We start from the raw sequence: 57,671 nt of genomic DNA on the forward strand, positions 1-57,671 counted from the left end.
TGGGAAGGAGTGACTGGGTAGCAGGCGGCGTGACTGGCGCGTCGGCGCTCCCAGCCATCCCGGCGTCGGGGAGATCGTGAACCGCGCGTTGGGCCATATTTTTCAAACGCCGGGAGATCGGCAACAGCAAAGGTGCGTCGTCGCCCATGTGTTGTGTAAACACCTTATCAAGGTCTTCGAGTATCTCGACGAGGCGACCGAACAGCGGTAACTGCGCTTTGATTGCGACGTGATCAAAAAGCACTTGCTCTAGACGGGGGAGCAGCCAGCCGATGGCTGCGGAGCGGGTACGGGCCTTGACGGGATGAACTTCATCCCAATGGTGCAGGCAAAGATGGTGAATAAGCCCAAGTCCTGCCAACAGCCCCTGGAAAGACTCGCGCTGATGCAAGGCCCACGTAAGCCAGGCCGCGACGCGAAGATCCTTGGATTGGGTGCGAAGCAGGTGTTCACTTTGTTCACGCACTTTCAGCCAGTCGATCTGAACCGTTTCGTGTATGGATTGAGCTTTGTTGACTTCACTTTCCAACGCCTCGTATTCAGTTGAAAAACGAACGTCTTCACCCGCGAAGCTCTCGGTGGATATAGAGGCTCTAGCAGCTTCGAGATAATATTCAGAAAGTTGGCTTGAGAAAGACATTCGAGATCTTCAGTGTAAAACCGCACATGGCACCGACCATTAAATCGGCGAGCCTAATGAAACCAAATAAGCGCTAGTTGGGCAGTTTGATATGTAACAAAACCTCCGCCCTTCAGAGGCCGGGGATAATACTCAGCGCCAATGACACTATCAAGCTCTCTATAAACGCGATAACTCCACTCAAGCTGTAGGACGTTTCTTTGATATTCAAGATTCAGGGCAACTTCCTACTCGTGTCTATTTCTGTCGATGCTTGAGCGGCGAGGAACGCCCATCCAGAGCACAGGCGCGGTATCTCTCGATGATGCAAACAGATGTAAGAGTGTTTGAGCATTCTTCCTCAACTGATCTGCAATCACTGGCGTAAATCAATAGCACGTGGCCTCCATGCGCAAGAACTTGCGCACTTCCTGATCGAAAAGTCGCTTACTGAAACTGTGCAACCCTTATAACGCGTACCTCGCAGATGAGTGCGCAAGAAGTTGCGCAACACTGTGCAACTTCTTGCGCACATTCACGCCACACTGTCATTTCTGACACGGCATGACGTCGTCAAACACCCATCAAACCTAACTAACACCTGGATAATTCCTGACTTGGCACGAAGCTTGAAATAATACTTCTGCCCACCAGGCAATTCGCTGCTGGGCATTTTTAATTTATGAGGCAAGGAGCATCTTCATGGCGACACCAGCATATATGTCCATTACAGGCACCAAGCAGGGCCTGATCACCGCCGGCGCTTTTACTGCAGACTCGGTTGGCAACACGTTTCAGGAAGGCCACGAAGATCAGGTCATGGTGCAAGGGTTTCAGCATGAAATGATCATCCCGCGCGACCCGCAGTCGGGTCAGCCAACGGGTCAGCGTGTTCACAAGCCGGTCAAGATCACCAAGGTGTTCGACAAGTCTTCGCCATTGTTGCTGGCAGCGTTGACGTCGGGCGAACGCCTGACCGAAATCACTATTCAGTGGTATCGCACCTCGGCAGCGGGCACACAGGAGCACTACTACACCACCAAACTTGAAGACGCGATTATCGTCGACATTAAAGACTACATGCATAACTGCCAGGACCCGTCGAACGCCCACTTCACCCATCTGGAAGACGTGGAGTTCACCTACCGCAAAATCACCTGGACCCACGAGGTATGCGGCACTTCGGGTTCCGATGACTGGCGCTCCCCGGTCACTGGCTAAGTTCGGCTGACCTTTGAAACCTCGGCCGGCGACGCTGGCCGAGTCTGCCCTCGGCATACGCCCCTGATCTTGATCGCAAAGACATCAGGCTTACAGATGCCCCGCCAACTCACATGCCTCCCGATCCGCCTTCGCATTCGCGCCAAAATCTTCAGCCAGCAAATCCACCAGGCCCCGCACCGACGGCAACAATCCCCGGCGAGACGGGAACACCGCATGAATCAGCCCGCTTGGCGGTCGAAAGCCCGGCAGCAACTCCACCAGCCGCCCCTCATGCAACGAATGCCGAACCATGATCTCCGGCATTTGCACCACACCCACCCCCTCAACCGCTGCGCGGTGCAACGCATCCAGATCCGACGTCACAAAGCGCGGCTGATGAGCAACCTCGATCCGCTTATCACCCGGCCCGATCAACGCCCAACGGTGCTCACGGTTCGCCGGTGCCAGATCCATGCTCGGCAGCCCCGCTAGATCCTCCGGCGTTCGAATCGTCCTGCCCTCCAGCAACGACGGGCGAACAACCAACCGCTGGTGGCTCTCGCCCAACACCTTCATTACCAGATTCTCGTCGTCCAGCGGCGGAAAACGCACCCTCAGCGCGATGTCATACCCCTCACCCAACACATCCACCCGACGGTTGCTGCTTTCCACCTGAATCTGCACTTTCGGGTGCAGCACCAGAAACTTCGCGATCGTGTCGCTCACCCCCATCGCACCCAGTGCCGGCGGGCAACTGATGCGCACGATGCCTTGAGGTTCGGACCTCGACTGCTCGACCACCTTCTCCGCTGCATCGGCCTCCATCAGCATCGCCACGCAGTGACGGTAATAATCCAGCCCCACTTCGGTCACCGTAAACTTGCGCGTGGTGCGCTGGATCAGCCGCACCCCGAGCCGATCCTCCAGCTGAGCAATGCGCCGACTGAGCTTGGTCTTTGGCACCTCGATCTTGCGCGCGGCAGCGGCGAACCCCTTGTTCTCCACCACCTGCACGAAGTAGTACAAATCGTTGAAGTCGTACACGGTATGCCGCTCGCCTGGCCGAAAGGGGCTGCGATTGTCGCAGGTTGCCAATGCACTGTCCTGTGCAGCGCTCTCCACGCTCGGGCGCATTGCATTCATCGGCCTGTCGATCCTTGACCTTGCCAACGTGGCAAGGTTAATCCTTACTGGCAATCGCCTTACCGGAGTGTCCACGATGCCCAGTCCCGCAACATTCGATCTGCCGATTACCGGCATGACCTGCGCCAGCTGCGCAGGCCGGGTCGAGCGCGCGTTGCGCAAGGTCCCCGGCGTCCAGGTCGCCACGGTCAACCTCGCCAACGAACGGGCTCACGTCGAGGTCAGCGGGCAGGTCGACCCCGCCCTGCTGCTGGCTGCCGTGGACAAGGCCGGCTATAGCGCCAGCCTTGATCAGGATTCAGCCACCCAGCACGCCGACCAGCGCAAACGCCACAACACCGAGCGCTGGCAGCTGATACCCGCCGTCGTCCTCGCGCTGCCGCTGGTGGTGCCGATGCTGCTGCAACCGCTGGGCGTGCACGGGATGCTGCCGGCGTGGTTGCAGTTCGCCCTGGCAACGCCCGTGCAATTCCTTCTCGGCGCGCGCTTCTACGTCGCCGCCTGGAAAGCCGTGCGTGGCGGTGCGGGCAACATGGACCTGCTCGTCGCGTTGGGCACCAGCGCCGGTTATGGGTTGAGCGTTTACCAATGGCTAAGCGCCGCGCCCGGGACGATGCCGCACCTGTATTTCGAAGCGTCGGCGGTGGTCATCGCGCTGGTCCTGCTCGGCAAATACCTGGAGAGCAACGCCAAGCGCCAGACCGCCAGCGCGATTCGGGCGCTGGAGGCATTGCGCCCTGAACGGGCGATCAAGTGGGTAGACGGGCAGGAAGTGGAGGTCGCCATCAGCGCGCTGAGCGTCGGTGATTGTGTGGTGGTAAAACCCGGCGAGCGCTTCCCGGTGGATGGCGAGGTGCTCGAAGGCCAGAGCCACGCCGACGAAGCCCTGATCAGCGGCGAGAGCCTGCCGGTGCCAAAACAGCCCGGCGACAGGGTCACCGGCGGCGCAATCAATGGCGAGGGTCGCCTGCTGATCAGCACCCGGGCGCTGGGCGCGGAAACAGTGCTGGCGCGCATCATCCGTCTGGTAGAAGCCGCACAGTCAGCCAAGGCGCCGATCCAGAAGCTGGTCGACAAGGTCAGTCGGGTGTTCGTGCCCGTGGTGCTGTTGATCGCCGTCGCAACGCTGGCCGGCTGGCTGATGGTTGGCGCATCGCTGGAGACCGCGTTGATCAACGCCGTCACCGTGCTGGTCATCGCCTGCCCCTGTGCGCTGGGGCTGGCCACGCCGACCGCGATCATGGCCGGCACCGGCGTGGCCGCACGTCACGGCATTCTGATCAAGGACGCCGAAGCCCTGGAACGCGCCCATGAAGTCACCACGGTGGTCTTCGACAAGACCGGCACGCTGACCTCCGGGACGCCGCGCATTGCTCACATGGCCGCGCTCGACGGTGACGAAAACGCCTTGCTGCAACAGGCCGGGGCGCTGCAGCGGGGCAGCGAACACCCGTTGGCCAAAGCAGTGCTGGACGCGACCACCGAGCGGGACCTGAACCTGGAGGCCGTCAGCAATAGCCACGCGCTGGCCGGACGCGGTATTGCCGGGACCCTGCAGGGCCGCGAGCTGGCGCTGGGCAATCGGCGTTTGCTGGAAGAAAGCGGCTTACTGCAAAAAAGCGGCTTGCTGCAGGAAAGCGGCTTGCTGCAGGAAAGCGGCTTGACCGGGGATGCCCTGCACGGGCGGGCTCAGGCCTGGGAAGCCGAAGGCCGCACGCTGTCCTGGCTGATCGAACTGAGCCCGCAGCGTCAGGTGCTCGGCCTGTTTGCCTTCGGCGACACGCTCAAGCCCGGCGCCTTTGAGGCCATCGCGCAACTGAATGCGCGGCACATCAGCAGCCACTTGCTGACGGGTGACAATCGCGGCAGTGCCAGGGTCGTCGCCGAGGCGCTGGGCATCAGCGACGTGCACGCCGAAGTGTTGCCCGCCGAAAAAGCCGCGATTGTCGTGGCGCTGAAGAAAACCGGCGTGGTGGCGATGGTCGGTGACGGCATCAACGACGCCCCTGCTCTGGCCGCGGCCGACATTGGCATCGCCATGGGCGGCGGAACGGACGTGGCCATGCACGCCGCCGGGATCACCCTCATGCGCGGCGACCCACGGTTGATCCCCGCCGCCCTCGACATCAGCCGCAAGACCTACGCGAAGATCCGGCAGAACCTGTTCTGGGCCTTGGTCTATAACCTCATCGGCATTCCGCTGGCCGCGTTCGGCCTGCTCAATCCGGTGCTGGCGGGCGCAGCCATGGCCCTGTCCAGCGTCAGCGTCGTGAGCAACGCCCTGCTGTTGAAAACCTGGACACCCAAAGACGAACCCGAAGACAAACCCGAACACAAGACCAAAGACAAGACCAAAGACACCGGAGACGCGTCATGAACATCGGACAAGCCGCAAAACGCAGCGGCCTGAGCGCCAAGATGATTCGCTATTACGAATCCATCGGCCTGCTGCCGGCTGCCACCCGCACCGACAGCGGCTATCGCCTGTACGGCCCGAACGAGTTGCACACCCTGGCGTTCATCAAACGCTCGCGGGATCTGGGCTTTTCCCTGGAAGAAGTCAGCAAACTGCTGACCCTCTGGCAGGACCGCGGCCGCGCCAGCGCCGACGTCAAGGCGCTGGCCCACAAGCACATCGTCGAGCTCAATCAGAAGATCGAGGAACTGGCCGGGCTGCGCGACACCCTGCAGAATCTGGTCAGCCACTGCCAGGGCGACCGCCGGCCGGACTGCCCGATTCTGGCGGACCTGGCGTCGAATGGCGGTCGCACCGATCAGCCCGCCGCTGATGCTGCGCGCGCAAATTTGGGCGATGGTTGAGACAACTGGCGTTTAGGGGTTTTGCACCCGTTGCAAGGGAATATCAGGAAGCAACCCTGACAGTGGTGCTTAGAGCTCAGGACGGAAGGCGTTTTGAACAATGGTTGGGCTGAATGAGAGGGGGCTGTATCATAAAGCCCATCTCGGTACCTTCTCAGCGGGCTTTGATGAAAATCAACTCGATTGCCTGGCCAACCGTCTGAATTTCAGCTTTGTTTTCCTCTATCTCCATCTCAATCTCGAACTCCTTTTCCACGGCCATCACTAGCTGTACGAGGTCGATTGAGTCAGCGCCCAGGTCGTCGATGAAAGACGATGTCTCGGAAACTTTCCCTTCATCGACATCAAGTTGATTAGCGATTACTTTCTTAACCCTGGAAGCAATACCGGCCCTGTCCATGTCACACCTCTTTTTTCGTTGGTTGAGTACGCTATTTCGAATTCTCCCCCCGATAGCCCTGCCCGACTACTGTCAGAAATGACAGGTTTGGCTCGAAAACCTTGCCATTTCGATGAGTGGCACTGTGTTGCAAGCCCGGCATTCAGTTTTCAAGCCGCACTCATGGGTTTGCTCGCAATCCGCTCAGCGACTTGCGGCACAACGGCGTTTCCGACACTGAAAGTTTCTGCAAGGTTGCCGCATCCAGTCCGAGGCAAAGTCCGTCATGCTGGCATTAAGCACTCACCCGTATCCCGAATACCGGCAATCCGCAAGGGCCCTGATGACTGTCTCAAAGTCTTCGCTATCGTTGGCAGCGAGCAGGTTAAAGGCATTCTCAGGCACCACCCCGCGGGGTTGTATTTCGTTGAGGATGCGTATGACTTCCCGGAATAAAGAGTCCATTCGAGCCTGTGGCAGAATGCACTTTTTGAACCCGGGAACTCCTTATGCAAGTTGAAGCCCTCCAAATTGAAGCAGTCGCCGCGTTCTGCCTGAATCTTCCGGGCGCGCGGGAAGATTACAAATGGGGCGGCGTCAGGGTTTTCTCCATCGCCGACACCAAGATGTTCGCGGTGATGGGCCTGGCCGGAAATGACCTGTCGTTCAAGGTCGGCGCCGAGCTGTTCCTCGGCTACGTCGACCGTCCGGGGGTGCGCCCTGCGCCATACCTGGCTAGGGCCCACTGGATCACCCTGACTTACCCGTTCGCCATGGGCGAGGCGGAGCTGAAGGAGTTGCTGACCCACTCCCACCAACTGGTGGTCGGCAAACTGGCGAAGCGCCGGCAAGTGGCGCTGAAGTTGTGACCGCTCATCCCGCTTTTTCAGGTGAGCCGTTCAGAACAGGTGACGTGAAATCAGTCGACCGCTGAACAGCAGGCGGTCCATCCAGAACAGTTCGTGCAGCAGCACAATCAGCCAGAACACTGATTGGTACGAAAACTTGCGGGTCTTGTGGCGAAACACTTGCTGGGCCAGCAGCGCACCTGGCCAGCCGCCGAGCAGTTCAGTGGCGTGCAGCAGCTTTTCGGGGGTGCGCTGGCCATCGTGCCGCGCCTGCTTCTTGTCATAGCCGTACAAGGCAAACGCGGCAACGCTCATCAGCCCGTAGATCGCCGCCGGTAGCCAGCTGACGCCACTCGTCCAATAGGTGACGACCCCGTAAACCGGCAGGCCGCACAGCAACAGCAGCGCCAGCAGCTTGAGTTTCAGAAAGCGCACGACAGGCGTGCCAGCGGGCCGTCGACCCGGGTTTTGCGGTTCAGAGCGTTGAGTCATCGGAAGATCAGCCCTGCACACTGGACCAGTCAACCCAGCCGAATTGCCAGGTCGCCAGAATCAGCAAACCGAAGGCGATGCGGTACCAGGCGAACACGTCGTAGCTGTGGGTGGCGATGAACTTGAGCAAGGCGCGCACGGCGATCATGGCGAAGATGAATGCGGCGATGAAGCCGATGGCGAACACCGGCAGGTCATCGGGCTGGAACAGGTGGCGGTATTTGTACCCCGAGTACACCGAGGCCGCGATCATGGTCGGCATCGCCAGGAAGAACGAAAACTCGGTGGCCGTCTTGCGCGACAGGCCAAACAGCAGCCCGCCGATGATGGTCGAGCCCGACCGCGAAGTGCCCGGAATCATCGCCAGGCATTGTGCGAAGCCGACCTTCAACGCGTCTACCCAGGTCATCTCGTCCACGGTCTCGGCGTGGACCACATGCTCGCGGCGCTCGGCCCAGAGCATGATGAAGCCGCCCACCACCAGCGCCACGGCCACGGTGATCGGGTTGAACAGGTACTCGTGGATCAGATCGGAAAACAGCACCCCGAGGACCATGGCCGGCAGCACGCCGACGATGAGGTTGAGGGTGAATCGGCGCGCCTCGGGCCGCGTGGGCAAACCGGTCACGACGTCGAGGATCTTGCGGCGAAACTCCCACATCACCGCGAGGATCGCCCCGAGCTGAATAATGATATTGAACGCCATCGCGCGCTCGCCGCCGAAACCGATCAGATCCGCGACGATGATCTGATGGCCCGTGCTGGAAATCGGCAAAAACTCCGTCAGCCCTTCTACAACCCCAAGTATCAGCGCCTGTGCAGCGGTCCAAAGATCCATCATTCCCCCGGCTGGAACCCGCTCATGGCAAGGCTCTCTTGATTTGTATTACAAACTGTTGCGCGAACGATAAACGGTCGCGCGTAAAAAAAGCATGAACGCTGAAGCGGTCTGGTGCGGGCATGAGCGCGGCGATGCTAGCAGACCTTTCTGACGAACGCGCTAGCATGAATACTGGCGCGAAGGCATTGACGTTTGTCTCATCGTCGTTACATTTCCTCTATGAACCCTGCGGGTTTCTCTGGCTGTTTTTCCACTGCCTGTTCGGACGCTTGCGACGCATCATCGCGTCCCACCTCGGGCGATAAAGCGCCTACAATCGCCGACCCGTTTTTCCACCGTTTCCTCAGGAGTTGCCATGTCAGGGCTTGAACTGTTCGCCGCTGCACTCGGTGTCATTGCCGTCTGGCTGACAGTCAAACAGAACCCATGGTGCTGGCCGATCGGCCTGGTCATGGTGTTGCTCTACACCTGGATCTTCTTTGACGTGAAGCTTTACTCCGACATGCTGCTGCAGGTGGTGTACGCCGGGCTGCAAGTGTATGGCTGGTGGCAGTGGACCCGGCGTGGCGCGGTAGACAGCGGCCGCATCGTCACCTCGCTGGGCAGCGGCAGCCTGTTGCTGAGTCTGGCGGCCGGCGCGGTGGTCAGCCTTGTGCTTGGCGCGGCCATGGCCCATTTCACCGACGCTGCACAACCCTGGCTCGACGCCGCACTGACCGGTTACAGCCTGGTGGCCCAGGTCTGGATGGCGCAGAAGCGGGTGCAGTGCTGGCCGCTGTGGATCCTGCTCGACGTGATCTTCGTCGGGCTGTTTCTCTATAAGGCGCTGTACCTCACCGCTGCCCTCTACGCGCTGTTCACCCTGCTCGCCGTGCAAGGCTGGCGGGACTGGCGCGCCGACCCTGGGCTGGCGCGTTGACCGGGATGAAAGTACTGGTACTGACAGGGCCCGAGTCCAGCGGCAAGAGCTGGCTGGCGGAAGAGATTCAGCGGCAGTTCGGTGGCGTGCTGGTGGGCGAGTACGTGCGCCAGTACATCGATGAAGTCCAGCGAGACACCGTTTACGCAGACATCGATGTCATCGCCCATGAACAACTGGCCCGGGAAGACGCCGCCCGGGCGATCAGGCCGGCGCTGCTGATCCTCGACACCCATTTGCTCAGCAACATCCTCTGGAGTCGCACGCTGTTCGACGACAGCCCGGCGTGGCTCGAAACCGCCCTCGCCCAACGCCGGTACGATCTGCACCTGTTGCTGTCACCGGAAGGCGTCGAATGGATCGGCGACGGCCAGCGTTGCCAGCCAGGCCTGGACGAACGCCAGGCATTCTTCGAGGCCAGCCGGCAATGGCTGGTGGCCCACGGGCAGCCTTTCGAGGTGATTGGCGGGAGCTGGAGCGACCGCAGTGAGCGGGCATTGCAGCGGGTCGGCCAGCTGCTTGACGACTGAATGCCTGCACCCCAGACATACGCGCCGGCGGCTAAATCGGCCCGGCGCCTGGTCAACGAATCTGGTGTTTGTGCAGCAAGCGATAGAACGTCGGCCGAGAAATACCGAGCACTTTGGCTGCCACGCTGAGGTTGTCGCTGTGACGGGTCAACACATCGCACAGCGCTTGCCGTTCCGCCCGGGACTTGTATTCATCCAGGGTGGCCATGCTGGAGCTGATTTCCTCTTCGCCCAGCAGCCCGAGATCGAACGCTTCGACCTGCCGCCCTTCCGCCAGCACCAGCCCGCGCCGCACCCGGTTTTCCAGCTCCCGCACGTTGCCGGGCCAGTCGTGCTTGCCCATGGCGACCAGTGCGTCCTGACTGAAATTGCGCGCCCGCCGGCCGGTCTCCCGGCTGTAGAACTGGGCGAAGTGATTGGCCAGCAAGGCCAGATCGCCGTGCCGTTCACGCAAAGGCGAGGTGCCCACCTGCAACACGTTGAGCCGGTAATACAGGTCTTCACGAAAACGCTTCATGCGAATCGCCGCTTCCAGGTCGACATGGGTCGCCGCCAGCACGCGCACATCAACCGGAATCCGCTCGCCCCCCACGTCAATGTGCCGGTCCTGCAGGAACCGAAGCAAGTTCGCCTGGACCTCCAGCGGCAAATCGCCGATCTCGTCGAGAAACAGCGTGCCGCCGTTGGCCTCTTCGATGCGGCCCGCCTTGCGCTGGCGTGTCGCGTCCACGCCATCGACCGGTACGCCGAACAACGCCTCCTGCAGCAAATGCTCTGGCGTCGCCCCGCAGTTGATCGTAATAAAGGGCCGCTCGCGGCGCTGGGACTGCCCATGCAGCGTGCGTGCAATCAATTCCTTGCCCGTACCGCCTTCGCCGCGGATCAGCACCGGCGATTCGGTGGGCGCCAGCTTGCTCAGCAATCGCCGCAACTCGCGCATGGGCCGACTTTCCCCCAGCAGTTGCTGGCCAGGGTTCTCTCCAGCAGGTGCACCGTTGACAGAGCTGGCCCCCTTGGCACGCAGCCGCGCCATGCCGTAGGCACGGCCCAGCGTGACCTGCACTCGGGCAACGTCGAAGGGCAAGGTATGGAAATCGAAGAACCACTCGCAGACGAAATCACCGATGTGCTCGCGGCGCAGGACCTCGCTGCTCAGCACGGCGATCCATTCGGTGTTGCTTCGGGAGATAAGCGACTTGACCACTCCGGGGTGTTCGAAGTGCTCGGGCAGCAGACGGATAAGGCCGACGTCACAGGGACGCAACGCCGCTTCTTCGAGGGTGCAGCTGTCGACATCCCAACCGGCGATGCGCAAGCCGGGAACCAGTTGCAGACATTCCTCGCACGGTTCGACGATCAGCAGGCGGCGTATGGAGGCCAGATCATGCATGTGAGTTTCCTTGGCGCCGGGGTCGCTTAATCATCATGGAGAAAAAGTTCTTATAAACAGTGCCTTGTGAAGGCCGATTGACACCATAGCAAGGATTTTGACGCCCCCTTGGATCGATTCTCTATAAGCCTAAGATCGAAACGTGCTTAGCGCTTGGGTGCGACATCCAACGTTCCTGGCCTTGGAAAGGCTGTCTCATGTGAGTTTGGCCCAGGCGTGGGGAGGAAGCGCGGCTTTAGCACCGATTAAAATAAATCAGGAAATTTCAGGAATGGGTGTGACTCAGTCGAGGGGGACGGTCATCAGTACAAGTAGGAACACCAGTAACCACCGAGCGAAACGCCCGCCGCCGGTGCACAACGGATACGGGCACTTTGAGGACAGTCCATGAACGCCCCCTTGCGCTTCAACGATGCTTTGCTGATTGCCGGCCACGCCTTCGAACCCTTCCAGTGTGTGGCCTGGGCCCCGCAGGATGGCAACGGCGAGCTGAGCCTGACCGTCGTCGACCGCACCAGTACCCGCATTGGCCGCAAGCAGATCCCGAGCAGCGCCTACTCCGATCCGAAACAACTGGCGCAGTTTCTCGAACAGGCCCGTGCCGAGATCAGCGGTGAAGGCTACAGCCTTGAGCCGTGGACCATGCCTGCCTGAATCCCCGCTGATGAAACACCTGCCGACGAAGGGTTATCAGCAGTCGTCGATGTGGCGGTAGTCAGCGTTTAGCTGCGCGGCAATGTCCCGGGCGCGGCCCAGTCGAATGGGGCCGCGCTCGATGTCGATCAGCAGCACGGGGCCGCTGAACAGGGTCAGTGCGGGCATGTCCTTGACGCGCCCATCCGTGAGAATCAGCACCCGTTGCTGTTCCGCCGGGCAGCGCTTGTTCCGCTTTGCCGACCAGTCCCCCGCTTGATGGATTGCATCCGACAGCGGCGTGCCGCCCCCCGCACCCAGCGCGTCGAGCCAGGGCTGTAACGCAGCGCTGGCTTTCAGGCCCTGATGCTGCCAGCGCGGGCCCTTGCCGCTGGCGGTGAGCAACGCCAGTCTGGCGCGCTGCCGATACGCGTCGTCGAAAACCCCCGCCAACAAACCCTTTGCCTGACTCAACGCCTGATTACGCCGGGTCGATGCCGACGTGTCGACGATCACCAGCCAGAGCTGCTCCGGCCGGCGACTGCGGGGTTGGTGTACCAGATCGCTGCGCACCCGAGGGCGGCCGCGGAGCAAGGTCGGCAACCAGGCGATCGCCCCCTTGGCACCCGCGCGGGCAGCGCCGCTTCGGCCGCCGCCCAGGGTGCCCGGTCGAGGGCTGGCATTCGCCCCCTTCGACAGGCGGGGGCGAATGCCTAGGGCTTTTTTGGCCAGTGGGGCACTTCTTTGCGAATGCCGGCCTGCACGGAGCGAGCGGGCAACTCTCCCCAACTGCCCTCGCCTTTTTCTGCTGAATCCTGCTGCGGCTGAGCACCGTCGTCGGGCTTCGGCGGACGTTGCTCTGCGGCCGCAGGCGGTTGGGACTGATGGGGCGGCTGGGGTTCGCGCCGACGGTGGCGCAAGGCGAAATCGGCCACGGCGTCGATGTCCGCCTCGGTGATATTTACACCGCCGCGCCAGGCGGCATGGGCTCGGGCTGCCCGCAACCAGACCAGATCTGCCCGCAAACCATCAACCCCGGCCGCAAAGCAACGCTCGGTGATCAGGTCCAGACTGACGTCATCCAGTTCAATGCTCGGCAACAGGCCCCGGGCGGTTTCGCAACGGGCTTTCAACGCCTGCTGTTGCGGGGCCCACTGCTCACAGAACGCTTCAGGCGCGGCGTCGAAATCCAGCCGACGGCGAATGATCTGCCCGCGTTGCGCCGGGATCGTTTGTCCGCTCAACGCCACGTTCAGACCGAAACGGTCGAGCAGCTGCGGGCGCAGTTCGCCTTCCTCCGGGTTCATGGTGCCGATCAGCACAAAGCGCGCTGCGTGGCGATGGGACAGGCCATCTCGCTCCACCAGATTGATCCCGCTGGCGGCCACGTCCAGCAGCAGATCAACCAGATGGTCGGGCAGCAGATTGACCTCATCGACGTACAGCACACCGCCGTCCGCCTTGGCCAGGACCCCTGGCGAGAATACCGCGCGGCCTTCGCCCAGCGCCGCGTCAAGGTCCAGCGTACCGACCAGACGCTCTTCGGTCGCACCCAGCGGCAGCGTCACGAACTGACCGCTGGCCAGCAGATCCGCCAGCCCTCGGGCCAGGGTCGATTTGGCCATGCCACGCGGCCCCTCGATCAATACCCCGCCGATTTTCGGGTCGATGGCGGTGAGGCACAGGGCGAGCTTCAGGTCATCGGCACCGACGACGGCGGCCAGGGGGAAATGGGGGGTGTCGGTCATGTTCGATTCTCGTCAAGCCAGGGGTCAGTCATGTCGTTCAAGCCGGTCAGGCGCCTTTGCAGACTGCCCGGCAGGCGTTCTTCCTGGGTCATGACTCTTCGATGTCCAGCAACAGGTTCTCCAGCGCTTCACGGTACTCGCCCGGTTCCTGCCACAAGCCACGCTGCTGCGCTTCGAGCATGCGCTCGGTCATGTCCCGCAGCGCGTCGGGGTTGTGCTGCTGGATGAACTCGCGGGTCGAGGCATCCAGCAGATAGGCATCGGCCAGCAGCGCGTATTGGTGATCGTCGATCAGCTCGGTGGTGGCGTCGAAGGCAAACAGGAAATCCACCGTCGCCGCCATCTCGAACGCGCCCTTGTAGCCGTGGCGCTTGACCCCTTCGATCCACTTCGGATTGGCCGCCCGCGAGCGCACCACCCGGTTGAGCTCTTCCTTCAACGTACGGATCTTCGGCAGATCAGGCTGGCTGTGGTCGCCGTGATAGCTGGCGACCTTCTCGCCCGACAGGCTTTCCACCGCCGCCAACATGCCGCCCTGGAACTGGTAGTAATCGTTGGAATCCAGCAGGTCGTGTTCGCGGTTGTCCTGATTCTGCAGCACTGCCTGGACCTGGCTCAGCCGTTTGGCGAAACCGTCACGGGCCGGCGTGCCTTCGTCGCTGCCGCCGTAGGCGTAGCCGCCCCAGTTCAGGTAGACCTCGGCGAGGTCTTCGCGGCTCTGCCACAAGCGCCCGTCGATGGCGTTCTGCACACCCGCGCCGTACGCCCCCGGTTTGGCACCGAAGATGCGCCAGCCGGCCTGCTTCGCCGCTTGCTCGGCATCCAGACCGTCGCGCTGCAATTGCTCGCGCTCCTGGCGCACGCGGGCGGCCAGCGGGTTCATGTCGTCGGGCTCGTCCAGTGCGGCGACGGCCTGCACCGCCGCGTCGAACAGACGAATCAGGTTGGCGAACGCATCACGGAAGAAACCGGAGACCCGCAGGGTGACGTCGACCCGCGGCCGATCAAGCAGGCTCAGTGGCAAGATTTCGAAATCGTCCACCCGCTGACTGCCCGTCGCCCACACCGGGCGCACGCCCATCAGGGCCATGGCCTGGGCGATATCGTCGCCGCCGGTGCGCATGGTGGCCGTGCCCCAGACCGAAAGCCCCAGTTGACGTAAATAGTCACCATGATCCTGTAAGTGCCTCTCCAGCAACAGATTGGCTGACTGGAAGCCAATGCGCCACGCGGTCATGGTCGGCAGGTTACGGACGTCCACAGAGAAGAAATTGCGCCCGGTGGGCAGCACGTCCAACCGTCCGCGACTGGGCGCGCCGCTCGGGCCGGCGGGGACAAAGCGACCGCCTAGCGCGTTGAGCAGGTTCGTCATTTCGGCAGGGCCGCAGGCGTCCAGGCGCGGGATCACTACCTCATAAATAGACTGAACAACATCGAACAAGCCTTTGTTATCAAAGTGATTACCGAGCAGGGAGCCGCTGGCAATCTGCTCAATCAGTTGCGCTGCCAGCAGCTCCAGCCGCTCGCGGGTATCACCCGTGGTGCGCCAGGGGTCAGCACTGACCTCATGTAACGCCTGAGGTTTATCACCGGTCCATGGCGCGCCAAGATCACAGTCCAGCGGATCGAAATCCAGCGCCAGCGCCTGGCTCAATCCCCGCAGCAGGCTGGCCTGGCCGCCGCGACCATCACCCCGAGGCACGCGCACCATCGCCAGCAGCGTGTCGATGCGAAGCCGCCCGGTGGGCGATTCGCCGAACACGTGCAGGCCATCGCGGATCTGCGATTCCTTCAGGTCACACAGATAGGTGTCCAGCCGCGGCAGCCACACCGCGGCGTCGGCCTCGCTGTTGGCATCCCCGTCCATGGCCAGCTCGCGGTCGATGTGGGTTTCGCGGACCAGCCTGAGAATGTCTTTCTGCAGTTCCCGGGCACGGCGCGGATCGAGCAGCTGCGCCTCGTAGTATTCGTCCGCCAGCACTTCAAGGTCGCGCAATGGACCGTAGGTTTCGGCGCGGGTCAGCGGCGGCATCAGGTGGTCGATGATCACTGCCTGGGTGCGGCGCTTGGCCTGGGCGCCCTCGCCCGGATCGTTGACGATGAACGGGTAGATATTCGGCATCGGGCCGAGGATCGCGTCCGGCCAGCAGTGCTCGGACAGGCCGACGCCTTTGCCCGGCAGCCACTCCAGATTGCCGTGCTTGCCGACGTGGATGACGGCGTGGGCGCCATAGCGTTTGCGCAGCCAGAAATAAAATGCCAGATAGCCGTGGGGCGGGACCAGATCGGGGTCGTGATACACCGCACTGTGGTCTACGTTGTAGCCCCGCGCCGGTTGAATGCCGACGAAGGTCATGCCGAAACGCAGGCCGGCGATCATCATCCGCCCGCCCCGGCACATGGGGTCGGTGTCAGGGGCTCCCCATCGCGCGATGACGGCATCGCGATTGGCTTGCGGCAAGGCCTGAAACGCCGCCAGGTACTCGTCCATGGCCATGCTCTGGTGGCACGGCCGCTGATCGAGGCTGTCCGGGTCGTTGGTGACGCCACCGAGCAACGCGTGAATCAGTGCGGTGCCGGTCTCGGGCAAGTCCTCGACCGGGTAACCCTCGGCCTGCATGGCCTTGAGGATGTTCAGCGCGGCCGCCGGCGTGTCGAGGCCGACGCCGTTGCCGATGCGCCCGTCGCGGGTCGGGTAGTTCGCCAGAATCAACGCCACGCGCTTGTCGGTGTTGGCGGTGCGGGCCAGCAGCACCCAACGCCGGGCCAGTTCAGCGACGAAATCCATACGCCCCGGCTGGGCGCGGTAGCAGACCACGTCGGACTGGCTGCGCTCGCTGTGCCAGGCCAGGTCCTTGAAGCTGATCGGCCGGCTGATGATGCGCCCGTCCAGTTCCGGCAACGCGATGTGCATGGCCAGATCGCGAGCCCCCAGGCCCTGGGCGCTGGTCTGCCAGGCCGGTTCGTTGTCCTGGGCGCAAATGGCCTGAATGACCGGAATGTCCCGGCGAAACGGCCGCACATCCGGCGCTTCCGGGCTGGATTGAGCAAAGCCCGTGGTGTTGAGAATGACCTCGCACTCCACCTCGTCGAGCCAATCCTGTATCGCGCTCATGCAGCCGGCTTCCTTGAGGCTGGCGACGGCAATCGGCAACGGGTTCAGGCCCTGGGCCGACAAGCGCTGGCAGAACACATCGATGAACCCGGTGTTGGCCGCTTGCAGGTGGGAGCGGTAGAACAGCACGGCAGCGACCGGCTGATCCGCGCGCCAGTCGGCCTGCCAGCGGGCCAGGTCGGCGTTGGCGTTCTGCGGGTGATAAATCACGGTGCGCGGCAGGGTCTGCGGCTCGGCCCAGGCATAGTCCCCGCCCAGCCAGCGGGTGGCGATGAAGTTAAACAGCGACTGCGCGTTGTGCTTGCCGCCCTGACGAAGGTAGTGCCAGAGCCGCTCGCGGTCTTCGGCGGACTCCGTGCTGTGCGCGCTCAGCTCGGGGTCCGGCCGATCACAGCCCGGCACCAGAATCAGCTTCACCCCTTTCGCCGCCAGTTCCACCAGCCGCTCGACGCCGTAACGCCAGTAGCCGATGCCGCCGTGCAGGGAAATCAGGATGACCTTGGCGTGGCGCAGCACCTCGTCGACGTACAAATCCACCGATGCATGGTTTTGCACCTGCATCGGATTGGCCAGGCGCAGGCTCGGGTAGTCGTCCGGCAGTTGCTGCGCGGTTTCGGCCAGCAGGGCCAGATTCGAGTCGGCGCTGCACAGGATCACCAGCTCGGCGGGCGTCTGGCCCAGGTCAGCGATGTTGTCGTCAGGAACGAAGCCGCCGGGCTGAGTACGCAGCAGGTGCATGGTTAGCCTTTGATCCCAGAGACCGCGTCGCGCAATGAGACCGCGTTGCGCAATTGCGCTTCAAGGACGTTGGCGTCCAGTTCCTGGCCGATCAGCACCAGGTGGGTTTCGCGGGCTTCGTCTGCTTTCCAGGCGCGGTCGAAATGCTTGTCGAAGCGTGTACCGACGCCCTGGACCAGCAGGCGCATGGGTTTGCCGGGAATGGCGGCGAAGCCTTTGACCCGCAGGATGCCGTGCTGGACGACGGCCTGGGTCAGGGCATCGAGCAACAGCGACTCATCGGCCTGGGGCAGCGTGATGGAAATCGAGTCGAAGGCATCGTGGTCGTGATCATCATGATCGTCGCCTTCGTGGTGATCGTGGTGGGTCTTGCGGCCATCGATGTGCAGCTCGGATTCCGCGCCCAGGCCCAGCAACACGCTGATCGGCAGCTGGCCCCGGTTCGCTTCGACGATCTTCACCGCCGGCGGCAGCTCTTCGGAAACTTCGGCACGCACGGCGGCCAAAGCGTCGGCGTCGAGCATGTCGGCCTTGTTCAGCACCACCAGATCGGCGCTGGCCAGTTGGTCGGCGAACAGCTCGTGCAACGGCGATTCGTGGTCCAGGTTAGGGTCAAGCTTGCGCTGGGCGTCGACCTGATCCGGGAACGCGGCGAAGGTGCCGGCGAGCACGGCCGGGCTGTCGACCACGGTGATCACGGCATCGACGGTGCAGGCGTTGCGGATTTCCGGCCACTGGAAGGCTTGCACCAGCGGCTTGGGCAGGGCCAGGCCCGAGGTTTCGATGAGGATGTGATCGAGGTCGCCGCGACGGGCGACCAGTTCCTGCATCACCGGGAAGAACTCTTCCTGAACGGTGCAGCACAGGCAGCCGTTGGCCAGTTCGTACACGCGACCCACTGCTTCTTCTTCGGTGCAGCCGATGGTGCATTGCTTGAGGATGTCGCCGTCGATGCCCAGTTCGCCGAATTCGTTGACAATGACGGCGATGCGTCGGCCTTCGGCGTTGTCCAGCATGTGCCGCAGCAAGGTCGTTTTGCCCGAGCCGAGAAAGCCGGTGACGATGGTGACGGGAAGTTTGGCCAGTGTTTTCATCGGTTGCCCTCAGGCATGCGGCAGGGCAACGAGGACGAAAACCTCGCAGGCCGGCGGAAGCAGGCGCGCGGTTCGATTCGCCACCGGATCACCCCGCCCGGTTGTAGTGGAATTCCTCGGCCGCTGGCAGGCGGTCCGATTCGAGGCAGGTCTCCTGGCTCACGGCGGCCGGTCGCTGACAGGCATCGTCAGGCGACTGGCATTCATCGCGCCTTCCCGCTCGCGCAGTGGCTGTGCAATGAAGCGGTCCGTTTACAGTTGCGGGGGCAGCTGCGGCTTGAAACCGCATTCCCTTCTTAGCGCCGGTGGTCTTAATAAAGACGGCCAGCGAACCTCAAGTGCGCAAGGCTACGCAGTGACTGGAAGTCGGTCAATCGCGCTGTTGCAATGATTGCCACGCCAATTGACGCACCGATCGCTGCATCGATTGACCTACCGACCGACGCGTCGATTGACGCGTCAAACAGCCCGTGGTCTCCTACACACCTTGTTACGGGTGCCCTTCACAGGGTGAAACGGGAAACCGGTGCGTGCAGACCTTCGGGTGTGCATCAGTCCGGTGCTGCCCCCGCAACGGTAAGCGAGTGAAGAATCAGATCCACTGTGTCGGCAACGACATGGGAAGGGGATTCTTGAAGGCACGACGGTTGTAAAGGCTGTTGCATGTGCCCCTCGCGAGCCCGGAGACCGGCCCGACAACGTACCATAACAACCCGCGGTGGGCGGGCGCTGTTGAGCACTGCCGGCACTCGCCTGCGGTGTCTTCGCGCCTTTCCGTCCGCTGAATCCATTTCAGAGGGAAGCGCCATGTCCATCAGCACACCCCGCCAGACGTCCGGCACCACCACAACCACCACATCAGTCGTTACCGCCGCACAAAGCCAGCGCCTTGTCGCCGCCGTCAGCGCGATGTTTCTCGGGGCGTTTCTGGTCTACTTCGCCGGCTTCTCCCACATCGATGCGGTGCACAACGCGGCACACGACACCCGTCACAGCTCCGCCTTCCCTTGCCATTGAGACCTGCCGCCATGTTCAAGCGAATCGCGCAAACGGCCGGGTTCACCGGACTGCTCGCGGCCCTGCTGCTGACGCTGCTGCAAAGCTTCTGGGTCGCGCCCTTGATCCTGGAGGGAGAGGCCTACGAGGAAGCCCCCGCCGCCGAGCTGCATGAGCATGCCGAGGGCGCCATGGCCGGTCACGTCCATGACGAAGCGGCGTGGGAGCCCGAAAACGGCTGGCAGCGCGTGCTGTCGACGGCGGGCGGCAATCTGGTGGTGGCAGTCGGTTTCGCTCTGATGCTGGCGGCGCTGTACACCCTGCGCACGCCGAGCCGTGCCCGCGAAGGCGTGCTGTGGGGATTGGCCGGTTATGCCGTGTTCGTGCTGGCGCCGACCCTCGGCCTGCCGCCCGAACTGCCGGGTACCGTCGCGGCGGACCTGACGCAACGGCAGATCTGGTGGGTCGGCACTGCCGCTTCCACGGCTGTGGGCCTGGCGCTGATGGTGTTTGCCAAACACTGGCTGCTGAAGGCAGTGGGTGCGGTGATTCTGGTGGTGCCGCACATCGTCGGCGCGCCGCAACCGGCGGTGCATTCGGCACTGGCGCCGGAAGCCCTGGAAGCGCAATTCAAGATCGCGTCGCTGCTCACCAATGCTGTGTTCTGGATCGCCCTGGGCTGGATCAGCGCCTGGCTGTTTCGTCGCAGTGACGCACCCGGGACGCAAACCGGTTTGAATCACGCCCTGTGAATGAGCGGCCTGTGAGTGATTCGTGCGACCGGCCGCTGTGGGTGGTGGGCCTGGGCTGCCAGCGCGGTTGTTCGGCGCTGGAGCTTCGGCAGTTGATGGAGAATGGTTTGCAGGCGTGTCGGCTCAAGGTCGAAGACATTGCTGCCCTCGCCTCCATTGACGGCAAGTCGGCTGAAGCGGGAATGCTGGAACTGGGCCATGGGTTGGGCCTGACGGTCGGCTTTTTCAGTGCGGCTGATCTGGCGGCTTACGAGGCACAGCTGACTTACCGCTCGGACATCGCCTTTGACCGCACCGGCTGTTACGGCGTGGCGGAGAGTGCGGCGTTGGCGATGGCGACGCAGTTGACCGGGTCGCCGGCGTCATTGGTCATCCCCCGCCGCAAAAGTCCACACGCGACATTTGCGCTGGCGACCGCAAACGTTAGGGCTGGCTCAACCTCGTAGGACCGGCTCAAACTCTCGGACCGGCTTTAGCCGGGAAGGCGTCAGTCGTCACACAGCAGATTTTGATGGTGTACTCGAGGGCCCCTTCCCGGCTAAAGCCGGTCCTACGACACACCGCGTACCCTCGTAGGACCGGCTTTAGCCGGGAAGGCGTCAGTCGTCAGACGGCAGATTTTGATGGTGTACTCGAGGGCCACTTCCCGGCTAAAGCCGGTCCTACAGAAGTAAACCGCGTGCATCAGCGACAAGCATCCGGCGAACCATCGCTCCGATGAACACCAATCAGGACACCCCATGACCGTTTTTTTCATCGGCGCCGGCCCTGGCGATCCGGACCTGATCACTGTCAAAGGCCAGCGGCTGATCCGCTCCTGCCCGGTGATCATCTACGCCGGCTCGCTGGTGCCTGAAGCGGTGCTGGAAGGTCATCAGGCGGTTCAGGTCACCAACAGCGCTTCATTGCACCTGGAGCAGATCATCGAGCTGATGAAATCCGCTCATGCACAGGGCCAGGATGTGGCGCGCGTGCATTCCGGCGATCCGAGCCTGTATGGCGCCATCGGCGAGCAGATCCGCTGCCTGCGCGAGTTACAGATTCCCTTCGAAATCATTCCGGGCGTCACCGCCACCGCTGCATGCGCCGCACTGCTTGGCACAGAATTGACGCTGCCTGACATTTCCCAGAGCGTGATCCTGACCCGCTATGCCGATAAAACCGACATGCCCGAGGGCGAAAGCCTCGGTGATCTGGCGCGGCATCAGGCGACGATGGCGATCCATCTGGGGGTCAACAACCTCGGCAGGATCGTCGCCGAGCTGACCCCACACTATGGCGCGGATTGCCCGATTGCCGTGGTCCATCGCGCCAGCTGGCCGGATCAGGATTGGGTCACCGGCACCCTGGCGGACATCGAGGAGAAGGTGCGGCTCAAGGGATTCCGCCGCACCGCGCTGATTCTGGTAGGCCGGGTGCTGGGCAACGACGTGTTCAGCGAATCATCGCTGTATCGCGCGGGCCATGCCCATGTGTTCAGGCCCTAGATCCTGGCTGCGAACGTGTACATCTGTAGGAGCCGGCTTGCTGGCGAACATGGCGAGTCAGTCGATGAAGATATCGCCTGACACGACGCTTTCGCCAGCAAGCCGGCTCCTACAGTCGGATTCAGCGGAGATCAGTGAGATTGGGTGGCCAAACTGCTAATAAAGGCGCCCACAAAAAAGCCCCGAACCAGTCGGGGCTTTGCTTGCAACACCATCACTTCTCAGTAATACGCGTTTTCTTTCTGGGTGTGGTCGGTCACGTCACGCACACCGGTCAGCTCGGGAATACGCTCCAGCAGCGTGCGCTCGATGCCTTCCTTGAGCGTCACATCCGCCTGGCCGCAACCCTGGCAGCCGCCGCCAAACTGAAGAATGGCGACATTCGCCTCATCTTCTTCCACGACCTCGATCAGGGTCACCTGGCCGCCATGACTGGCCAGCCCCGGGTTGATCTCGGTCTGCAGGTAGTAATTGATGCGTTCATTGATCGGGCTGTCGGCGTTGACCATGGGCACTTTGGCGTTTGGCGCCTTGATGGTCAGTTGGCCGCCCATGCGATCGGTAGCGTAATCGACGACGGCGTCATCCAGAAAGGCTTCGCTGAATGCGTCGATCCAGGCGGTGAAGCTTTTCAGGCCGATGGCCGTGTCTTCAGGTTTTTCTTCGCCCGGCTTGCAGTAGGCAATGCAGGTTTCAGCGTATTGGGTGCCAGGCTGGGTAATAAACACGCGGATGCCGATGCCGGGTGTGTTCTGCTTCTCGAGCAGATCGGCCAGGTAATCGTGGGCGGCATCAGTAATCGTAATAGCGGTCATGAAAATTCCTCGCAGACGTGGGACGGAGTTTACGCCAATCAACTGCGCCTGACAAAGCCCTAGTGTTTTAGTCGGGTAAGTGACCCGACCACCACGCGGCGACTGTCAGGACAGCGCCGCCTCCTTGCTCGCCCGTCTCTGGTCCAGCCAGCCCTTCATGCGACGGTACAAGCCCTTCTCGATCCACTCGTAACTCAGCCACGCGCCCATCGCAATGACCGGCACACACACGGCAAACACCAGATACGGGTTCAGGCCGTAACGCTCGCTGACCAGCCAGCCCGCATACAACACCAGCACGTGGAGCAGGTACACCGAGTAAGAGCAGTCGCCCATGACTTTCAGCAAACGGTAGCCGCGCAGGTAGGGTTCGAGGGAGATGCAGGCCACCACAATCACCGCACTCGGCAGCCCCCAATTGACGATGCGCGGCGCCGGTTGCAGATGGTCGATGGTGAACAGCGCAGCGCCAATGGCAATTAACGGCAACCACAGCCGTTCGCTGATCCAGCCGCGGCGATACATCACGCCGACGAAGATGCCGAGCAGGAACTCATAGACGATGTCGTTGGCGTAGAACCGGCTGACCAGACCCGAACGGCCCAGCACGTCGGTAATGGCAAACAGCGCCGCTGCCAGAATCAACGGGCGCAGACGTTGCTGAAACAGGAAGACCATGGAGAACAGCACGTAGAACAGCATCTCGTAATTCAGCGTCCAGCCGACATTGAGGGTGGGATAGAGGCCGTAGCCGCCTGGGTTTTCCGAAGGGATGAACAACAGCGAGAGGACAAAGCTCTGCCAGTCGACGACCTGGTGGGGCAGCAGCGGTTGAGCAACGAGGACCAACAGGCCCATTACCAGCGTGTAAAGCCAGTACGCGGGCACGATACGAATGACACGGTTGAGCATGAAACGGCCGGCGGGGATGTCTTTGTCCACCGTTGACAAGTAGATCACCAGACCACTGATGACGAAAAAAATGTCGACACCGACGGCGCCTTTTTCAGTGAAAAAACGGCCGACCGGCCCACTCGGATGGAAGTCGAAAAAAATCTGCATGAAGTGGTGACACACAACAGCCCATGCGGCGAGCGCCCGCAGGGCTTGAACCGAAATCAACATCTGCAACCTCTTGCTTCGTCTGGATTGACCTTCAGCCCCACCCTCTAAAAGAGCGGGTCCCAAAGAACGACTCACGAAGGTCCGACTGGCAAAGTTGCATAAAGGTTCGGCGCCACTGACGGGCTGCATAATGGCTGCGCGCCATGTCTGACAAGGGTTTCAACGTTTCGGACAGCATCCGTAGGCCTGACCCCTAGAGCAGCGTTTCGCAAAACCTGCAGGAGCCGGCTTGCTGGCGAACGCGATCGCGCACGCACATTGCCGTTGGGTGAAACGGCGGGTTCGCCAGCAAGCCGGCTCCTACGGGGTGAACGTCGGCGCTTGCATCAGTCCCATGCACTGGCATCGCGCAGGTTAAAGATGAGTGCCCGCGCAACATGAGCCAAATTCATGTAAATCCGGGAATGATTTGAATCCGCGCAGGTTTGCTATTATTTCGCACTTTTCAGCGCCACTTTATTTCGTACTTCTTCGTCCGGGTAACCTCATGTCAGATCGCAGCGCGCGTCTTCAAGCACTCCAGCAGGCTCTTCAACAGCGAATCCTGATCCTCGATGGCGGCATGGGCACGATGATCCAGAGCTATCGGCTGGAGGAAGAAGACTACCGCGGCAAGCGTTTTGCCGACTGGCCGAGCGACATCAAGGGCAACAACGACCTGTTGATCCTGACCCGGCCTGACGTGATTGGCGCGATCGAAAAGGAATATCTCGACGCCGGCGCCGACATTCTCGAGACCAACACCTTCAACGCCACCCAGGTGTCCCAGGCCGACTACGGCATGGAAGCGCTGGTCTATGAACTGAACGTGGAAGGCGCGCGCCTGGCTCGCCAGGTTGCCGACGCCAAGACCCTTGAAACCCCCGACAAGCCGCGCTTCGTCGCCGGCGTCCTCGGCCCGACCAGCCGCACCTGCTCGCTGTCGCCGGACGTCAACAACCCCGGCTACCGCAACGTGACCTTCGACGAACTGGTGGAGAACTACACCGAGGCCACCAAAGGCCTGATCGAAGGCGGTGCGGACATGATCCTCATCGAAACCATCTTCGACACCCTCAATGCCAAAGCAGCGATCTTTGCCGTTCAGGGCGTGTTCGACGAGCTGGGTTTCGAGCTGCCGATCATGATTTCCGGGACCATCACCGACGCCTCCGGCCGCACCCTCTCCGGCCAGACCACCGAAGCGTTCTGGAACTCCGTGCGCCACGCCAAGCCGATTTCCGTGGGCCTCAACTGCGCGCTCGGCGCCAGCGAGCTGCGGCCGTACCTGGAAGAGCTGTCGAACAAGGCCGAGACCCATGTGTCGGCGCACCCCAACGCCGGCCTGCCCAACGAATTCGGTGAGTACGACGAGGCCCCGGCAGAGATGGCCAAAGTCGTCGAAGAGTTCGCCCAGAGCGGATTCCTCAACATCGTCGGCGGTTGCTGCGGCACCACGCCGGCGCACATCAAGGCCATCGCCAACGCCGTCGCGCCCTATGCGCCGCGCCCGATTCCGGAAATCCCGAAGGCTTGCCGCCTGTCCGGTCTGGAGCCGTTCACCATCGATCGCAGCTCGCTGTTCGTCAACGTCGGCGAGCGCACCAACATCACCGGTTCTGCACGCTTCGCCCGCCTGATCCGTGAAGATAATTACACCGAAGCCCTGGAAGTCGCCCTGCAGCAGGTCGAAGCCGGCGCCCAGGTGATCGACATCAACATGGACGAGGGCATGCTGGATTCGAAGAAGGCCATGGTGACCTTCCTCAACCTGATTGCCGGCGAGCCGGACATCTCTCGCGTGCCGATCATGATCGACTCGTCGAAATGGGAAGTCATCGAAGCCGGCCTCAAGTGCATCCAGGGCAAGGGCATCGTCAACTCGATCAGCATGAAAGAAGGCGTCGAGCAGTTCATCCATCACGCAAAACTGTGCAAGCGCTACGGCGCAGCGGTAGTCGTGATGGCCTTCGACGAAGCCGGCCAGGCCGACACCGAGGCGCGCAAGAAAGAAATCTGCAAGCGCTCCTACGACATTCTGGTCAACGAAGTGGGCTTCCCGCCGGAAGACATCATTTTCGACCCGAACATCTTCGCCATCGCCACCGGCATCGAAGAGCACAACAACTACGCCGTCGACTTCATCAATGCCTGCGCCTACATCCGCGACGAACTGCCGTACGCACTGACGTCGGGCGGCGTGTCCAACGTGTCCTTCTCGTTCCGCGGCAACAACCCGGTGCGCGAGGCGATTCACTCGGTGTTCCTGCTGCATGCGATCCGCAACGGCCTGACCATGGGCATCGTCAACGCCGGCCAACTGGAGATCTATGACCAGATCCCGGCCGAGCTGCGCGACGCGGTGGAAGACGTGGTGCTCAACCGTACGCCGGAAGGCACCGACGCGCTGCTGGCCCTCGCTGACAAATACAAGGGCGACGGCTCGGTCAAGGAAGCGGAAACCGAAGAGTGGCGCGGCTGGGAGGTCAACGAGCGCCTCAAGCACGCGCTGGTCAAGGGCATCACCACGCACATCGTCGAAGACACCGAGCTGTCGCGCCAGTCGTTCAAGCGCCCGATCGAGGTCATCGAAGGCCCGCTGATGGCCGGCATGAACGTGGTCGGCGACCTGTTCGGCTCGGGCAAGATGTTCCTGCCGCAAGTCGTTAAATCCGCCCGTGTGATGAAGCAGGCCGTGGCGCACCTGATCCCTTTCATTGAAGAGGAGAAAGGCGACAAGCCCGAGGCCAAAGGCAAGATTCTCATGGCGACGGTCAAGGGCGACGTCCACGACATCGGCAAGAACATCGTCGGCGTGGTACTGGGCTGCAACGGTTACGACATTGTCGACCTCGGCGTGATGGTGCCGGCGGAGAAAATCCTGCAGGTCGCTCGCGAGCAGAAGTGCGACATCATCGGGCTGTCAGGCCTGATTACGCCGTCGCTGGACGAAATGGTCCACGTTGCCCGCGAGATGCAGCGTCAGGACTTCCATCTGCCGCTGATGATCGGCGGCGCGACCACGTCCAAAGCGCACACAGCGGTGAAGATCGAGCCCAAGTACAGCAACGACGCGGTGATCTACGTCACCGACGCCTCCCGCGCCGTGGGCGTGGCGACGCAGCTGCTGTCCAAAGAACTGAAAGCCGGATTCATCGAGAAGACCCGCGCCGAATACGTCGAAGTGCGTGAGCGCACCTCCGCCCGCAGCGCCCGCACCGAACGCCTGAGCTACGGCGCGGCCATCGCCAAGAAACCGCAGTTCGACTGGGCCAGCTATCAGCCGGTGAAGCCGACGTTCACCGGGGTCAAGGTGCTGGAAGACATCGACCTGAACGTGCTGGTGGATTACATCGACTGGACGCCGTTCTTCATTTCCTGGGACCTGGCCGGCAAATACCCGCGCATCCTCACCGACGAAGTGGTGGGCGAAGCGGCCACCTCGCTGTTCAAGGACGCCCGGGAACTGCTGCGCAAACTGATCGACGAGAAGCTGATTCGCAGCCGCGCCGTGTTTGGCTTCTGGCCGGCCAATCAGGTCGATCACGATGACATTCAGTTGCTCGACGACAACGGCGCGCCACTGGCCAGACTGCATCACCTGCGCCAGCAAATCATCAAGACCGACGGCAAACCGAACTTCTCCCTGGCCGACTTCGTGGCGCCCCAGGGCAGCGGCGTGACCGATTACGTCGGCGGCTTCATCACCACCGCCGGCATCGGCGCGGAAGAGGTGTCGAAGGCGTATCAGGACAAGGGTGACGACTACAACGCGATCATGGTCAAGGCGTTGGCGGATCGGCTGGCCGAGGCCTGCGCCGAGTGGCTGCACCAGCAGGTGCGCAAGGAATATTGGGGCTATGCCCGCGACGAGCAGTTGGGCAACGACGAGCTGATCAAGGAGCAATACACCGGCATCCGCCCTGCCCCGGGCTACCCGGCCTGCCCGGACCATACCGAGAAAGGCGTGCTGTTCGACCTCCTCGATCCGGCCCAGGGCGACGGCAAACCGGGCGTCAGCGGCGTGTTCCTCACCGAGCACTACGCAATGTTCCCGGCGGCGGCCGTCAGCGGCTGGTACTTCGCCCATCCTCAGGCGCAATACTTCGCCGTGGGCAAAGTGGACAAGGATCAGGTGGAGAGCTACACGGCGCGCAAACAGCAGGAGTTGAGCGTGACCGAACGCTGGCTGGCGCCGAACCTGGGGTATGACGAGTAATCACGGTGAATGGTCTTTGGCTGGATCTGGTCATTCAGCTAAGACGCAACCTGTAGAAGCCGGCTTGCTGGAGAAGCCGATTTCGCAGACGCCGTGGCGGTGTCCGCACGTCCGCATTCGCCAGCAAGCCGGCTTGTACAGTGGATTTGCGCTGTGTCTGATTACGAAGCCCCGCGCAAAACGTGCGGGGGCCGGCGTGCTGGCGCACCCATCTTTGCGGGGCCTGACTCATTGAAATTCCACGCCCATTGTGCAGACCCAACGCTTATCCAGGCACTCGCTGGCTGTGATTCTCACTCCACCGCAAACATTTATCCTGCGGTTGCAGGATCAACGTCAGTTGGTTGAACAGATGAATGTCGGCGTACTGCGCGAAGAAGCGGCTGAGCAGCTCACCAAACAGGCAGATGTCCCCTTCCCCCGCGAAATTGCCTTCATCCAGCGTGACTTCAATGTCCACACCCCGCAGCAGAAAACCGCCCTCAAAACGTTGAATCAGGTGATGGCGAACCTGGATGATCGACTGCAACCGTCGCCGGTTTCGTTCGTTGTCGGTCCAGTCGTACAGCGCCAGCGTATTGCGCAAGACCTCGGCGCTCTCCAGCAGGGGCAAAAAGCTCGAGCCCATATGACTGAGCACACGCCAATGAAAGCGGTCTTTGTCGGGGGCGTAACAGGGCATTGTCGGCGCGCACAGATTGCGCACCGTCAATGTCCGCCGACTCGACCGCGCAGGCTGGTCCAGCACCGTCTCCGTCAACGCCATTCGCGGCAGCTGACCGTTGGTGCCCGTCAACTGTAGGGTCAGGCGGTGTGCCAGGTTCAAGCGATCCTGCTCGAAACCGTCTCCCCCCAGAATCAGCCACGTGCCGTGGGACCCATCTGGCGCGCGTTTGAGCCGGGTATGGAAATAGCGCTCCGGAGCGTCGTCACGCAGCATTCCGCCCCGGTGCTGAAAATGGGTGAAGGGCACATACTCATGCCGCGCAGCACGCTTGCCCGCGATAACGCTGTCCACGGAATAAATTTCCGTGTCGGCATCCTCTACCTGCACCGGCCGCAGCCGGTAATCGGTCTGTAAGGGATCGAGGGCCAGAGGGTCGACCTCCAGGGCAAACAGGTTGATGACCGGCACGGCGTGAAGGCGAACATGCTCTGCACTGAGCGCAAACCCGCGGGGCCAGGGTTGATCGAGGACCACCTCAAGCTCGAACGCCTTGGTGTTGGCCTCAAGCTTGACCTGCTCCAGCCCCTTGAGCGTGACGAACATGAATTTCTCGGGGAAGCTGAAATATTCAAGCAACAACGGGCAGCCACTGAATCGGTCATCGCCCTGCGGCCAGAGGCGATCCTCGTCGCCAAAACCCTTGGGGCTGAATTTGACAGCGACCTCTTCTCGTTCCGTGCCGCCCTTGCGCAGGTAGACCTTGCGGGCATTGAGCGCCAACGCCTGATGCAAGGCGCTGGCCACGGGCGTACTGGCGTTGAGGTACAGCGGCAGGTTGCGCAGGTCCAGCGTTTCCGCCTGCATCAGCTTGCCCAGGGAGAAACGCAGCCTGATCACCGAGCGGCCATCCGCCTCCTGTCCAACCTCCACGGCATCGAGCGCGAGGGCGCGCAACGTCAGGTCCTGTGTGGTGGTGTAACGGCAGCGAGCGCCCTGTGGGCCGACCGGTCGCGAGCGCACCTCGAAGCCTTTGAGGATCGTCTCGCCGGTCTTCATCTCATGGATGTCAGGCGAGAACTCGACGATCGACAGCGACGGAATCATGCGCAGGTACTGCGGCCGCACCAGCCCGACCAATCCTTCAGTCAACTCCGGCAGGTCGTCGTCGAGCTTTTCCCGCAGTCGCCCCATGAGAAACGCAAAGCCCTGGAACAGCTGCTCGACCGCAGGGTCCTGCGCCCCGGGTCTGTCCAGATTCAGCGCGGCGGCCCGATCGGGAAATGCAGCGCCGTATTCTTTAGCCGCTTCGCGCAGGTAGCGCATCTCGGCGTCGAAATACGCCAGCGTCGGGTTGTCCTTGCTCATGGCAGATGTCCTTGTCTTGTGTGTCTTGTGTGTTGAAAAACATCCTGCCTTCTCAGCCGGCTGTGGCTTCCGGGAGGGAGGTGATCAATGCGCAGCCACACTCACAGAGGTCGTCGTGGAACGCGACGGGTACGCCGTCGTCGCTGTAGCCTGAGTTGCCCTGGGCAATGCGGGTGGTGCCATGGCCTGGTAGCGGGCAAAGCACGATGTCGCCTACGCGCGCTGCGCCGATGCCTTCAAAGATCATTGCGTCCGAGCCGGTTTTGACGATGCCGCCGCCGGTGGTGGTGTCGCCGATGCGGATGATGCCTTTCATGTGAAATCCTTTTCTAGTTGGGTGGGTCGGGTAAGGGGGAGCGATTGAGACATAGGCCTGCCGGTGGCGGGTTCGAGTTTCAGGTCTCGGGTCAGGCGCTGGATCAACTCCGGCGAAGCCTTTTCCGGCGGGACATTGGCTTCGCGGGCTTCCAGCCATTGCAGCTTGCCGTCCCACGGCGGCAGCTTGGCCGGGGGCAGCGGAAGGATTTCGTTGATTTCGGGGACTTTGGGGTGGGCGTAGGAGTACCTCGCCAGGATGCGCCAGATGGTTTTGTAGCGTTCGGCGCGCTCCAAGTCTTCTGGCAAGTCTAAATAATCCAATTCATCGGTCGGCTCAGGTCCTCGGAAACTGTCATCCAACCACCCCGCAGAAGTTTCATCGCCTGCGGCGACGCCGAGTTGAAACACCTCCAAAGCATCTCGATATTGCCGTCTACCTTGGAGGTTGATTGCTAGCTGTAGCGCCGCGGGACCGTGCCCTTGCTCAGCGGCACAGCGACGCATCTGCCGCGCGACATCCGGCGCCCTGCTGCTCGGCGCCAGCGCATCACCAACTTCATATTGGGCTTGCGCACTGCCCTCGTCAGCGGCCTTGCGCAGATAGCGCAGCGACATTTCCATGTCTTGCTTCAGATCGGCGATACCGTTTTTTAGAAACACCGACACAAAGTAGTAACCTGTGGCTACGTTCGCATCGATCAGGTCTTGACTGAAGCGCAGGTGTTCGTGACCCCGCAGTTTGTATTTCCCTCGCAGGCTGCCGTTCTGCAGGTTGATGGTGGCCTTGGGGTGCCCATTTTCGGCGGCGATCCGGTACAGCCGGGTTATTTCAAGATCGGTAGTCGGGTCCTGTTTGAGCTGGTTGTTCTTCTCCAACCAACGGGCGTACTGGAACAGCACATCGCTGTCGGGACTGGCCGCAGGTAGAGTTTGGTGCTTGCAAGAGAAGGCCAGATTTCCCTGGATCTCGCTGAGTGACGGCACCGATGCGGTGTGCGTCCGCTGGGTGACAGGTACATCGCAACCTGCCAGCAACAGGCATGACAAAAGCCAAGCACGGTTCCTCATGCCAGCCTCCACCAGACCCGCACCGGGCCTTCGTGTTCGCTCTTGGGCAGCGGCCAGATTCGGTCGCGATAGTAGCGCATGCGCTGGACGGGGAAGACATCGCCTTGCTCGAAGTGACGAACAATCGGCTGGCCGTCGGGGGTGTGCAGCTCCCGATGCTCGAACACCTGCCACCAACCGCTGACCGGGCACTTCGTCCCGGCGACGCATTGGTCGGCCGACAGGTCTGCCTGGCTGAAGCCCTTGGCGCCCGGCATCGGCTTGCCGGTGGCGGGGTCGAGTTTCAGGTCCTGGGTCAGGCGCTGGATCAACTCCGGCGAAGGCTTTTCCGGCGGGACATTGGCTTCGCGGGCTTCCAGCCATTGCAGCTTGCCGTCCCACGGCGGCAGCTTGGCCGGGGGCAGCGGGAGGATGTCGTTGATTTCGGGGACTTTGGGGTGAGCGTAGGAGTAGTCGGCGAGGATGCTCCAGATTTTGTTGTAGCGCTCGGCGCGGTCGAGATCTTTGTCGAGAGCCAAGTAATGCAACTCATCGGTCGGCTCCGGACCTCGAAAACTGTCATCCAGCCATCCTGCGGAAGTTTCATCGCCTGCGGCGACGCCGAGCTGAAATGCCTCAAGCGCGTCTCGGTATTGCCGCCTACCTTGGAGATTGACTGCTAGCTCCAGCGCTGCATCTCCATGCCCTTGCTCAGCCGCACACCGACGCATCTGCCGCGCGACATCGGGCGCTCTGCTGCTCGGCGCCAGCGCGTCGCCAATCTCGTATTGAGCTTGGGCACTTCCTTCGTCGGCCGCCTTGCGCAAAAAGCGCAACGACATCTCCATATCTGGTTTCAAATCGGCAATACCGTTTTTCAAAAATAGCGAGACGAAGTAGTAACCCGTGGCTACGTTTGCATCGATCAGGTCTTGACTGAAGCGCAGGTGCTCGTAGCCCCGGAGTTTGTATTTCCCGCGCAGGCTGCCGTTCTGCAGGTTGATATTGGCCTTGGGATGACCATTCTCAGTGGCGATACGGTACAGCCGACTAATTTCAAGGTCGGTATCCGGGTCTTGTTTCAGCTGGTTGTTCTTCTCCAACCAACGGGCGTACTGGAACAGCACATCGCTGTCAGCACTCCCCGGAGTTAGCGTTTCGTGTTTGCAAGTAAAGGCGAGGTTGTCCTTAATTGCAGCGAGAGATTTCATCGGGATGTCCTTGTCCGGTAGTGGTCGTAACCCGTTGCCGTTGTCGCAGGCAGTCATGGCTAGGCAGGCAAGCAGCAGTAAGCGGCGCATCAGTCGAGGTTCGTCAGCGTGGCGGGGGAGTAATGAAATTCGACGAGGGGAGCGCAAGGCTGCTTACCCTTCTCGTCTGCGCGGAGGTCCTTATTTTTCTTGATGATTTCCTGCCAGGCCTTGAACGCAGCTTTCGGCTGATCCTGGATCCCCCTCCCCGCCGTATGCAGATCCCACAACCTCCGCCTCAACGCCTGAGTTTCACTCGCCCACTCATGGGCAATGTTCAATTCGCTATCCACCTGCATGCTGCGGGTGTTGATGTTGGCGGAGCCATGGGTGGTAAACACGTCGTCGACGATCATCAACTTGGAATGGATGTACACCGGCATCCAGTTGCCGGGAGGTGAGTCGGGCGCCACCAGCGAGCAGATGTGCACTTTGAGGTTAGGGATGTCCTCGGGCTTGAGCACTTCCTGTTCGATGGCCTTGATCTGGCCTTCGAGCACGGCCCGTCGGAAGGCCGCGGCGCTTTCGACGTCGCGCTGCTTTTGCAGCGCTTTCTCGCTCATCTCACTATTAGGTCCGGTCAGCAAATGGCTCACGAAGGTCATCGCCTGGTCCGCGATCAGTTCGCTCAGATCCTGCTCCTGCGCAGCGGCCTCTGCCTTGGCTGCCTCGATGCGTTGCAGTTGGGTGATTTTCGGCATGGTGTCAGCGCGCCCCAAGCTGTCGAGCATAAGCTGGGTGTTGACCGTGCCTTTGCCGATGCCGTCGTCGGTGACGTTGGTGATCACGAACAGGTGCAATGCGCCGTGCTTGCCGGGGTCGCGCCCGCCTTGGGTCTGGGCGATGGCCGCCTTCTTGATCATTTCGGCCAGCGGCGGCCAGCGAAAGTACTGGTTTTCGATGTAGATGAAGCCCGTGGCGTTGTTCACCGCTTGCAGGTAGAGCGTCTCGATGTCGCGTCGGCCTTCCTGGGCCTGGGTGCGCAGGATCTGGGCGAAGTGCCGTTGCTGGTCGGGCGGGCATTTCAAGCGTTTGCCCAGGGCCATGGCGTCGCGGGTGGTCATCAGGTCTTCGCCCGTCGCGTCGAACCAGGCCGTGGCGAAGTTGTGGTGCAGGTGCTCCAGGATCGGCCCGGCCACCTGGCTGGAAATGTCCTGACGCGGCGTGTCGCCCCGAGGCCCGGCATTGGGACGAGGTTTGCTGGCTTTGTCGCGCTTGAGCGCCGAGTGAGCGTCGGTGTCCCAATACTCATCGAGGGTGTTGTGGCCCATGACGAAACCCACCGCCTGTTCGGGGGCTTCATAGTCCACAAGGACGGTTTTCTGATGGTGGGTGGCGAACGCGCCAAGGGCCCCGAGTGTGCTGACACTAAGGTTCGGGTCGGAACCGTGATACCGGGCCTGGTGAATGATCTCGGCGCGGTCGAACAGGCTAAAGCCGCGACTGGCAAATGCAGGCCTTTCCAGGTCACGCCATAACGGCATAGGAATGCCTGCGATGGAACACATCGCGAACCACTTACGGTCATAGGCGTACTGATCATCGGTGGCGCTCTGCATCTTGCGATCGTCAATCGGTACACGCCCTTTGCCGGGCAGATTGGCTTCGCCACCCACGCCTGCAGTGTTGAATGGCATTTCCCAGCCCAGCACGCGTACTTTTACGCCCTGTCTGGCCTTCTGCATGAGCAACTCGCCGATGCAGGGTTGCTTCTCCCCGGTGCGAATGAAATACATCGACGGCTGAAATCCCCAGCAGATGATGTCCACCGAATGGATCGCTTTTTCGATGGCCTCGTGCACGGCCTGAAAAGTGTCCTTGCCGTTCACCAGCGGCTTATAGGTCGCCAAGGCTGGCGGGTACTCAGAGTCCTGCACGAACCAAGGGGGCGTCAGAGTCACGGTGTCGGTTTCTTGAAACGATACGGGCGCGACGATTTCGGGCTGCGTCATGGGGCCTCCTCTTCCTGATCGGCGGTGTTATTCAGCACGGCGGCGTACTGCGTGCGGTGGTCGGTGTGTGAAGCCGGCTGATTGACCGGGGTGTCGGGCGCGGAACGGTGATTGTGCAGGCCCTGATTGGCCAGCCTTCCCTGCTCGGGATGGCTGTAAGCGGTTACGGCGGGAATGCGGTAGCTGACGCCGTTGGCCATTTCCAGCCGGTATTCCTGCGTCGTCGGCTGATGGTCAACCTCGACCTGCCCGCTGCCGTCCATGACGCCCTCGGTGATCAGTCCGCCATCGGCATAAAGCTTGTAGGGCATGTGCGTCCAGCTGCCGCCAAGGTTGGGCGTTGCGGCCAGCTTCAGGCGCAGGGGCTGGCGGGTCAGCTGTTTCGGGGAGTCGGGATGGTCGGCAGCCATGGTCGCGCCGCCCTTGATGAACTGAAAAGTCGCGGCCTTGAGCAGATGGTCGCCCGCCGTCCCCGACTCGATGAGGCCCTGCTCCAGCGTCAGGTAGCTGCCTGCGGCGTTGAGCACGATCTTCTTCTTGGCGACGATGTGGATCTCGTCTTCGGTGCTGGTGATGCTCAGGCCTTGCCGCGCCAGCAACTCCAGCGTGTCGTTCTGCGCCTGCACGCTGACCGGCCCTTGATTGGCGATCAGCTTGATGCCCAGCTGGCGCACGAACAGGCTCAAGCCTTTGCCGACACCGATGAACATCCGCTTGACCACGCTGATGTCGGCTTCGCCGCCAGCGTTGAGCATGAGGTTGTCGTGGGCGGCCAGTTGCAGGTGCTTGCCGCTGGTGAGGGCAATCCCCTGGGGCGCGCTCAGCAACAGCACGGCGGATTTGAGCTGTTCGAGATTCTGCTCAAGCAAGTCCACCTGCGCCTGAACGCCAGCGGGCTCGGCCCTGCTCGCCTGGGCATCTTGGGACAGCCCTTGCAGTTGCTCTACCGCGTGCTGCAGGTGGGCAATCGCCGCTGCCATCTCCAGCTGTTGCCCCTGGGCTGCGGCCTGTTCATCGGCGCTGATGAACAGGCCTTTGCCGCTGCGGATCGCCCCCCAGCCGTCGGTGCGCAATTCGAAGCCTTCGCCGCGCTTCTGCTTGCTGGCGTCCACCAGATGCCCCAGATTCAGCTGACTCTTGCCGCTGTGGTCAGTACTGAGCTTGACGTGCTCCTTGCCGCGCTCGTCTTCCATGCGCAGTTTGTTGTTGGCCGGCGTGCGCAGCACGTTGCGGGTGAAGTCCCGGTCCGCCAGGGTCACCGGGTCAGGATGCCGGTCGTCGTGCAAGGCATGGGCGATGTAGGGCCGGTCGGGGTCGCCGTGCTCAAAGGCCACGGCCACTTCAGTGCCGGCAATCAGCGGCAGGTGCAGGCCGTGGGTGTCGCCGGCGTAGGCCCGGGCCAGACGCAGCCACGCGCTTTCTTCACCGGGCTCCCAGTGGTCACGGTCGAACAGGAAGTTGACCTTGTAGCGACCTTCCTTGTCGATGTGGCTGTAAGGGTCGTTGGCGATGACGCTGGTCACCCGGGCGGCCACGGTGCCGGCGAGCTGCGGCTTGCGCGGCACCGGGGGACGGAAGCAAACGGTCTCGCTGAAGGGAATGGCCACGAAGGCGACTTCGAAACTGCGATCCCGGGCGGCGCGCAGGCTCAGGCCCGTGATCACGGCGCCAGGCTCGAAGGCGTGGGGGGCGTCGCCGGTGACGTCGAGGATTTGCCCCAGCGCCAGGGTCGCACTGCTGCTGACGCCACTTAAGCGCGTCTGGGCATTGAGATAACGCTCGTGGCGCAGCCGGGCATAGAAAAAGCCGCTTTCGCTTTCAAGGTCTTCGTCCTGATCCCGTGGGTCGCCCAGCACGGTATAGGGTTCGGCGTAGTGATAGGCCTCGCCGTAGGTGGTGGTGGCGCGCCGGCTTTGATCGGCCTCGCCGTCAAGCCAGGCGTTAGCGTCGCGTGGGTCGTAGGCACGAAAGTAAATGCTCTTTTCCACCACGCAATGGTCGGATTGCAGCTGCCACACCGCGTCCTGATCATGGCTGTCCAGCCCCGATGGCGAGCGACACGGCACCGGGGTTTGCGGCCATTGGTAGTGGCGCTGATCGTCGTGGAATTCGATCACGTCGATGTCGAGACGGGCGTCGTGGGCGAAACGAAACCAGATGCCCACCTCGGCCAGCAGCCGTGAGATGAACGCCAGATCGCTATCGCCGAACTGCATCACTTGCTCGCGCCGGGGGTAGTCACGGACGAGCTTGAAGCGGAAATCATGGCCTTCCATGCCGTGGCGACTGCGCAGAATGCTGTCGACAATCTCCGGCACCGACATGTGTTGGTAGATACGGTACTGATGCCCGCGGGACAGCAGCGCCAGCCGCGGTTCAAGGGTGACTTCGTACCGCGCCTCGTCCCTGGAGGCTGACAGGCACTTGAAACCGGTGACCACGCCACACAGGGTGCGCAGCGGGGGTACGGCGGGTAGCGGCAGACCGCCCATGGCGCTGGACAGCACGTGGGGCGCGATGTGCAGCGTAAACCGCGCGGCTTTGCCGAGCATCTGACCGGCGCCGATATCCTGCCTCGACGCGGTGAATTCGATGACATAGATGAATGGCTGGCTGAGCGTCTCCTCGCCCGTGAACGTCAGTACGTCGAGGTCGGCATCCAGCTCATCGACATCCAGCGTGTGACGGCTGTGATCGAAAAAGACCGGGAATGAGTCCGTCATGTTCAGACGCCCCTCACGGCAAGCTCGTCGACCATGTTGGCGAGCGTACGATTCAGGAACCACCACACGACGACCAGCGCCAGCCCCGCGATTGCCAGGTGCAGCAGTGGAGAACGTAGCCACCAGGGGAATCTGCGGACAGGCCCTCTGGCGTCTATCCAGGTCGGCCGCACCGGGAACAGTTGCGGCCCTGCCAGTGCATCTAACTGGTTTTTCAGGACCATACGCTCTTTGTCATCCAGCGATTGATAACCGCCCAGAAACCCCAACATCATCACCCGCTGGAAGATGGTCACGACGTGCATGTCCGGCGCAGGCTCGCGCAGCACTTCCCGCATTTGCTCATGCAGGATTTCACCCGCTCGGTGATGCCCGCAGAACCTCGCCTGCAACGATTCGTTGATCCATATCTGTCGGACGCTGTCCCCGACATTGGCCATCACGGCTTCATCGAGCAGCGCGCATTGCGCATGGATGATCAAGTCGACACTGCGCCGGCACATGCCTGCTTCCTGCAATGCGCTGCGCGCGCCTTCGACCTGGGCAATGCACGTCTCGCGCAATGTTTTGCTGTTGGTCATGGTGCAACCATAATTCAGTTCAACGGCCAGCAAATAGGTGTCCTGGAAGATAAGGTCTACATTGATCGGCGCAGTACCGGAGGGCTCATGACTGACTGGATTCATAGATAACACCGAGAACGATTTCAGGATTGAATGATTAATCGATCACCCAGGCGATAACGTGATGCCGGCCCACATCAATAAAGTGCGCGCACTGGATAACGCATGTCGTGACTGCTGGCTTGCCATCCGCCTTGATACTCGATATTTAAGGGCGGGAACTCGACCGCGGAAATGTGCACAACGCGAACCCCGCAGCCTGCCCAAGAGGCCGAAACCCCTGGGCCGCAGCTACGTCGCCCAGAGTCCACCCGGCGTTGAGAAGCAAGGCTAATCACTGAAAAAATAAAATGCTACCCGACTTTTCATATCAAGAAACTTCTTACAAATATCAGGAGCGGTCCTACGGAAAGTTCTGACACGTTAAGCGAAATTAATATGAGGCCGGAATATGAAGCGAATTAAAGCCGGCACTGTGAACAACACCCAGGGCGATGATTTATATTCATTGGCGAACAGCCCGAATAGACATTCCGTTTAATCGAACGTTTATCGACTGTTTACCATTGAGTTCAGACCTGTGACCTGATTCAGTCTGAGCCGCTTGAATATTTAAATATTCAGGGCCGAAGTATGAAGACTGGAAATGGCAAAGCGAGCGACGGCTAAACGCGCTCATAAAACGAGCGGTCTTATAAGGACCGGCGGCACAGGGTGTCCGTATGAGCCGGCTTGCTGGCGAACCCGATCTCGCAGACGCCGTTGCAGTGTCCGTACGTACGCATTCGCCAGCAAGCCGGCTCCTACGGATCGGTGGTATCCGCCCAGCCTGTGCAGCAGTCAAAACATTTAAGGAGCACGCAGAACCGCGCTACTGGTGGGTCACCCAGAACACCGCCGCCCCCACCACCAGCACAATAATGAACAAAATGGCCCATGCATCCACATGGCTGCCGGTTTTGACTACTTTCGGGTGATTTCGCATTGCATCGCCTTTTGTCTGTTTTATGGGTGATCGCAAAACTCGCGGACCAGCGACAGGTGTCGGCGGCCATCACCAGAGTAAAGTTGAGCCATGCCCTCATCACAAGTGAGGTTATGCCGGTCCGACGTGCTGCTTAGCACTTTTGGTTCTGTGCATATACTCAAACATCACTTTTGCGCATATCTGCAAACTGGTAACCTCCCCCGGCTCCGCAAGGAGTGCGCGGCCGTGCGCGCAGATTTGTTCGGTAGCCTGAAAGCAGACGACAACGCATCGCCTTTCCGGCTGGCCCAGCAGCAGTGAACCGCCTGAGAACAGGACCACCATGTACGTATACGACGAGTACGATCAGCGGATCGTCGAGGACCGCGTCAAGCAGTTCCGCGACCAGACCCGCCGCTATCTGGCCGGCGAGCTCAGCGAAGAAGAGTTCCGCCCGCTTCGCCTGCAAAACGGCCTCTACATCCAACGCTTCGCCCCGATGCTGCGCGTCGCTGTGCCTTACGGCCAGCTGACCTCGCGCCAGGCCCGCATGCTGGCGAAGATCGCCCGCGATTACGACAAGGGCTACGCGCACATCAGTACCCGCCAGAACGTGCAGTTCAACTGGCCGGCACTCGAAGACATCCCCGACATTCTCGCTGAGCTGGCCACCGTGCAGATGCACGCGATCCAGACCAGCGGCAACTGCCTGCGCAACGTCACCACGGACCAGTTTGCCGGCGTCGCTGCCGACGAATTGGTAGACCCGCGCCCCTGGTGTGAAATCGTCCGCCAGTGGACGACGTTCCACCCGGAATTCGCCTACCTGCCGCGCAAGTTCAAGATCGCGATCAACGGCTCGACGTCCGACCGCGCCGCCATCGAAGTGCACGACATCGGCCTGGAGCCGGTGAAGAATGCTGCCGGCGAGCTCGGTTTCCGCGTGCTGGTCGGCGGTGGCCTGGGTCGCACGCCGGTGGTCGGCGCCTTCATCAACGAGTTTCTGCCGTGGCAGGACCTGTTGAGCTACCTCGACGCCATCCTGCGTGTGTACAACCGCTACGGCCGTCGCGACAACAAGTACAAGGCGCGCATCAAGATTCTGGTCAAGGCCCTGACGCCTGAAGTGTTCGCCGAGAAGGTCGAGGCCGAGATGGCCCACCTGCGCGGCGGCCAGACCACGCTGACCGAGGCCGAAGTGCATCGCGTCGCCAAGCACTTCGTTGATCCGGACTACAAGGCCTTGACCGATGACAGCGCTGAACTGGCCCAGCTGGATCAACAGCACCCCGGCTTCGCCCGCTGGCGCTCGCGCAACGTCCTGGCCCACAAAAAGCCGGGCTACGCAGCGGTGACGCTGTCGCTGAAACCCACCGGCGTCGCGCCGGGCGATCTCACCGACAAGCAACTGGACGGCATCGCCGACCTTGCCGACCGCTACAGCTTCGGTCAGCTGCGCACCTCCCACGAGCAGAACATTATTCTGGCCGACGTCGAGCAGAGCCAACTGTTCACGATGTGGGGCGAGCTGCGCGAGCAAGGCTTCGCAACGCCGAACATTGGCCTGCTGACGGACATCATCTGCTGCCCGGGCGGCGACTTCTGCTCGCTGGCCAACGCCAAGTCGATCCCGATTGCCGAATCGATCCAGCGTCGTTTCGACGATCTTGATTACCTGTTCGACATCGGCGAGCTGGACCTGAACATCTCCGGCTGCATGAACGCCTGCGGCCACCACCACGTTGGCCACATCGGCATTCTCGGCGTGGACAAGAAAGGCGAAGAGTTCTACCAGGTGTCTTTGGGCGGCAGCGCCAGCCGCGACGCCAGCCTGGGCAAGATCCTTGGCCCGTCGTTCGCACAGGACGTCATGCCGGACGTGATCGAGAAGCTGATCAACGTCTACGTTGAGAAACGCAACGAAGACGAGCGCTTCATCGACACCTACCAGCGTATTGGCATCGACCCTTTCAAGGAGCGCGTCTATGCAGCGAATCATTAAGAACAACGCGGTCATCGACGAGACCTGGCACCTGCTGCCCAAGGACACGACGTTCGACAGCCTGTCCAACTGCGACGACCTGATCGTGCCGCTGAACCTGTGGCGCGAGCATGCCCATGCGTTGAAGGCCCGTGATGGCGGCCTGGGTGTCTGGCTGGACAGCGACGAGGAAGCCGAAGAAATCGGCGACGACGCGGATCAGTTCCAGGTCATCGCCCTGAACTTCCCGGCGTTCACTGACGGACGTAGCTACTCCAACGCCCGCCTGTTGCGTGATCGCTACGGTTACAAGGGCGAGCTGCGGGCGATTGGCGACGTGTTGCGCGATCAGCTGTTCTACCTGCACCGCTGCGGGTTCGACGCGTTCGCGATCCGTGCCGACAAGGACCCGTATGAGGCGCTGGAAGGTCTGAAGGACTTTTCCGTGACCTATCAGGCGGCTACCGACGAGCCGTTGCCGCTGTTTCGACGCCGTTGAACCATCGCTGAAAACGCTCAACAAAAAGCCCCGACTTCCTGCGAAGCCGGGGCTTTTTAATTCAGCTGGGTCAAGGTGCAAACACCGTCAATCTTGCGGTGTGGCGTCCGACGCCTTCCCGGCTAAAGCCGGTCCCACATTCGTGTTCACTGTAAATCTCAATAGCTGCACGGGCTCCATTTAGTGGGACCGGCTTCAGCCGGGAAGAGGTCAGTGTGAGCGCTATCAATGTCGCGCCTGTTATGGCCCCTTCCCGGCTAAAGCCGGTCCTACAATGGGTGCCTGCAGCCTTAACGCAATGCGCTCAAGGGATCAGTCACCAGAACCGCTGTTGCGTCAGCTTGCCCCACCACCCCGTCAACAGGTGATCAACCGACGTGCTCGCCGCGATGCCTACACGTTGCTGCAGGCTTTTGCGTTCGGCGTAGTGCAGGTGGAACACCTCGGCGGTCTTGGCCTTTTCCGACAAGTATTCGTCGCTGGTCTTCAGCTCATCCACCAGCTGCTTGTCCTTGGCCGCGATGCCCAGCCAGATTTCGCCGGTGGCGACTTCGTCGATGTCCAGCTGCGGGCGGTAGCTGGCGACAAAGTTCTTGAACAGCTCGTGGGTGATGTCCAGATCCTCCTGAAACTTCTCGCGTCCCTTCTCGGTGTTCTCGCCAAACACCGTCAGCGTGCGCTTGTACTCGCCGGCGGTCAGGACTTCGAAATCGATGTCGTGCTTCTTCAGCAGGCGATTGACGTTGGGCAGTTGGGCCACCACGCCGATCGAGCCCAGGATCGCAAACGGCGCACTGATGATCCGGGTGCCGATGCACGCCATCATGTAGCCGCCGCTGGCCGCGACCTTGTCGATGCAGATGGTCAGCGGAATACCCGCCTGACGAATCCGCGCCAGTTGCGACGACGCCAGACCGTAGCTGTGCACCATGCCGCCGCCGCTTTCGAGGCGCAGCACCACTTCGTCCTTGGGGGTGGCGAGGCTCAGCAGCGCGGTGATTTCGTTGCGCATGTTCTCGGTGGCCGAGGCCTTGATGTCGCCGTCGAAATCCAGCACGTAAACCCGCGACTTGACCTCGGTGGACTTCTTGTCCTTCTTCAGCGCCTTGGCCTGGGACTTGCGCAGGGCCTTGAGCCGGGCCTTGTCCAGCAGCGAGCCTTCCAGGCGATCACGCAGCCCTTTGTAGAAGTCATTGAGCTTGGTGACGTGCAACTGACCGCCTGCAGCACGGCGACCACGACCGCGCATCGAAGCGATGACTACCAGCACCACAATGATCGCGATCACGATGGTGACGGTCTTTGCCAGGAAGCTGGCGTAATCGAAAATGAACTCCACAGAAACTCCTTACCGGTACAGCAGACCCTCGGCAGAGGATCGCGAATGGGGCCAAGCATACCGGCGCGCCGGTGACCGGGCCAGTGACGAGACGGCGAATACGGGACAGATCGGCCAATTCAAACGAGCGTATGTTTTTTCATTGACAGACCGCGGGCCGTCCTCATAACCTCCCAGCACTTTCAACGTGCCAGGGTGAAGCGGTCGTGGGCAGCATCTATCTCATACGACATGGCCAGGCCTCGTTTGGTGCGGACGATTACGACGTCCTTTCGCCCACCGGTTTTCGTCAGTCGGAAATCCTCGGCGCGCACTTGGCGCAGCTGGGTCTGAGCTTCGACCGCTGCATCAGCGGTGCGCTGTTCCGCCAGCGGCATACGGCCGAAACGGTGATCGCGCACCTCAACGCTGCAGGCCTCGCCACACCCGAACTCGAAACCGACATCGCCTTCAACGAATTCAACGCAGAAGGCGTGATCCGCGCGCTGCTCCCGGCGATGCTGGATGAAGAACCCAGCGCCTTCGAGGTCATGCGCGACGCCGCCAACAACCGCGCCGAGTTCCAGCGCCTGTTTGCCGCGATCATTCGCCGCTGGCTGATCGGGGATCACGACGCCGCCGCGCTGCAGAGCTGGCAGGCTTTCGTCGAGCAGGTCGAAGCCGGCCTCAGCGGGATTCTCGACAACGCCGGGCCCAGCGATCGCATTGCCGTATTCACCTCCGGCGGCACCATCACCGCCCTGCTCCACCTGATCACGCAAATGCCGGCCACCCAGGCCTTCGAACTTAACTGGCACATCGTCAACACCTCGCTCAATCACCTGAAGTTCCGTGAGCGCGAGGTGTCCCTGGCTTCCTTCAACAGTTACGCGCACCTGCAACTGATGAAGGCGCCGGAGCTCATCACCTACCGCTGAGCCCGGCCAATCGCACCCGCAAAGTGCTCGTCATCACTCTTATAAAAGGATCACACCATGAGCTCCGTAGAAAACGCCGTCCAAGCCATGAAAGCCAAGTTCAACCCGTCCGCCGCTGCGGGCCTTGACCTGGTGTTCGGTTTCCGCATTGACGAAACCAAGAACTTCTCCCTGATCGTCAAGGACGGCACCTGCGAATTGCAGGAAGGCGAGAACCCGGACGCGCAAGTCACCCTGGTGATGGACGGCGAAACCCTGGAAGGCATCGTCAGCGGCGAGACCGACGGCATGCAGGCGTTCATGGGCGGCAAACTGCGCGCTGAAGGCGACATGATGCTGGCGATGAAACTGAGCGAGCTGTTCCCTTCCTGAGGACGCACCGCCCTTGCGAAAGAACCGAAGCTGCCCGGCTTCGGTTTTTTTTCGCCTGGGCGATGTGCCGAACAGCGACCGCGCCCGTGAATCAGGGATGCTGATTACCCCGTAACACCCTCGCCAATAGCCCTTGTTCGCCGGCGCCGGGGCGCATTAGATTAGCCAATGATCCTGGCCCACCAAAATAATCTGCAGGGATAAGCATGGCGCTCACTGACCAGTCCACCCAGGTTCGATCCGGCGAAGAACTCGACGCCGGGTTGATCGACCCCTACCTGAAAGCCCAGATCCCCGGCCTGAGCGGCAGCGCACAGATCAGTCAGTTTCCCGGTGGCGCGTCAAACCTGACCTACCTGCTGAAGTACCCCGAGCAGGAATTCGTTCTGCGCCGCCCGCCGTTCGGGCACAAGGCAAAAAGCGCCCACGACATGGGCCGCGAATTCCGCATCCTCAATCAGTTGCGAGACGCCTTCCCTTATTGCCCCAAAGCGTACCTGCATTGCACCGACGAAAGCGTGATCGGTGCCGAGTTTTACGTGATGGAGCGGGTGAAGGGCATCATCCTTCGCTCCGAATTGCCCACCGAGCTGAACCTCGATGCCGTGCAGACCGAAACCCTGTGCAAGAGCTTCATTGATCGGCTGGTCGAGCTGCATCAGGTGGATTACTCCGCCTGCGGGCTGGGCGATCTGGGCAAGCCCCAGGGTTACGTTGAGCGGCAGATTCGCGGCTGGACCGAGCGCTACGAGAAAGCGCGCACCGCCGACGCACCGAGCTGGGAAAAGGTCGCCCGCTGGCTGGACGAGAAAAAGCCGGCCGACCACCCGGTTTCAAGCCTGGTGCACAACGACTACCGCTTTGACAACGTCATCCTCGAACCCGACAACCCGATGCAGATCATCGGCGTGCTGGACTGGGAGCTGACCACGTTGGGTGATCCGCTGATGGACCTGGGCAACAGCCTGGCGTACTGGATTCAGGCGGACGACCCCGCGCCGGTGCAACTGATGCGTCGCCAGCCCAGCCATGCGCCGGGCATGCTCACCCGCGCGCAGTTCGTGGCGTATTACGCCGAGCGCTCGGGCATCGCCATCGACAACTTCGACTTCTACTACACCTACGGTCTGTTCCGTCTGGCCGGCATCGTCCAGCAAATCTATTACCGCTTCTTCCACGGCCAGACCCAGGACACGCGCTTCGCCCCGTTCGTTCACATGAACGCCCTGCTCGAGCGCATGGCCCTGCAAGTGATTGAGCGTTCCAGCCTCTGATTGCGACACGACAAGGAAACCCACAATGTCCAAGACTCAACTGTTCGACCTCGATGGCAAGATCGCTTTTGTTTCGGGCGCCAGCCGTGGCATCGGTGAAGCCATCGCAAAACTGCTGGCCCAGCAAGGCGCTCATGTCATCGTCTCGAGCCGCAGGATCGACGGCTGCCAGCAAGTGGCCGATGCGATTATCGCCGAGGGCGGTCAAGCCACCGCCATCGCCTGCCACATCGGTGAAATGGAGCAGATCACGGCGGTGTTCGCGCAGATCCGCAAGCAGTTCGGGCGGCTGGACATTCTGGTGAACAACGCGGCGACCAACCCGCAGTTCTGCAACGTGCTGGACACCGACCTGGGTGCGTTCCAGAAGACCGTCGACGTGAACATCCGCGGCTACTTCTTCATGTCGGTGGAAGCCGGCAAGCTGATGCGTGAACACGGCGGTGGCAGCATCATCAACGTCGCGTCGATCAACGGCGTCTCGCCGGGCGTGTATCAGGGCATTTATTCGGTGACCAAGGCAGCGGTGATCAACATGACCAAGGTGTTCGCCAAGGAGTGCGCGCAGTTCGGCATCCGTTGCAACGCCCTGCTGCCGGGCCTGACCGACACCAAGTTCGCCTCGGCACTGGTGAGCAACGAGAAGATCCTCAACACCGCCCTGGCGCAGATTCCCCTCAAGCGGGTGGCGGCGCCGAGCGAGATGGCGGGGACGGTGCTGTACCTGGCCAGCGATGCGTCGAGCTACACGACAGGCGTGGCGTTGAACGTGGACGGTGGGTTCCTGTCCTGAGTCGTAGAGGTAAACATGAGCCGCTGAGGTAAAACTGAGGTGTTCCTGATGGAATAAAGATTCCATCGGGCACCCCGACCGCCTACATTTTCCGCACAACAACACGTCTTGAAAGGACACGCTGTCATGCGCGGGAATTCTCTTCCAGAACTGGGCGTCGGCCTGATCGGCACGGGCTTCATGGGTCGGGCTCACGCCCTGGCGTTTCACAACGCTCGCACCACGTTCGATCTCCCCTTCAACCTCAAGCTCATCGCGCTGGCCGATGCAGATGCTGCGCGTGCGCAACAGTGCGCGGCCAGTTGGGGGTTCGAGGGCAGTCATGGCGACTGGCAGCAGCTGATCTGCGATCCGGCGATCAATCTGGTGGCAATCACCACGCCGAATCTGCTGCATTTCCCCATGGCCATGGCCGCCCTTGAAGCGGGCAAGGCGGTGTATTGCGAGAAGCCGCTGGCGGTGAGTCTGGCCCAGGCGAGGGAGATGCAGGAGGCCGCGCGCAAGGCCGGTGTCGTCACACGGGTGGGCTACAACTACCAGCACAACCCGATCATCGGATTGGCGAAGCAGATGATCGACAGCGGTGAGCTGGGGCGGATCGTCAGTTTCCAGGGGGAGTTCAGCGAGGACTTCATGGGTGATGGGTTGTCGCCGTGGTCGTGGCGCTGTGAAGAGGCCCATGCCGGCGGCGCCCTGGCGGACCTCGGCAGTCATTTGCTGGCGATGGCGCGGTACCTGCTCGGCGATGTCGAGGCGGTGTGCGCGGACTCGCAAACGGTGCACCCACAGCGACCGGTCGCGCCCGGCAGCGAAGAGCGACGGGCAATCAGCATCGACGACCAGACCTACGCGCTGCTGCGCTTTGCCAACGGCGCGCGGGGTACGTTCGGCAGCAGTTGGCTCAAGCACGGCTACAAGAATCACTTGAGCTTCGAAATCGGTGGCACCGAAGGCACGTTGTCGTTTGATCAGGAACGTTTGAACGAGCTGCGGCTGTACCGCGCGGGCGCGCCGGGACGCGACGGGTTCCAGCGAATTTTGGCGGGGCCCGCGCAGCCCGGGTATGCCTCTTTCTGCCCGGCGCCTGGGCATCAGCTGGGGTACAACGAGCTGAAGACGCTGGAAGTGTATGAATTGATTCAAGCGCTGGCTGGGCAGGGTTCGAACGGGACGGATTTTGCCGAAGCGATGGCGGTCGAGCGCCTGGCTACAGCGATTCGCATGGCGGCGAAAGAAATGCGCTGGGTGAGTGTTTCGGATATTTGAGTCGGGTATGAGCCCGAAAATTGAGGGTGTTCGCGCCGGCCTCTTCCCGGCTGAAGCCGGCCCTACTCCACCGCGCGCCTTGCAGGTAGAATGCGGCGCTTCCGGGCAGCCATTCTGCCCATCTGCCCGATAAGCGCCTTCCCATGCCGTTCGAACTCACCGTTGAACCCACCACCCTGCTGGTGCTGGCTGTCGTTGCCTTTGTCGCCGGTTTTATCGATGCCATTGCCGGCGGCGGCGGTCTGTTGACCACGCCTGCCCTGCTCACGGCCGGGCTTCCGCCGCATCTGGTGCTGGGCACCAACAAGCTCAGCTCCACCTTCGGCTCGGCCACCGCCGGCTACACCTTTTACCGGCGCAAGCTGTTTCACCCGGCTCAGTGGAAACGCGGCCTGATCGGGACGGCGGTGGGTGCGCTGATCGGTGCCGTGGTCGCGCATTTTCTGCCGGCGGAACTGCTGAACCAGATGCTCCCGGTGATCGTGTTCGGCTGCGGGCTGTACCTGCTGTTCGGCGGCACGCCCAAGGCGCCGCTGGACAGCAATGCGCCGATCAAGACCAAATGGCAGCTGCCCCAGGGCCTCGGGCTGGGCTTTTACGACGGCGTGGCCGGTCCCGGCACCGGGGCGTTCTGGACGGTCAGCACGCTGTTGATGTACCCGGTCGATCTGGTGAAGGCCAGCGGCGTCGCCCGCAGCATGAACTTCGTCAGCAACGCCGCCGCGTTGATGATCTTCGCCATCAACGGCTCGGTGGACTGGGTCATCGGGTTGACGATGGGAGTAGCGGTGATGGCCGGTGCATTTATGGGCGCCAGAACCGCGATCAAGGGCGGCGCCAAATTCATCCGCCCTGTGTTCATCACCGTGGTGCTGGGCTTAACTGTCCGCCTGGCCTGGCAGCACTGGTTCAACTGAACCTGAGCGCCGGGCCAGATACAGATCGATCAGGTAGCGCGCAATCGAGCGACTGGCCGGCAACGGCGGCAGGTCATGGATGCTGAACCACTGGGCGTCCTCGATTTCGTCCGCCTGGGGCACGATGTCACCACTGTCGTATTCAGCGTGAAAGCCCAGCATCATCGAGTGCGGGAACGGCCAGCACTGGCTGCCCATGTATTGGATGTTCTTGACCGTTACCTGTACCTCTTCCATCACCTCGCGCCGGACACAGTCCTCGGCCGACTCACCCGGCTCGGCAAACCCGGCCAGCGTGCTGTAGACCCCGGACACAAACCGCGGCGAGCGCGCCAGCAACACCTCGTCGCCGCGGGTGATCAGCACGATCATGCTCGGCGAGATCCGCGGATAGGCGCGCAGATCGCAGTGCGGACAATACATCGCCCGCTCCCCCGGCACTGGCTGCGCCGGCTGACCGCAACTGCCACAAAAACGGTGTTCGCGGGCCCAGGTGCTGATCTGCGCCGCGTAGCCGAGCATCTGGAACACCTCGGCGTCGTCGGCCAGCATGAACTGGCGCAGGGTCTGCCACTGAGCACCCTCCAGATCCAAAGCCACCGCCGACTCGGGCGAATGTCGAAGTGTCTGCACGTACACAGGCTGGCCATCGAAGTGGCCAATGCCGTGCTCATGCATCAGCGACAAATCCTGCCGCTTCAGCCATTCGCGCGGGAACAGCACGCCGTTACTGTCCTTCAAAAAGCCCTGGTCACTCTGAACCACAGCCCAACCGCCGGGCGCCTGAACATCAAGCACAGCGGTGGTCCAACGCTTCGGGCGCGTCATGCCTCAACTCCTCTGATCACCGACCTGCCCTTCTGCAGCTGGAGAGAGGCTCAGAAGCGGCAGGTGGTGACGCATTCAATTAGGTCAGTCAATTATCGAAGACCGGCTTCTGTTTGCTCATATGAGCCACCATCGCCAGCTTCAGGTCGGCCGATTGCAACATGGCAGCGTTCCAGGTGGCAATGTATTCGAGGCCGTCGTCTACGCTGTGATCGCGCATGTAGCCGATCATGCGCTTGCTGCCGCTGATGGCGATGGGTGATTTGCCCGCGATGTCCCGGGCAATGGCGAACACGCCTTCGAGCAACTGCGGCAGGTCGGCGAACGTGCGGTTGACCAGGCCAATGCGCAGCGCTTCATCGGCGCCGACGTTGCGGCCGGTATAGGCCATTTCGCGCATCATGCCGTCGCCGATCAATCGCGGCAGTCGCTGCAGGGTGCCGACGTCCGCCGCCATGCCCATGTCGATTTCGCGAATGGAAAACAGTGCATCGTCCGCCGCGTAGCGCATGTCACAGGCGCTGATCAGGTCGATGGCGCCGCCGATGCAATAGCCCTGAATGGCGGCGAGCACCGGCTTGCTGCAGCGGTCGACCACACTGAAGGATTCCTGCATCTGCAGGATCTTGCGCCGCAGCAGGCGGGCGTTGCGTCCCACATCCTTGCCCAGCTCGCTGGCCACCGACGCGAGCAGGGTCAGATCGATGCCGGAAGAGAAGTGTTTGCCTGCACCACTGAGCACCACCACCCGCACGTCATCAGTGTCCTCGACCCAGCGGAAGATCTCGATGATTTCCTGCCAGAACGCAGCGTTCATGGCGTTGATTTTTTCCGGGCGATTGATCTGCACGTGGGCAATGTGGTCGGCCATCTCGACCTTGAACGCACTGTAGTCAGACACGGTTTTAGATCCTTGTAGAGGCCAGACGAGGTTTATTCCTTGATGCCGGATCATAGCAAGTCAGTATGTGCGCCCGCAGGCCACGGTTGCGCCATTTGCCGGATAGCGAACGTGCCGAAACCCCGCAGATGCCGTCGATCGGCCGCCGATAAACTGAACGGTCACAGCGGGTGACGGTCCAGAGTGATGGCTGCATGGAACCGGACATTCCCGGCCATGACGGCCAGGGCAGTCGAACCCGTTTCGATGCCCGACTCTTTCTCAGGTCGCAAGAGGGCGATTCTTGACTACATCAAAAGCGGCAACCGGTATCGTGGGCCTGGATGACATCCTTGCGGGTGGTCTTTCGCGCAGTCACGTGTTTCTCCTGGAAGGAGAGCCCGGCACCGGCAAAACCACCGTCGCGCTGCAGTTTCTGCTGGCAGGCGCAGCGGCGGGCGAACGTGGTCTGTATATCACGCTGTCTGAAACCGAACGCGAATTGCGCGACGGCGCACGCTCCCACGGCTGGGAGCTGGGCGAGAACATCTCGGTGTTCGAATTGACACCCCCTGAAGATTTGTTGAACGCTGCCCATCAGCAGAGTTTGCTGTACTCCTCGGACCTTGAACTGGGCGAGGCGACCAAGCAGATTTTCGAAATTGTCGAGCAGGTCAAACCTTCGCGGGTGATCATCGACAGCCTCTCGGAAATCCGCCTGCTGGCGCAGAGTTCCTTGCGTTATCGTCGGCAGATCCTGGCGATCAAGCATTACTTCGCGCGCTACGACACGACGGTCTTGCTGCTCGACGACCTCACCACCGAATCCCTGGATAAAACCGTGCACAGCGTTGCCCACGGCGTCATCCGCCTCGAAGGCCTGACGCCGACCTATGGCGCCGAGCGCCGACGCCTGCGGGTGGTGAAGTACCGGGGCCAGAAGTACCGCGGTGGCTATCACGACTTCAACATCATGGACGACGGCATTCAGGTGTTTCCGCGCCTGGTGGCGGCCGAGCACCGTACCGGGTATGTCAGTCGCCAGCACAGCAGCGGCATCCAGGAAGTCGACGCCTTGCTGGGAGGCGGAGTGGACAGCGGTTCCAGCACCGTCATTCTGGGGCCTGCGGGGACCGGTAAATCGCTGATTTCGCTGACGTTCGCCGCCGCTGCCGTGGAGCGTGGCGAGAAGGCGGCGCTGTTCATCTTCGATGAAGAGCTGGGCCTGCTGTACACGCGCATGAATAAACTCGGCATTGATCTCCGCGCACTTGAAGCGACCGGCAATCTGATGATCCAGCAAGTCGACGCTGCCGAGCTGTCCCCGGGTGAATTTGCCCACCGCGTTCGCCGCTGTGTCGACGAACTGGGTATCCAGACCGTGGTGATCGACAGCCTCAACGGCTATCAGGCCGCGATGCCGGAAGAAAACGCGCTGGTATTGCACGTACACGAACTGTTGCTGTACCTCAATCGTCACGGCGCCTCGACGTTCATGACCGTCGCCCAGCACGGTCTGGTCGGCGACATGCAGACCCCGGTGGACATCACCTACCTCGCGGATTCGGTGATTCTGTTGCGCTACTTCGAAGCACTGGGCCAGGTCCGTCGGGCCATTTCCGTCATCAAAAAACGCACAGGCACCCATGAGTCAACCATTCGTGAATACCGCATCAGTTCGTCCGGCATGACCATTGGCGAACCGTTGGAAGCCTTTCAGGGCGTATTGCGTGGCATCCCTCAATATCACGGTGAGAAAACTCCCCTGTTGCGGGACACCGACGCGTGAGCACTCCGGGACAGTTATCGGAACGGGCCATTATCCTGGCCCCCCTCGGACGGGACAGCCAGATCGCGTTGACCATGCTGCAGGAAGCCGGCTACCCGGCGATCATCACCCACGACCTGGCGCAGCTCTGCAGTGAGCTGATGTCCGGTGCAGGCCTGGCGATCATCGCCGATGAGGCCCTGCGCAGTGCAGACATCAATCCCCTGCTCAGCCTGCTGGCCAATCAGCCGGCCTGGTCGGACTTCCCTATCGTGTTGCTGACCCACCATGGCGGCCCGAAACAGAACCCTTCGGCGCACCTGGGCAAGATGCTCGGCAACGTCACCTTTCTGGAGCGGCCGTTTCACCCTGCCACGCTCATCAGTCTGGTGAGCACCGCCGTGCGCGGGCGTCGACGCCAATACGAAGCCCGTACCCGGCTGGAAGAACTGCTCGAAAGCGAACAGCGCCTGCAGCATGCGCTAAAGGCCGGACGGCTGGGCTCCTGGCAGCTGGATACCGAATTTCTGAGGCTGGAGTGCTCGGACATCACCAAGGCACACTTTGGCCGGGACGAGCGCGACACGCTCTCGTACCACGACTGGCTAAACGCGGTACATCCCGAGGATCAGCCGCGCATGCAGTCTGTGTTGCAGCACACCCTGGACAGCGGCGCCGATTTCATCATCGAGTTTCGCAACGTCTGGCCGGACGGCTCGGTCCACTGGATGGACATCAGAGCGAGGGCGATCCGGGCGCGCAATGGCCGCGTCAGCCTGCTGTCGGGCGTGACCTCGGACATCACCGAGCGCAAGCTGGCCGAACAGCAACTGCGCCGGCTCAACGAAACCCTGGAGCAGCAGGTCGAGGAACGCACCTCCCAACTGCGCCACAACGAAGAAGTCCTGCGGCAGTCGCAGAAGATGGAAGCGGTGGGCCAGCTCACCGGCGGTATCGCCCACGACTTCAACAACATGCTGACCGGCATCATCGGCAGCCTCGAACTGCTAAGGCGTCGTCTGGCGCGGGGTCGCACCGATGACCTTGATGGCCTGATCGACCTGGGCGTGACCTCGGCCAATCGCGCCGCCGCCCTGACCCACCGCTTGCTGGCGTTTTCGCGCCGCCAGTCGCTGGACCCCAAGCCGGTCCTGATGAACGACCTGGTCAATTCCATGGGCGAACTGCTGAACCGCAGCGTCAATGAGAGCATCCGTCTCGACATGTGCCTGGACCCGGAACTGTGGACCGCCGAGGCCGACCCGAACCAGCTTGAAAGCGCCCTGCTCAACCTGGTGCTCAACGCCCGCGACGCCATGCCCGACGGCGGCATGCTGATGATCGAAACCTTCAACCGCCGCCTCGACCGCGAATTCACCAACGCCTATGAAAATCTCCTGCCGGGTGACTACGTGGTGCTCAGCGTGCGCGACACGGGCTGCGGGATGCCCGAGAACGTCATCAGCCGGGCATTCGATCCGTTCTTCACCACCAAACCGATTGGCCAGGGCACCGGCCTGGGCCTGTCGATGATCTACGGCTTCACCAAGCAATCCCACGGTCATGTCGAGATCGAGAGCCAGGTGGGCGACGGCACCACGGTGCAGCTGTTTCTGCCGCGTTACCACGGCGCAGCGCAGCAAGATGACCCTGCCCTCCCCGACGACACGGCTCACGCCCGTGAAGGCGAAACCATTCTGCTGGTCGAGGACGATCCGGCCGTTCGCGCGCTGGTCAGCCAGGTCCTGGGCGAGCTGGGTTATGCCTACGTAGAAGCCGGTGATGCGGCGGGGGCGATTCCGATTCTGGAATCGAGCCAGCGCATTGACCTGATGATCAGTGACGTCGGCCTGCCTGGCATGAACGGTCGCCAACTGGCCGACATTGGCCGGCAACTGCGCACGGATCTGAAAGTGCTGTTCATCACCGGGTATGCGGAAAATGCCGGCGCCCGCTCCGGGTTCCTTGAAGAAGGGATGCAGATGATCACCAAGCCCTTCGCCTTCGACCAATTGACGACCAAGGTGCGGGAGATGATCGAGGGCTGATGCGAGGCCCCTGCTCAAACAAAAGCCGGCGATTGCCGGCTTTTTTGTTTTCTGGAGGGATCAGTTGAGCAGGGTTTGAATCTGCGAATGCAGCGTTTCCATGGTGAACGGCTTGGCCAGGATCGGCGCCTTTTTGGTGATCGGGCTACCGCAATCAACGATCTCTGCCGGGTAGCCACTGATGAAGATCACCTTGAGCTCGGGTCGCAGCTTGACGGCCGGCTCGGCAATCATCACGCCGGATACACCGCCGGGCAGACGGTAATCGGTGATCATCAAATCGAGGTGGGGTTTGGTGGCAAGAATTTCGAATGCCTGCTCCCCGTTCTCCGCCTGCAACACCCGATAGCCTTCGCCCGACAGGTAGTCGGACAGCAGCATCAGAATGAGCGGCTCGTCTTCGACGATGAGTACGACATTTTCTGCATCAGAGCTCATTTGAACGCCTTTGATCTTATAGATAGCTGCCATTACGACCATGGCCCGGGCTGGAGGTTGCGCGGAGTGATCAGTTATTTGATTGAAGGCCCGTTTGACGGTGTCTATCGCGAGCGGGTGGTGCGGCTGAGAGGATTCTGCCTAACGGCAGAACGGTTTCGCCTTCGGCGAGTTACTTTTAAAAAGCACTAAAAGTAACCAAAAGTGCCTGCTCCTGGTTGGGCCCTTCCTTCGTCAGGGTTCCTTCACTCCGACGACGCTCCGTGGGCCCGCGCCGAACGGACATCCATGTCCTGACGGCGCTCTCGCCGCATCCATGCGGCTCGACCCACTGCGCGTCGTCTGCGTTCAGCCTGCACCCAAGTCGCGTTTGGGGGTGACTGGGCTACTTGTGTAGGAAGATCAAAAGCAGATCAAAAGCAGATCAAAGGCAGATGCAGGTCAACTGCTTCCCGGCTGAAGCCGGTCCCACTGACTGCATGCGCATTCGCTGTAGGAGCCGGCTTGCTGGCGAACTCGGGGGATCTGAAACGAAGATGTCGACTGACCCACCGCATTCGCCAGCAAGCCGGCTCCTACAGACCTTGGCTGGCCGCAGTGTTCATGTGGGACTGGCTTTAGCCGGGAATGGACGCGGAGCGTCCTCGGATGCGTGCCCACGCATAGCGTGGGCACGATCAAAATGGTTGGCGCCTGGGCTGGCCTCTTCCCGGCTAAAGCCGGTCCTACAGAGGCATCCCAGGCGTCCAGTGGAATTGGCGGTGACCTCGATTGTAGGACCGGCTTTAGCCGGGAAGCTTTTGATCTGCTCTGCTCTGCTCTGCTCTGCTCTGCTCTGCTCTGCTCTGCTCTGCTCTGCTCTGCTCTGCTTTGCCCTGCTTTGCTCTGCTTTGCTTTTGATCTTCATACACAAAAGGCTCAGTCACCGCCAATCGCGACTTGGGTGCAGGCTGAACGTAGGTTCCGCGGAGTGGGCCGAGCCGCATGGATGCGGCGAGCGCGCCGTCGGGACATGGATGTCCGTTCGGCGCGGGCCCACGGAGCGGGACCGGAGTGAAGGTATTCCGACGAAGGAGGAACCCAACCAGGAGCAAGCACCCTTGGTTACTTGGGGTGCTTTTCCAAGTAACTCGCCGAAGGCGAAATGTCTGCCGTTAGGCGGACGCTCTTGATCTGGATCTGCATTTACTCAGCGAAACCGGTAACCGGTCAGAGCGGCAGCGATACCCTGAACATCGACCCCGCCCCTTCTTCGCTCTCGACACTGATCCGCCCGCCATGAGCACTGACAATCTGATCGGAGATAAACAGCCCCAACCCAAGCCCCGCCACCGCATGACTCGCCGCGACTCGCTCGAACTGCTGAAAAATGCGCTTCTGGTTTTCCGCGCTGATCCCGATCCCGTGATCGCGCACCTCGACCCGCGCCTCGCCGGCCTCGCTGTACACCCGCAACTCGATCGGCTTGCGTGCCCCGTAGCGCAACGCATTGGTCAACAGATTCGCCACCACCTGCTCGATGCGAAACTCATCCCACACGCCAATCACCGGCGTCGTGGCCTGCAACGTCACCGCGCTGCCGGCGGCGGCAATCTGCGCGGAATAGCTTTCCACCAGATTGACCACCAGCTCCGACAAATCGAATGGACTGGTACGGATCGACAACTTGCCCGTCCGAATCCGCGACACGTCGAGCATGTCCTCGATCAGCCGGATCAGGCTCTGGATCTGCCGCTCATCGCGGTCCACCATGGCCCGGAGTTTTTCCATGGTGAACGCCGACGCATTGTCCTTGGCCAGGTGCAGCTTGCGCAGCTGGGTTTCGAGAATCAGCCCATTGAGCGGCGTGCGGACCTCGTGGGAGACGATCGACATGAAGTCATCGCGCATACGGATCGCACGCTCCAGCTCGCTCTGGGTCGACTTCAGCTCGCGCATCAGGGCTTCCTGCTCCGCGCGGCTGCGTTCAAGCTCTTCAAGCTGCTGCTTCAGGGCCTTGCGCTGGCGATACAAGTCGACAAAGACGTTGACCTTGCTCTTCACCGCATGAATATCGAGGGGCTTGTGCAGGAAATCCACCGCACCGCTTTCGTAGCCCTTGAACGCGTAATTCAGCTCACGCCCGGCGGCACTGACGAAGACAATGGGGATGTTCTTGGTCTTCTCGGTACTGCGCATCAGCTCGGCAAGTTCGAAGCCGTTCATCCCTGGCATCTGCACGTCGAGAATCGCCATCGCAAACTCGTGCTCGAGCAGCAACGACAACGCCTCGTCCGCAGACAACGCCTTGAACACCTGACGGTCCTCACGCTTGATCAACGCTTCGAGCGCGAGCAGGTTCTCCGGCAGATCATCCACGATCAGCAGTTTGGCTTTGATTTCACTCAGCATGCAATTCGTTCCAGCTCGACAAGCAAGGACCCAATGTCGGGCAAAGGCAGTAGAAAATCCGGCGTATGAAGGGCAAGCGCCGCTTCGGGCATGGCCCGCGCGAGGGCCTGGGCCGGGTCCTGGACCACGGTGAGACCACCGTACTCCTTGATTCGTGCAATGCCGCGCGCGCCATCGCTGTTGGCACCGGTCAGCAACACGCCGGCCAGTCGGTCACCATAGGCGTCTGCGGCCGAGTCGAACAGGATGTCGATGCTCGGGCGCGAATGATGCACCCGCTCCTCCTGACTCAGCGACAGGCTCAGATCGTTCTCGATCGACAGGTGGTAGCCCGGCCCGGCGAAGTACAGCGTGCCCGGTTTAATGGTTTCTTTATCGTCCGCTTCCTTGACCGGTATCGCCAGGTTCACGGCAAAGACCTCGGCCAACTGGCTCCGACGCTGATCCGGCACGTGGAGTACCGCCAGGATTGGCAGCCGATAGCCCCTGGGCAGCGTACGGAAAATCTTCAGCAGCGCTTCGACCCCGCCGGCCGATGCGCCGACCACAATCGCGTCCACCGCCGGCAACGCGCACGGCTCCGGGGGGGTGCCAGGAAACGACGTTCTCATGATTTGCGGTAGATCCGCTCAAGTTTGACCAGCGGGTCGAACTGGTTTTTGTAGGCGGAAAAATCCAGTGTTTCCTTGCTGCCCAGCACGAGGAATCCGCGGTGGCACAGGGACTCGTGAAACAGCCCGAAGGCGCGGTCCTGCAGCTTCTTGTTGAAATAGATCAGCACGTTCCGGCAGGAAATCAACTGGGTCTCGGAGAACACACTGTCCGTCGCCAGACTGTGATCGGCGAAGGTGACATTCTCTCGAAGGGTCTTGTCGAAAATCGCGTAATCGTAGGCGGCGGTGTAGTACTCCGAGAACAGCCGTTTGCCACCGGCCTTCAGGTAGTTCTCGTTATAGCCACGCATGTTCTCCATGGAGAAGATGCCTTGTTTGGCCTTCTCCAGAGAATGGGGGTTGATGTCAGTCGCGTAGATGATCGTGCGCTCAAGCAGGCCTTCCTCGCGCAGCAGGATGGCCATCGAGTAGACCTCCTCCCCGGTGCTGCACCCGGCAATCCAGATTTTCACCGACGGGTAGGTCTTGAGCAGCGGCACGACTTCTTCG

The 57,671-nt window shown here is 61.5% G+C and carries 49 protein-coding genes and 2 riboswitches (2 of these 51 running past the window's edge); of the genes, 22 read left to right on the forward strand and 27 right to left on the reverse strand.

Annotation, left to right across the window (positions count from 1 at the left end):
• A protein-coding gene (tssA, locus tag EC919_RS03540) for a type VI secretion system protein TssA (protein ID WP_133771266.1) crosses the window boundary here: on the reverse strand, positions 1–640 show its start. 917 nt of this gene lie to the left of the window's left edge; 640 of the gene's 1,557 nt are visible here — the first part of the coding sequence; it begins with the start codon at positions 638–640; its stop codon lies off the left edge, out of view.
• Between the two features lie 681 nt (positions 641–1,321).
• Between tssA and EC919_RS03545 the strand changes: the two genes are divergently transcribed.
• Positions 1,322–1,840, forward strand: coding sequence for an Hcp family type VI secretion system effector (locus tag EC919_RS03545; RefSeq protein WP_133771269.1), 519 nt, complete (start codon positions 1,322–1,324; stop codon positions 1,838–1,840).
• 90 nt (positions 1,841–1,930) lie between these two features.
• On the opposite strand, the gene EC919_RS03550 is transcribed toward EC919_RS03545, so the two are convergent.
• Positions 1,931–2,866, reverse strand: a complete 936-nt coding sequence (locus EC919_RS03550; protein WP_133771271.1) for a LysR substrate-binding domain-containing protein — start codon at positions 2,864–2,866, stop codon at positions 1,931–1,933.
• Positions 2,867–3,041: 175 nt separating this feature from the next.
• On the opposite strand from EC919_RS03550, the gene EC919_RS03555 reads away from it, so the two are divergent.
• Both EC919_RS03555 and cueR read left to right on the forward strand, forming a co-directional pair.
• Positions 3,042–5,342, forward strand: coding sequence for a heavy metal translocating P-type ATPase (locus tag EC919_RS03555; protein ID WP_243842199.1), 2,301 nt, complete (start codon positions 3,042–3,044; stop codon positions 5,340–5,342).
• On the forward strand, positions 5,339–5,785 hold the full coding sequence (cueR, locus tag EC919_RS03560; protein ID WP_133771273.1) for a Cu(I)-responsive transcriptional regulator: 447 nt from the start codon (positions 5,339–5,341) through the stop codon (positions 5,783–5,785). The genes EC919_RS03555 and cueR overlap by 4 nt, the downstream gene beginning before the upstream one ends.
• Before the next feature lie 154 nt (positions 5,786–5,939).
• Here cueR and acpP read toward each other — a convergent pair whose 3' ends face one another.
• Positions 5,940–6,185 carry an acyl carrier protein gene (gene acpP / locus EC919_RS03565; RefSeq protein ID WP_133771275.1) on the reverse strand — a complete coding sequence of 82 codons (246 nt, stop codon included), beginning with the start codon at positions 6,183–6,185 and terminating at the stop codon, positions 5,940–5,942.
• Between the two features lie 282 nt (positions 6,186–6,467).
• Positions 6,468–6,629, reverse strand: coding sequence for a DNA cytosine methyltransferase (locus EC919_RS27760; protein ID WP_133771277.1), 162 nt, complete (start codon positions 6,627–6,629; stop codon positions 6,468–6,470).
• A 44-nt stretch (positions 6,630–6,673) separates the two neighbouring features.
• Here EC919_RS27760 and EC919_RS03575 point away from each other — a divergent pair, with 44 nt between their 5' ends.
• Positions 6,674–7,033, forward strand: coding sequence for an MmcQ/YjbR family DNA-binding protein (locus EC919_RS03575; protein ID WP_133771279.1), 360 nt, complete (start codon positions 6,674–6,676; stop codon positions 7,031–7,033).
• Positions 7,034–7,063: 30 nt separating this feature from the next.
• Here the strand turns inward: EC919_RS03575 and EC919_RS03580 are convergent, their stop codons facing one another.
• Positions 7,064–7,504 carry a DUF1294 domain-containing protein gene (locus EC919_RS03580; protein WP_133771281.1) on the reverse strand — a complete coding sequence of 147 codons (441 nt, stop codon included), beginning with the start codon at positions 7,502–7,504 and terminating at the stop codon, positions 7,064–7,066.
• Positions 7,505–7,511: 7 nt separating this feature from the next.
• Positions 7,512–8,342 (reverse strand): undecaprenyl-diphosphate phosphatase, encoded by an 831-nt coding sequence (locus EC919_RS03585; RefSeq protein WP_133771284.1) that lies wholly within the window; start codon positions 8,340–8,342, stop codon positions 7,512–7,514.
• A gap of 358 nt (positions 8,343–8,700) precedes the next feature.
• Here EC919_RS03585 and pnuC point away from each other — a divergent pair, with 358 nt between their 5' ends.
• On the forward strand, positions 8,701–9,264 hold the full coding sequence (gene pnuC / locus EC919_RS03590; protein ID WP_133771286.1) for a nicotinamide riboside transporter PnuC: 564 nt from the start codon (positions 8,701–8,703) through the stop codon (positions 9,262–9,264).
• A 5-nt stretch (positions 9,265–9,269) separates the two neighbouring features.
• Complete coding sequence (locus tag EC919_RS03595; protein WP_133771288.1) at positions 9,270–9,794, forward strand: AAA family ATPase; 525 nt, start codon at positions 9,270–9,272, stop codon at positions 9,792–9,794.
• A gap of 52 nt (positions 9,795–9,846) precedes the next feature.
• On the opposite strand, the gene EC919_RS03600 is transcribed toward EC919_RS03595, so the two are convergent.
• The gene (locus EC919_RS03600; protein WP_133771290.1) at positions 9,847–11,184 is read right to left on the reverse strand and encodes a sigma-54 dependent transcriptional regulator; all 1,338 of its coding nucleotides are present in this window, start codon (positions 11,182–11,184) and stop codon (positions 9,847–9,849) included.
• 387 nt (positions 11,185–11,571) lie between these two features.
• Between EC919_RS03600 and EC919_RS03605 the strand changes: the two genes are divergently transcribed.
• Positions 11,572–11,838 (forward strand): hypothetical protein, encoded by a 267-nt coding sequence (locus tag EC919_RS03605; RefSeq protein WP_062381945.1) that lies wholly within the window; start codon positions 11,572–11,574, stop codon positions 11,836–11,838.
• Between the two features lie 36 nt (positions 11,839–11,874).
• Here EC919_RS03605 and EC919_RS03610 read toward each other — a convergent pair whose 3' ends face one another.
• The 4 genes from EC919_RS03610 to cobW all read right to left on the reverse strand — a co-directional run bounded on the left by EC919_RS03610 (position 11,875) and on the right by cobW (position 18,512).
• A complete protein-coding gene (locus EC919_RS03610) occupies positions 11,875–12,477 on the reverse strand; it encodes a vWA domain-containing protein (RefSeq protein WP_133771789.1) in 603 nt (200 codons plus the stop codon).
• A gap of 53 nt (positions 12,478–12,530) precedes the next feature.
• Positions 12,531–13,565: an ATP-binding protein gene (locus EC919_RS03615; protein WP_133771291.1), complete on the reverse strand. Its 1,035-nt coding sequence runs from the start codon at positions 13,563–13,565 to the stop codon at positions 12,531–12,533.
• Between the two features lie 88 nt (positions 13,566–13,653).
• Positions 13,654–17,418, reverse strand: coding sequence for a cobaltochelatase subunit CobN (gene cobN, locus EC919_RS03620; RefSeq protein WP_133771293.1), 3,765 nt, complete (start codon positions 17,416–17,418; stop codon positions 13,654–13,656).
• A 2-nt stretch (positions 17,419–17,420) separates the two neighbouring features.
• Positions 17,421–18,512, reverse strand: a complete 1,092-nt coding sequence (gene cobW, locus EC919_RS03625; RefSeq protein ID WP_133771295.1) for a cobalamin biosynthesis protein CobW — start codon at positions 18,510–18,512, stop codon at positions 17,421–17,423.
• A gap of 127 nt (positions 18,513–18,639) precedes the next feature.
• A riboswitch (cobalamin riboswitch) is annotated at positions 18,640–18,864 on the reverse strand.
• A gap of 125 nt (positions 18,865–18,989) precedes the next feature.
• Positions 18,990–19,222: riboswitch (cobalamin riboswitch) on the forward strand.
• Positions 19,223–19,319: 97 nt separating this feature from the next.
• On the opposite strand from cobW, the gene EC919_RS03630 reads away from it, so the two are divergent.
• The 4 genes from EC919_RS03630 (at position 19,320) to cobM (ending at position 21,747) form a co-directional block, all read left to right on the forward strand.
• Complete coding sequence (locus tag EC919_RS03630) at positions 19,320–19,529, forward strand: CbtB domain-containing protein (RefSeq protein WP_133771297.1); 210 nt, start codon at positions 19,320–19,322, stop codon at positions 19,527–19,529.
• 11 nt (positions 19,530–19,540) lie between these two features.
• Positions 19,541–20,260, forward strand: coding sequence for a CbtA family protein (locus EC919_RS03635; RefSeq protein ID WP_133771299.1), 720 nt, complete (start codon positions 19,541–19,543; stop codon positions 20,258–20,260).
• An 11-nt stretch (positions 20,261–20,271) separates the two neighbouring features.
• Positions 20,272–20,706: a cobalamin biosynthesis protein gene (locus EC919_RS03640; RefSeq protein WP_133771301.1), complete on the forward strand. Its 435-nt coding sequence runs from the start codon at positions 20,272–20,274 to the stop codon at positions 20,704–20,706.
• 294 nt (positions 20,707–21,000) lie between these two features.
• Entirely contained in the window at positions 21,001–21,747 is a 747-nt protein-coding gene (gene cobM, locus EC919_RS03645; protein ID WP_133771303.1) for a precorrin-4 C(11)-methyltransferase, read from the forward strand.
• A gap of 221 nt (positions 21,748–21,968) precedes the next feature.
• On the opposite strand, the gene nfuA is transcribed toward cobM, so the two are convergent.
• Together nfuA and EC919_RS03660 are read right to left on the reverse strand one after the other, a co-directional pair.
• Positions 21,969–22,562: a Fe-S biogenesis protein NfuA gene (nfuA, locus tag EC919_RS03655; RefSeq protein ID WP_133771305.1), complete on the reverse strand. Its 594-nt coding sequence runs from the start codon at positions 22,560–22,562 to the stop codon at positions 21,969–21,971.
• 105 nt (positions 22,563–22,667) lie between these two features.
• Positions 22,668–23,687 carry an acyltransferase family protein gene (locus EC919_RS03660; RefSeq protein ID WP_133771307.1) on the reverse strand — a complete coding sequence of 340 codons (1,020 nt, stop codon included), beginning with the start codon at positions 23,685–23,687 and terminating at the stop codon, positions 22,668–22,670.
• A gap of 487 nt (positions 23,688–24,174) precedes the next feature.
• Here EC919_RS03660 and metH point away from each other — a divergent pair, with 487 nt between their 5' ends.
• Positions 24,175–27,885: a methionine synthase gene (gene metH, locus EC919_RS03665; protein ID WP_133771309.1), complete on the forward strand. Its 3,711-nt coding sequence runs from the start codon at positions 24,175–24,177 to the stop codon at positions 27,883–27,885.
• 265 nt (positions 27,886–28,150) lie between these two features.
• On the opposite strand, the gene tssF is transcribed toward metH, so the two are convergent.
• Genes tssF through tssL form a run of 7 tightly spaced genes read right to left on the reverse strand, consistent with a single transcriptional unit; the run spans position 28,151 to position 37,893 of the window.
• Positions 28,151–29,917 (reverse strand): type VI secretion system baseplate subunit TssF, encoded by a 1,767-nt coding sequence (tssF, locus tag EC919_RS03670; RefSeq protein WP_133771311.1) that lies wholly within the window; start codon positions 29,915–29,917, stop codon positions 28,151–28,153.
• A gap of 52 nt (positions 29,918–29,969) precedes the next feature.
• Positions 29,970–30,233: a PAAR domain-containing protein gene (locus tag EC919_RS03675; protein ID WP_133771313.1), complete on the reverse strand. Its 264-nt coding sequence runs from the start codon at positions 30,231–30,233 to the stop codon at positions 29,970–29,972.
• Positions 30,230–31,303, reverse strand: coding sequence for an SEL1-like repeat protein (locus EC919_RS03680; protein WP_133771315.1), 1,074 nt, complete (start codon positions 31,301–31,303; stop codon positions 30,230–30,232). The genes EC919_RS03675 and EC919_RS03680 overlap by 4 nt, the downstream gene beginning before the upstream one ends.
• Complete coding sequence (locus EC919_RS03685; protein WP_133771317.1) at positions 31,300–32,583, reverse strand: SEL1-like repeat protein; 1,284 nt, start codon at positions 32,581–32,583, stop codon at positions 31,300–31,302. The genes EC919_RS03680 and EC919_RS03685 overlap by 4 nt, the downstream gene beginning before the upstream one ends.
• Entirely contained in the window at positions 32,583–34,484 is a 1,902-nt protein-coding gene (locus tag EC919_RS03690) for a phospholipase D-like domain-containing protein (protein ID WP_133771319.1), read from the reverse strand. Before EC919_RS03690 ends, EC919_RS03685 begins: the two co-directional genes overlap by 1 nt.
• Positions 34,481–37,207, reverse strand: coding sequence for a type VI secretion system Vgr family protein (locus tag EC919_RS03695; RefSeq protein ID WP_133771321.1), 2,727 nt, complete (start codon positions 37,205–37,207; stop codon positions 34,481–34,483). Before EC919_RS03695 ends, EC919_RS03690 begins: the two co-directional genes overlap by 4 nt.
• Positions 37,208–37,209: 2 nt before the next feature.
• Complete coding sequence (tssL, locus tag EC919_RS03700) at positions 37,210–37,893, reverse strand: type VI secretion system protein TssL, short form (RefSeq protein WP_133771323.1); 684 nt, start codon at positions 37,891–37,893, stop codon at positions 37,210–37,212.
• Between the two features lie 1,247 nt (positions 37,894–39,140).
• Here tssL and EC919_RS03705 point away from each other — a divergent pair.
• Positions 39,141–40,799 carry a nitrite/sulfite reductase gene (locus EC919_RS03705; RefSeq protein WP_133771325.1) on the forward strand — a complete coding sequence of 553 codons (1,659 nt, stop codon included), beginning with the start codon at positions 39,141–39,143 and terminating at the stop codon, positions 40,797–40,799.
• The gene (locus tag EC919_RS03710; protein WP_133771327.1) at positions 40,783–41,277 is read left to right on the forward strand and encodes a DUF934 domain-containing protein; all 495 of its coding nucleotides are present in this window, start codon (positions 40,783–40,785) and stop codon (positions 41,275–41,277) included. The genes EC919_RS03705 and EC919_RS03710 overlap by 17 nt, the downstream gene beginning before the upstream one ends.
• Positions 41,278–41,593: 316 nt before the next feature.
• On the opposite strand, the gene sohB is transcribed toward EC919_RS03710, so the two are convergent.
• On the reverse strand, positions 41,594–42,616 hold the full coding sequence (gene sohB / locus EC919_RS03715) for a protease SohB (RefSeq protein ID WP_133771329.1): 1,023 nt from the start codon (positions 42,614–42,616) through the stop codon (positions 41,594–41,596).
• A gap of 206 nt (positions 42,617–42,822) precedes the next feature.
• Between sohB and EC919_RS03720 the strand changes: the two genes are divergently transcribed.
• The 6 genes from EC919_RS03720 to EC919_RS03745 all read left to right on the forward strand — a co-directional run bounded on the left by EC919_RS03720 (position 42,823) and on the right by EC919_RS03745 (position 48,155).
• Positions 42,823–43,533, forward strand: coding sequence for a histidine phosphatase family protein (locus EC919_RS03720; protein WP_133771331.1), 711 nt, complete (start codon positions 42,823–42,825; stop codon positions 43,531–43,533).
• Between the two features lie 57 nt (positions 43,534–43,590).
• Complete coding sequence (locus EC919_RS03725) at positions 43,591–43,905, forward strand: SCP2 sterol-binding domain-containing protein (RefSeq protein WP_133771333.1); 315 nt, start codon at positions 43,591–43,593, stop codon at positions 43,903–43,905.
• A 206-nt stretch (positions 43,906–44,111) separates the two neighbouring features.
• The gene (locus EC919_RS03730) at positions 44,112–45,179 is read left to right on the forward strand and encodes a phosphotransferase family protein (protein ID WP_133771335.1); all 1,068 of its coding nucleotides are present in this window, start codon (positions 44,112–44,114) and stop codon (positions 45,177–45,179) included.
• A 25-nt stretch (positions 45,180–45,204) separates the two neighbouring features.
• Positions 45,205–45,972, forward strand: coding sequence for an SDR family oxidoreductase (locus tag EC919_RS03735; protein ID WP_133771337.1), 768 nt, complete (start codon positions 45,205–45,207; stop codon positions 45,970–45,972).
• Positions 45,973–46,098: 126 nt separating this feature from the next.
• Positions 46,099–47,238: a Gfo/Idh/MocA family protein gene (locus EC919_RS03740; protein WP_133771339.1), complete on the forward strand. Its 1,140-nt coding sequence runs from the start codon at positions 46,099–46,101 to the stop codon at positions 47,236–47,238.
• A 143-nt stretch (positions 47,239–47,381) separates the two neighbouring features.
• Complete coding sequence (locus tag EC919_RS03745; protein WP_133771342.1) at positions 47,382–48,155, forward strand: TSUP family transporter; 774 nt, start codon at positions 47,382–47,384, stop codon at positions 48,153–48,155.
• Here the strand turns inward: EC919_RS03745 and nudC are convergent.
• Positions 48,117–48,983, reverse strand: a complete 867-nt coding sequence (nudC, locus tag EC919_RS03750) for an NAD(+) diphosphatase (RefSeq protein ID WP_133771344.1) — start codon at positions 48,981–48,983, stop codon at positions 48,117–48,119. The two genes, EC919_RS03745 and nudC, sit on opposite strands and share 39 nt — an antisense overlap.
• 88 nt (positions 48,984–49,071) lie before the next feature.
• The gene (locus EC919_RS03755) at positions 49,072–49,884 is read right to left on the reverse strand and encodes a crotonase/enoyl-CoA hydratase family protein (protein ID WP_133771346.1); all 813 of its coding nucleotides are present in this window, start codon (positions 49,882–49,884) and stop codon (positions 49,072–49,074) included.
• A 283-nt stretch (positions 49,885–50,167) separates the two neighbouring features.
• On the opposite strand from EC919_RS03755, the gene EC919_RS03760 reads away from it, so the two are divergent.
• Together EC919_RS03760 and EC919_RS03765 are read left to right on the forward strand one after the other, a co-directional pair.
• Positions 50,168–51,652, forward strand: coding sequence for an ATPase domain-containing protein (locus EC919_RS03760; RefSeq protein WP_133771348.1), 1,485 nt, complete (start codon positions 50,168–50,170; stop codon positions 51,650–51,652).
• Positions 51,649–53,679: a response regulator gene (locus EC919_RS03765; RefSeq protein WP_133771349.1), complete on the forward strand. Its 2,031-nt coding sequence runs from the start codon at positions 51,649–51,651 to the stop codon at positions 53,677–53,679. Before EC919_RS03760 ends, EC919_RS03765 begins: the two co-directional genes overlap by 4 nt.
• A gap of 60 nt (positions 53,680–53,739) precedes the next feature.
• Here EC919_RS03765 and EC919_RS03770 read toward each other — a convergent pair whose 3' ends face one another.
• From EC919_RS03770 to EC919_RS03790, 4 genes are all read right to left on the reverse strand, one after another.
• The gene (locus EC919_RS03770) at positions 53,740–54,117 is read right to left on the reverse strand and encodes a response regulator (protein ID WP_074885442.1); all 378 of its coding nucleotides are present in this window, start codon (positions 54,115–54,117) and stop codon (positions 53,740–53,742) included.
• Between the two features lie 1,209 nt (positions 54,118–55,326).
• Positions 55,327–56,508: a hybrid sensor histidine kinase/response regulator gene (locus tag EC919_RS03780; RefSeq protein ID WP_133771351.1), complete on the reverse strand. Its 1,182-nt coding sequence runs from the start codon at positions 56,506–56,508 to the stop codon at positions 55,327–55,329.
• On the reverse strand, positions 56,502–57,119 hold the full coding sequence (locus EC919_RS03785; RefSeq protein WP_133771353.1) for a chemotaxis protein CheB: 618 nt from the start codon (positions 57,117–57,119) through the stop codon (positions 56,502–56,504). The genes EC919_RS03780 and EC919_RS03785 overlap by 7 nt, the downstream gene beginning before the upstream one ends.
• Positions 57,116–57,671 carry the 3' portion of a CheR family methyltransferase gene (locus EC919_RS03790; RefSeq protein ID WP_133771356.1) on the reverse strand. The gene runs 263 nt beyond the window's last position, so 556 of the gene's 819 nt are visible here — the last part of the coding sequence; the start codon falls outside the window, past its right edge; its stop codon occupies positions 57,116–57,118. The genes EC919_RS03785 and EC919_RS03790 overlap by 4 nt, the downstream gene beginning before the upstream one ends.

The organism is Pseudomonas graminis, from assembly GCF_004364335.1.
Lineage (GTDB): Bacteria > Pseudomonadota > Gammaproteobacteria > Pseudomonadales > Pseudomonadaceae > Aquipseudomonas > Aquipseudomonas graminis_D.

Excerpts from the sequence above, each read along its gene's own strand:
- EC919_RS03545 (WP_133771269.1), top strand. The coding sequence starts at position 1,322 with ATGGCGACACCAGCATATATGTCCATTACAGGCACCAAGCAGGGCCTG.
- EC919_RS03555 (WP_243842199.1), top strand. The coding sequence starts at position 3,042 with ATGCCCAGTCCCGCAACATTCGATCTGCCGATTACCGGCATGACCTGC.
- cueR (WP_133771273.1), top strand. The coding sequence starts at position 5,339 with ATGAACATCGGACAAGCCGCAAAACGCAGCGGCCTGAGCGCCAAGATG.
- acpP (WP_133771275.1), bottom strand. The coding sequence starts at position 6,185 with ATGGACAGGGCCGGTATTGCTTCCAGGGTTAAGAAAGTAATCGCTAAT.
- EC919_RS27760 (WP_133771277.1), bottom strand. The coding sequence starts at position 6,629 with ATGGACTCTTTATTCCGGGAAGTCATACGCATCCTCAACGAAATACAA.
- EC919_RS03575 (WP_133771279.1), top strand. The coding sequence starts at position 6,674 with ATGCAAGTTGAAGCCCTCCAAATTGAAGCAGTCGCCGCGTTCTGCCTG.
- EC919_RS03580 (WP_133771281.1), bottom strand. The coding sequence starts at position 7,504 with ATGACTCAACGCTCTGAACCGCAAAACCCGGGTCGACGGCCCGCTGGC.
- EC919_RS03585 (WP_133771284.1), bottom strand. The coding sequence starts at position 8,342 with ATGGATCTTTGGACCGCTGCACAGGCGCTGATACTTGGGGTTGTAGAA.
- pnuC (WP_133771286.1), top strand. The coding sequence starts at position 8,701 with ATGTCAGGGCTTGAACTGTTCGCCGCTGCACTCGGTGTCATTGCCGTC.
- EC919_RS03595 (WP_133771288.1), top strand. The coding sequence starts at position 9,270 with ATGAAAGTACTGGTACTGACAGGGCCCGAGTCCAGCGGCAAGAGCTGG.
- EC919_RS03600 (WP_133771290.1), bottom strand. The coding sequence starts at position 11,184 with ATGCATGATCTGGCCTCCATACGCCGCCTGCTGATCGTCGAACCGTGC.
- EC919_RS03605 (WP_062381945.1), top strand. The coding sequence starts at position 11,572 with ATGAACGCCCCCTTGCGCTTCAACGATGCTTTGCTGATTGCCGGCCAC.
- EC919_RS03615 (WP_133771291.1), bottom strand. The coding sequence starts at position 13,565 with ATGACCGACACCCCCCATTTCCCCCTGGCCGCCGTCGTCGGTGCCGAT.
- cobN (WP_133771293.1), bottom strand. The coding sequence starts at position 17,418 with ATGCACCTGCTGCGTACTCAGCCCGGCGGCTTCGTTCCTGACGACAAC.
- cobW (WP_133771295.1), bottom strand. The coding sequence starts at position 18,512 with ATGAAAACACTGGCCAAACTTCCCGTCACCATCGTCACCGGCTTTCTC.
- EC919_RS03630 (WP_133771297.1), top strand. The coding sequence starts at position 19,320 with ATGTCCATCAGCACACCCCGCCAGACGTCCGGCACCACCACAACCACC.
- EC919_RS03635 (WP_133771299.1), top strand. The coding sequence starts at position 19,541 with ATGTTCAAGCGAATCGCGCAAACGGCCGGGTTCACCGGACTGCTCGCG.
- cobM (WP_133771303.1), top strand. The coding sequence starts at position 21,001 with ATGACCGTTTTTTTCATCGGCGCCGGCCCTGGCGATCCGGACCTGATC.
- nfuA (WP_133771305.1), bottom strand. The coding sequence starts at position 22,562 with ATGACCGCTATTACGATTACTGATGCCGCCCACGATTACCTGGCCGAT.
- EC919_RS03660 (WP_133771307.1), bottom strand. The coding sequence starts at position 23,687 with ATGTTGATTTCGGTTCAAGCCCTGCGGGCGCTCGCCGCATGGGCTGTT.
- metH (WP_133771309.1), top strand. The coding sequence starts at position 24,175 with ATGTCAGATCGCAGCGCGCGTCTTCAAGCACTCCAGCAGGCTCTTCAA.
- tssF (WP_133771311.1), bottom strand. The coding sequence starts at position 29,917 with ATGAGCAAGGACAACCCGACGCTGGCGTATTTCGACGCCGAGATGCGC.
- EC919_RS03675 (WP_133771313.1), bottom strand. The coding sequence starts at position 30,233 with ATGAAAGGCATCATCCGCATCGGCGACACCACCACCGGCGGCGGCATC.
- EC919_RS03680 (WP_133771315.1), bottom strand. The coding sequence starts at position 31,303 with ATGAGGAACCGTGCTTGGCTTTTGTCATGCCTGTTGCTGGCAGGTTGC.
- EC919_RS03685 (WP_133771317.1), bottom strand. The coding sequence starts at position 32,583 with ATGCGCCGCTTACTGCTGCTTGCCTGCCTAGCCATGACTGCCTGCGAC.
- EC919_RS03690 (WP_133771319.1), bottom strand. The coding sequence starts at position 34,484 with ATGACGCAGCCCGAAATCGTCGCGCCCGTATCGTTTCAAGAAACCGAC.
- EC919_RS03695 (WP_133771321.1), bottom strand. The coding sequence starts at position 37,207 with ATGACGGACTCATTCCCGGTCTTTTTCGATCACAGCCGTCACACGCTG.
- tssL (WP_133771323.1), bottom strand. The coding sequence starts at position 37,893 with ATGAATCCAGTCAGTCATGAGCCCTCCGGTACTGCGCCGATCAATGTA.
- EC919_RS03705 (WP_133771325.1), top strand. The coding sequence starts at position 39,141 with ATGTACGTATACGACGAGTACGATCAGCGGATCGTCGAGGACCGCGTC.
- EC919_RS03710 (WP_133771327.1), top strand. The coding sequence starts at position 40,783 with ATGCAGCGAATCATTAAGAACAACGCGGTCATCGACGAGACCTGGCAC.
- EC919_RS03725 (WP_133771333.1), top strand. The coding sequence starts at position 43,591 with ATGAGCTCCGTAGAAAACGCCGTCCAAGCCATGAAAGCCAAGTTCAAC.
- EC919_RS03730 (WP_133771335.1), top strand. The coding sequence starts at position 44,112 with ATGGCGCTCACTGACCAGTCCACCCAGGTTCGATCCGGCGAAGAACTC.
- EC919_RS03735 (WP_133771337.1), top strand. The coding sequence starts at position 45,205 with ATGTCCAAGACTCAACTGTTCGACCTCGATGGCAAGATCGCTTTTGTT.
- EC919_RS03740 (WP_133771339.1), top strand. The coding sequence starts at position 46,099 with ATGCGCGGGAATTCTCTTCCAGAACTGGGCGTCGGCCTGATCGGCACG.
- EC919_RS03745 (WP_133771342.1), top strand. The coding sequence starts at position 47,382 with ATGCCGTTCGAACTCACCGTTGAACCCACCACCCTGCTGGTGCTGGCT.
- nudC (WP_133771344.1), bottom strand. The coding sequence starts at position 48,983 with ATGACGCGCCCGAAGCGTTGGACCACCGCTGTGCTTGATGTTCAGGCG.
- EC919_RS03770 (WP_074885442.1), bottom strand. The coding sequence starts at position 54,117 with ATGAGCTCTGATGCAGAAAATGTCGTACTCATCGTCGAAGACGAGCCG.
- EC919_RS03780 (WP_133771351.1), bottom strand. The coding sequence starts at position 56,508 with ATGCTGAGTGAAATCAAAGCCAAACTGCTGATCGTGGATGATCTGCCG.
- EC919_RS03785 (WP_133771353.1), bottom strand. The coding sequence starts at position 57,119 with ATGAGAACGTCGTTTCCTGGCACCCCCCCGGAGCCGTGCGCGTTGCCG.